The sequence below is a fragment of the Halomonas sp. CH40 genome (assembly GCA_041875495.1).
Classification (GTDB): domain Bacteria; phylum Pseudomonadota; class Gammaproteobacteria; order Pseudomonadales; family Halomonadaceae; genus Vreelandella.
The window spans coordinates 3168833-3225455 of sequence record CP112982.1; the positions used below are offsets into that span (position 1 = coordinate 3168833).

General features: G+C 56.7%; 53 protein-coding genes, 3 tRNA genes, 3 rRNA genes and 1 other RNA gene (2 of these 60 cut by a window edge). 23 read left to right on the forward strand and 37 right to left on the reverse strand.

The annotated features are described in order from the left end of the window. The 9 genes from OR573_14395 to OR573_14435 all read right to left on the reverse strand — a co-directional run. A protein-coding gene (locus OR573_14395) for an electron transfer flavoprotein-ubiquinone oxidoreductase (GenBank protein ID XGA81761.1) crosses the window boundary here: on the reverse strand, positions 1-1153 show its 5' portion. 488 nt of this gene lie to the left of the window's left edge; the window shows 1153 of its 1641 coding nt (coding positions 1-1153); the start codon lies at positions 1151-1153; its stop codon lies beyond the left edge, outside the window. Between the two features lie 203 nt (positions 1154-1356). Then, positions 1357-2532, reverse strand: coding sequence for a hypothetical protein (locus OR573_14400; GenBank protein XGA79662.1), 1176 nt, complete (start codon positions 2530-2532; stop codon positions 1357-1359). 247 nt (positions 2533-2779) lie between these two features. Continuing rightward, positions 2780-2855, reverse strand: a tRNA-Thr gene (locus OR573_14405). A gap of 59 nt (positions 2856-2914) precedes the next feature. Beyond that, positions 2915-2989 (reverse strand) — tRNA-Gln (locus OR573_14410). Between the two features lie 6 nt (positions 2990-2995). Next, positions 2996-3071: transfer RNA gene (locus OR573_14415), tRNA-Phe, on the reverse strand. 113 nt (positions 3072-3184) lie between these two features. Then, positions 3185-3460: an oxidative damage protection protein gene (locus tag OR573_14420; GenBank protein ID XGA79663.1), complete on the reverse strand. Its 276-nt coding sequence runs from the start codon at positions 3458-3460 to the stop codon at positions 3185-3187. Between the two features lie 47 nt (positions 3461-3507). Further along, positions 3508-4635, reverse strand: coding sequence for an A/G-specific adenine glycosylase (gene mutY / locus OR573_14425; GenBank protein XGA79664.1), 1128 nt, complete (start codon positions 4633-4635; stop codon positions 3508-3510). 32 nt (positions 4636-4667) lie between these two features. Next, a complete protein-coding gene (locus OR573_14430) occupies positions 4668-6995 on the reverse strand; it encodes an AsmA family protein (GenBank protein XGA79665.1) in 2328 nt (775 codons plus the stop codon). 93 nt (positions 6996-7088) lie between these two features. After that, positions 7089-7571 carry an acetyl-CoA sensor PanZ family protein gene (locus OR573_14435; GenBank protein XGA79666.1) on the reverse strand — a complete coding sequence of 161 codons (483 nt, stop codon included), beginning with the start codon at positions 7569-7571 and terminating at the stop codon, positions 7089-7091. 218 nt (positions 7572-7789) lie between these two features. Between OR573_14435 and hisB the strand changes: the two genes are divergently transcribed. Genes hisB through hisF form a run of 4 tightly spaced genes read left to right on the forward strand, consistent with a single transcriptional unit; the run spans position 7790 to position 10585 of the window. Beyond that, positions 7790-8383 (forward strand): imidazoleglycerol-phosphate dehydratase HisB, encoded by a 594-nt coding sequence (hisB, locus tag OR573_14440; GenBank protein ID XGA79667.1) that lies wholly within the window; start codon positions 7790-7792, stop codon positions 8381-8383. A gap of 10 nt (positions 8384-8393) precedes the next feature. Further along, positions 8394-9035 carry an imidazole glycerol phosphate synthase subunit HisH gene (gene hisH, locus OR573_14445; protein XGA79668.1) on the forward strand — a complete coding sequence of 214 codons (642 nt, stop codon included), beginning with the start codon at positions 8394-8396 and terminating at the stop codon, positions 9033-9035. 33 nt (positions 9036-9068) lie between these two features. Further along, positions 9069-9815, forward strand: a complete 747-nt coding sequence (gene hisA / locus OR573_14450; GenBank protein XGA79669.1) for a 1-(5-phosphoribosyl)-5-[(5-phosphoribosylamino)methylideneamino]imidazole-4-carboxamide isomerase — start codon at positions 9069-9071, stop codon at positions 9813-9815. Next, positions 9812-10585, forward strand: coding sequence for an imidazole glycerol phosphate synthase subunit HisF (hisF, locus tag OR573_14455; GenBank protein XGA79670.1), 774 nt, complete (start codon positions 9812-9814; stop codon positions 10583-10585). The genes hisA and hisF overlap by 4 nt, the downstream gene beginning before the upstream one ends. Positions 10586-10619: 34 nt before the next feature. Here the strand turns inward: hisF and OR573_14460 are convergent, their stop codons facing one another. After that, positions 10620-11213 carry a YjaG family protein gene (locus OR573_14460; protein XGA79671.1) on the reverse strand — a complete coding sequence of 198 codons (594 nt, stop codon included), beginning with the start codon at positions 11211-11213 and terminating at the stop codon, positions 10620-10622. 215 nt (positions 11214-11428) lie between these two features. On the opposite strand from OR573_14460, the gene OR573_14465 reads away from it, so the two are divergent. Further along, positions 11429-12118, forward strand: a complete 690-nt coding sequence (locus tag OR573_14465; GenBank protein ID XGA79672.1) for a type 1 glutamine amidotransferase — start codon at positions 11429-11431, stop codon at positions 12116-12118. Here OR573_14465 and mnmH read toward each other — a convergent pair. The 4 genes from mnmH to OR573_14485 all read right to left on the reverse strand — a co-directional run bounded on the left by mnmH (position 12107) and on the right by OR573_14485 (position 16343). Further along, positions 12107-13222, reverse strand: a complete 1116-nt coding sequence (gene mnmH, locus OR573_14470) for a tRNA 2-selenouridine(34) synthase MnmH (protein ID XGA81762.1) — start codon at positions 13220-13222, stop codon at positions 12107-12109. The genes OR573_14465 and mnmH overlap by 12 nt on opposite strands. Before the next feature lie 2 nt (positions 13223-13224). Continuing rightward, entirely contained in the window at positions 13225-14262 is a 1038-nt protein-coding gene (gene selD, locus OR573_14475) for a selenide, water dikinase SelD (protein XGA79673.1), read from the reverse strand. A gap of 75 nt (positions 14263-14337) precedes the next feature. Continuing rightward, a complete protein-coding gene (radA, locus tag OR573_14480) occupies positions 14338-15720 on the reverse strand; it encodes a DNA repair protein RadA (GenBank protein ID XGA79674.1) in 1383 nt (460 codons plus the stop codon). 176 nt (positions 15721-15896) lie between these two features. Beyond that, positions 15897-16343: a copper resistance protein NlpE N-terminal domain-containing protein gene (locus OR573_14485; GenBank protein ID XGA79675.1), complete on the reverse strand. Its 447-nt coding sequence runs from the start codon at positions 16341-16343 to the stop codon at positions 15897-15899. Positions 16344-16546: 203 nt separating this feature from the next. On the opposite strand from OR573_14485, the gene hisC reads away from it, so the two are divergent. Further along, a complete protein-coding gene (gene hisC / locus OR573_14490) occupies positions 16547-17608 on the forward strand; it encodes a histidinol-phosphate transaminase (protein ID XGA79676.1) in 1062 nt (353 codons plus the stop codon). A 13-nt stretch (positions 17609-17621) separates the two neighbouring features. Here hisC and OR573_14495 read toward each other — a convergent pair whose 3' ends face one another. Beyond that, positions 17622-18488, reverse strand: coding sequence for a LysR substrate-binding domain-containing protein (locus OR573_14495; GenBank protein XGA79677.1), 867 nt, complete (start codon positions 18486-18488; stop codon positions 17622-17624). A 121-nt stretch (positions 18489-18609) separates the two neighbouring features. Between OR573_14495 and OR573_14500 the strand changes: the two genes are divergently transcribed. Continuing rightward, a complete protein-coding gene (locus OR573_14500; GenBank protein ID XGA79678.1) occupies positions 18610-19482 on the forward strand; it encodes a DMT family transporter in 873 nt (290 codons plus the stop codon). Here the strand turns inward: OR573_14500 and OR573_14505 are convergent. From OR573_14505 to OR573_14515, 3 genes are all read right to left on the reverse strand, one after another. After that, positions 19479-22520, reverse strand: a complete 3042-nt coding sequence (locus OR573_14505; protein XGA79679.1) for an efflux RND transporter permease subunit — start codon at positions 22518-22520, stop codon at positions 19479-19481. The genes OR573_14500 and OR573_14505 overlap by 4 nt on opposite strands. Then, positions 22517-23575, reverse strand: coding sequence for an efflux RND transporter periplasmic adaptor subunit (locus tag OR573_14510; protein XGA79680.1), 1059 nt, complete (start codon positions 23573-23575; stop codon positions 22517-22519). The genes OR573_14505 and OR573_14510 overlap by 4 nt, the downstream gene beginning before the upstream one ends. A 99-nt stretch (positions 23576-23674) precedes the next feature. Beyond that, positions 23675-24595 carry a GNAT family N-acetyltransferase gene (locus tag OR573_14515; GenBank protein XGA79681.1) on the reverse strand — a complete coding sequence of 307 codons (921 nt, stop codon included), beginning with the start codon at positions 24593-24595 and terminating at the stop codon, positions 23675-23677. Positions 24596-24689: 94 nt separating this feature from the next. On the opposite strand from OR573_14515, the gene OR573_14520 reads away from it, so the two are divergent. After that, positions 24690-25670: a tetratricopeptide repeat protein gene (locus OR573_14520; GenBank protein XGA79682.1), complete on the forward strand. Its 981-nt coding sequence runs from the start codon at positions 24690-24692 to the stop codon at positions 25668-25670. A 22-nt stretch (positions 25671-25692) separates the two neighbouring features. Here OR573_14520 and OR573_14525 read toward each other — a convergent pair whose 3' ends face one another. Then, a complete protein-coding gene (locus OR573_14525) occupies positions 25693-27090 on the reverse strand; it encodes a PLP-dependent aminotransferase family protein (GenBank protein ID XGA79683.1) in 1398 nt (465 codons plus the stop codon). A gap of 95 nt (positions 27091-27185) precedes the next feature. On the opposite strand from OR573_14525, the gene OR573_14530 reads away from it, so the two are divergent. Continuing rightward, the gene (locus OR573_14530) at positions 27186-27791 is read left to right on the forward strand and encodes a LysE family translocator (GenBank protein ID XGA79684.1); all 606 of its coding nucleotides are present in this window, start codon (positions 27186-27188) and stop codon (positions 27789-27791) included. Between the two features lie 14 nt (positions 27792-27805). Here the strand turns inward: OR573_14530 and OR573_14535 are convergent, their stop codons facing one another. Continuing rightward, positions 27806-28969 (reverse strand): PatB family C-S lyase, encoded by a 1164-nt coding sequence (locus tag OR573_14535; protein ID XGA79685.1) that lies wholly within the window; start codon positions 28967-28969, stop codon positions 27806-27808. A 95-nt stretch (positions 28970-29064) separates the two neighbouring features. On the opposite strand from OR573_14535, the gene OR573_14540 reads away from it, so the two are divergent. After that, positions 29065-29544 (forward strand): hypothetical protein, encoded by a 480-nt coding sequence (locus tag OR573_14540; protein XGA79686.1) that lies wholly within the window; start codon positions 29065-29067, stop codon positions 29542-29544. A gap of 6 nt (positions 29545-29550) precedes the next feature. Here the strand turns inward: OR573_14540 and OR573_14545 are convergent, their stop codons facing one another. Continuing rightward, on the reverse strand, positions 29551-29898 hold the full coding sequence (locus OR573_14545) for a hypothetical protein (GenBank protein XGA79687.1): 348 nt from the start codon (positions 29896-29898) through the stop codon (positions 29551-29553). A gap of 40 nt (positions 29899-29938) precedes the next feature. Between OR573_14545 and OR573_14550 the strand changes: the two genes are divergently transcribed. The 5 genes from OR573_14550 (at position 29939) to OR573_14570 (ending at position 32688) form a co-directional block, all read left to right on the forward strand. After that, a complete protein-coding gene (locus OR573_14550; protein XGA79688.1) occupies positions 29939-30754 on the forward strand; it encodes a hypothetical protein in 816 nt (271 codons plus the stop codon). Positions 30755-30830: 76 nt separating this feature from the next. Further along, positions 30831-31232 (forward strand): thioesterase family protein, encoded by a 402-nt coding sequence (locus OR573_14555; protein ID XGA79689.1) that lies wholly within the window; start codon positions 30831-30833, stop codon positions 31230-31232. Positions 31233-31269: 37 nt separating this feature from the next. Continuing rightward, a complete protein-coding gene (locus tag OR573_14560) occupies positions 31270-31569 on the forward strand; it encodes a hypothetical protein (protein ID XGA79690.1) in 300 nt (99 codons plus the stop codon). A gap of 30 nt (positions 31570-31599) precedes the next feature. Beyond that, positions 31600-32121 carry a DUF501 domain-containing protein gene (locus OR573_14565; protein ID XGA79691.1) on the forward strand — a complete coding sequence of 174 codons (522 nt, stop codon included), beginning with the start codon at positions 31600-31602 and terminating at the stop codon, positions 32119-32121. A 24-nt stretch (positions 32122-32145) separates the two neighbouring features. Beyond that, positions 32146-32688, forward strand: a complete 543-nt coding sequence (locus OR573_14570) for a TIGR00730 family Rossman fold protein (GenBank protein XGA79692.1) — start codon at positions 32146-32148, stop codon at positions 32686-32688. Positions 32689-32717: 29 nt separating this feature from the next. Here OR573_14570 and OR573_14575 read toward each other — a convergent pair whose 3' ends face one another. Both OR573_14575 and OR573_14580 read right to left on the reverse strand, forming a co-directional pair. After that, entirely contained in the window at positions 32718-33230 is a 513-nt protein-coding gene (locus OR573_14575) for a hypothetical protein (protein ID XGA79693.1), read from the reverse strand. A 52-nt stretch (positions 33231-33282) separates the two neighbouring features. After that, positions 33283-33783: a sel1 repeat family protein gene (locus OR573_14580; protein ID XGA79694.1), complete on the reverse strand. Its 501-nt coding sequence runs from the start codon at positions 33781-33783 to the stop codon at positions 33283-33285. Between the two features lie 265 nt (positions 33784-34048). Between OR573_14580 and OR573_14585 the strand changes: the two genes are divergently transcribed. Continuing rightward, positions 34049-35080, forward strand: coding sequence for an NADP(H)-dependent aldo-keto reductase (locus OR573_14585; protein XGA79695.1), 1032 nt, complete (start codon positions 34049-34051; stop codon positions 35078-35080). A 198-nt stretch (positions 35081-35278) separates the two neighbouring features. Continuing rightward, on the forward strand, positions 35279-36064 hold the full coding sequence (gene yaaA / locus OR573_14590; protein ID XGA79696.1) for a peroxide stress protein YaaA: 786 nt from the start codon (positions 35279-35281) through the stop codon (positions 36062-36064). 26 nt (positions 36065-36090) lie between these two features. Here yaaA and OR573_14595 read toward each other — a convergent pair whose 3' ends face one another. The 6 genes from OR573_14595 to ilvC all read right to left on the reverse strand — a co-directional run bounded on the left by OR573_14595 (position 36091) and on the right by ilvC (position 44572). Further along, a complete protein-coding gene (locus OR573_14595) occupies positions 36091-36666 on the reverse strand; it encodes an isochorismatase family protein (GenBank protein ID XGA79697.1) in 576 nt (191 codons plus the stop codon). A gap of 350 nt (positions 36667-37016) precedes the next feature. Next, positions 37017-37132 (reverse strand): 5S ribosomal RNA (gene rrf, locus OR573_14600). 130 nt (positions 37133-37262) lie between these two features. Beyond that, positions 37263-40150: ribosomal RNA gene (locus OR573_14605) — 23S ribosomal RNA — on the reverse strand. Between the two features lie 336 nt (positions 40151-40486). Further along, positions 40487-42019 (reverse strand): 16S ribosomal RNA (locus OR573_14610). The 16S, 23S and 5S rRNA genes sit together here, the layout of an rRNA operon. 515 nt (positions 42020-42534) lie before the next feature. Continuing rightward, the gene (pssA, locus tag OR573_14615) at positions 42535-43389 is read right to left on the reverse strand and encodes a CDP-diacylglycerol--serine O-phosphatidyltransferase (protein XGA79698.1); all 855 of its coding nucleotides are present in this window, start codon (positions 43387-43389) and stop codon (positions 42535-42537) included. A 166-nt stretch (positions 43390-43555) separates the two neighbouring features. Continuing rightward, positions 43556-44572, reverse strand: coding sequence for a ketol-acid reductoisomerase (ilvC, locus tag OR573_14620; GenBank protein ID XGA79699.1), 1017 nt, complete (start codon positions 44570-44572; stop codon positions 43556-43558). A gap of 180 nt (positions 44573-44752) precedes the next feature. Between ilvC and ilvY the strand changes: the two genes are divergently transcribed. Beyond that, on the forward strand, positions 44753-45646 hold the full coding sequence (ilvY, locus tag OR573_14625) for an HTH-type transcriptional activator IlvY (GenBank protein XGA79700.1): 894 nt from the start codon (positions 44753-44755) through the stop codon (positions 45644-45646). A 71-nt stretch (positions 45647-45717) separates the two neighbouring features. On the opposite strand, the gene fur is transcribed toward ilvY, so the two are convergent. Next, a complete protein-coding gene (gene fur, locus OR573_14630) occupies positions 45718-46185 on the reverse strand; it encodes a ferric iron uptake transcriptional regulator (protein ID XGA79701.1) in 468 nt (155 codons plus the stop codon). A 72-nt stretch (positions 46186-46257) separates the two neighbouring features. Here fur and OR573_14635 point away from each other — a divergent pair, with 72 nt between their 5' ends. After that, a complete protein-coding gene (locus tag OR573_14635; protein XGA79702.1) occupies positions 46258-46680 on the forward strand; it encodes an outer membrane protein assembly factor BamE in 423 nt (140 codons plus the stop codon). Positions 46681-46721: 41 nt separating this feature from the next. On the opposite strand, the gene OR573_14640 is transcribed toward OR573_14635, so the two are convergent. Next, positions 46722-47039, reverse strand: a complete 318-nt coding sequence (locus tag OR573_14640; GenBank protein XGA79703.1) for an RnfH family protein — start codon at positions 47037-47039, stop codon at positions 46722-46724. Then, positions 47029-47463 carry a type II toxin-antitoxin system RatA family toxin gene (locus tag OR573_14645; protein XGA79704.1) on the reverse strand — a complete coding sequence of 145 codons (435 nt, stop codon included), beginning with the start codon at positions 47461-47463 and terminating at the stop codon, positions 47029-47031. Before OR573_14645 ends, OR573_14640 begins: the two co-directional genes overlap by 11 nt. Positions 47464-47584: 121 nt before the next feature. Between OR573_14645 and smpB the strand changes: the two genes are divergently transcribed. Next, positions 47585-48079 (forward strand): SsrA-binding protein SmpB, encoded by a 495-nt coding sequence (gene smpB, locus OR573_14650; protein ID XGA79705.1) that lies wholly within the window; start codon positions 47585-47587, stop codon positions 48077-48079. Between the two features lie 46 nt (positions 48080-48125). Further along, positions 48126-48505: a transfer-messenger RNA gene (ssrA, locus tag OR573_14655) on the forward strand. 331 nt (positions 48506-48836) lie between these two features. Here ssrA and pcaF read toward each other — a convergent pair. From pcaF to OR573_14670, 3 genes are read right to left on the reverse strand one after another with little or no spacing between them, the layout of a single operon-like run. Next, positions 48837-50039 carry a 3-oxoadipyl-CoA thiolase gene (pcaF, locus tag OR573_14660; GenBank protein ID XGA81763.1) on the reverse strand — a complete coding sequence of 401 codons (1203 nt, stop codon included), beginning with the start codon at positions 50037-50039 and terminating at the stop codon, positions 48837-48839. A gap of 9 nt (positions 50040-50048) precedes the next feature. Further along, the gene (locus OR573_14665; protein XGA79706.1) at positions 50049-50822 is read right to left on the reverse strand and encodes a CoA-transferase subunit beta; all 774 of its coding nucleotides are present in this window, start codon (positions 50820-50822) and stop codon (positions 50049-50051) included. Next, complete coding sequence (locus tag OR573_14670) at positions 50822-51655, reverse strand: CoA transferase subunit A (protein ID XGA79707.1); 834 nt, start codon at positions 51653-51655, stop codon at positions 50822-50824. The genes OR573_14665 and OR573_14670 overlap by 1 nt, the downstream gene beginning before the upstream one ends. Positions 51656-51932: 277 nt before the next feature. On the opposite strand from OR573_14670, the gene OR573_14675 reads away from it, so the two are divergent. Together OR573_14675 and OR573_14680 are read left to right on the forward strand one after the other, a co-directional pair. Further along, positions 51933-52727, forward strand: a complete 795-nt coding sequence (locus OR573_14675) for a helix-turn-helix domain-containing protein (GenBank protein XGA79708.1) — start codon at positions 51933-51935, stop codon at positions 52725-52727. A gap of 112 nt (positions 52728-52839) precedes the next feature. Further along, positions 52840-53715 (forward strand): pirin family protein, encoded by an 876-nt coding sequence (locus tag OR573_14680; GenBank protein XGA79709.1) that lies wholly within the window; start codon positions 52840-52842, stop codon positions 53713-53715. Positions 53716-53749: 34 nt separating this feature from the next. On the opposite strand, the gene OR573_14685 is transcribed toward OR573_14680, so the two are convergent. Next, positions 53750-55411, reverse strand: coding sequence for a diguanylate cyclase (locus OR573_14685; protein ID XGA79710.1), 1662 nt, complete (start codon positions 55409-55411; stop codon positions 53750-53752). 47 nt (positions 55412-55458) lie between these two features. After that, positions 55459-56623, reverse strand: partial view of an extracellular solute-binding protein gene (locus tag OR573_14690; GenBank protein XGA79711.1) — the 3' portion only. The gene runs 92 nt beyond the window's last position; the window shows 1165 of its 1257 coding nt (coding positions 93-1257); the start codon falls outside the window, past its right edge; it ends in the stop codon at positions 55459-55461.

The following is a 56623-nucleotide window of genomic DNA, read 5'->3' on the forward strand; positions in this document are numbered from 1 at the left end:
CGCTGGCCTTGAGTTCTTCATAAGCCCAGCTGGCTTCCCACTTCTCGGTGAAGGTGGTCAGGTCCTGGCCGCCTTCATCGCCCGCCTGAAGGGCTTCAAAGACGCTTTCCGCCGCCACCAGGCCGGATTTCATCGCCGTGTGCAGGCCCTTGATCTTGGCAAAGTTCAGGGTGCCCGCATCGCAGCCAATCAGCAGGCCACCTGCAAAGGTCATTTTCGGCAGGCAGTTCAGGCCACCCTTGGTCAGCGCCCGGGCGCCGTAGGCCACCCGTTTGCCGCCCTCAAGGTGCTGGCTGAGTACCGGGTGGTGCTTCATGCGCTGGAACTCGTCAAACGGCGAGAGCCAGGGGTTCTGGTAGGACAGGTCCATAATCAGCCCGACCACCACCTGCTGGTTTTCCGCGTGGTAGAGGAACCAGCCACCGTGGGTGTTTTTATCCAGCGGCCAGCCGGAGCCGTGTAGCACCAGACCCGGTTCGTGCTGCTCGGCGGGCACGTCCCACAGCTCTTTCAGGCCGATGCCGTAATGCTGGGGGTCGCGGTCGGCATCCAGGGAAAACTCGCTGATCAAGCGCTTGCCCAGATGTCCGCGGGCGCCTTCGGCAAACAGGGTATATTTGGCGCGCAGCTCCATGCCCGGCATATGGCCTTCCTTGGGCTGACCATCGGCGCCCACGCCCATATCGCCGATCAGGATACCGCGCACACTGCCATCTTCAATGATCACATCCTGGGCAGCGAAGCCGGGGAAGATTTCCACCCCCAGCTGCTCAGCCTGCTCGCCCAGCCAGCGGCACAAGTTACCGGCGCTGATCACGTAGCGGGCCATATCGCCCCCGGTGTTATGCATGCTCTTGGGCACCAGGGCGTTGGGGATCTGCTGGCTTTTCTCGGCATCCTTGAGCAGGTAGACCTCATCGCGGATAGCGGGGGTGGTCAAGGGCGCGCCGCGCTCTTCCCAGTCAGGGAACAGTTCAGCCAGGGCGCGCGGTTCGAACACCGCGCCGGAGAGAATGTGCGCGCCGACTTCGGAGCCTTTTTCGACCACGCAGACGGTCAGCTCCTGCTCGGCGGCATTGGCCTGCTGCATCAGGCGGCAGGCGGCGGAAAGCCCGGACGGCCCGGCGCCGACAATCACGACGTCAAACTCCATCACATCGCGTTCGATCTCATCACTCTCTACGGCATTGTTATCCACAGTGTTTCTCCTGCTCGTTGCTTGTTTGTTCTAGCCAATCGCTATAGCCACTAAAATATATAAATTATTTAAAAATGTCTACAATAATGCCCATGCAGGCTTGAAGGGTAGTGAATGGCCAAGGATCATCACGAACGGGGTCAAGGTAAAGCAAGCATTTAACAGCTTGTTGTCGGTGGCCAGGCTTGGGCGTTGACTCGGGCCTGATACCAGAGATTCATGCCTGCGTCTTCCACAGCGTACTCTCCTCGCGTGGATTTCCATATAAGAGAGGGTGTTCGCTTCCTCATGGATTCCAAAGCCGTCTGCACTTTCTGAGGAGTAATGTTCTCAATACCAGTCACTTCTCGATAAAAATGCAATGCTTCGCTGTCGTAAGGGCGAAAACGGCCGCCGTTTTCCAGTAAACGCCACAGGATGGCTTGATGAAGAGGTTGAAGCCCAAGATAGAGGCTTTCCATATCGGCACGATCGGTTTCCTGCTGCTCCTTAGCCGTCTCAAGCACTGCTTGTTCAAAGCGCCCTTCAATGTCAGCCATCGGACTTAAAGCAGTGCCTAAAGCAGACATGAAAAACTGAGGGCGATGCCCAAAAGCCACAAAAGCCTCTATTAATATACCTGTGTGCACAGGAGAAAGTTCGGGTAGCTGGTCTTCAATAATATCCACCAGGTGTTCAACAAAGTCCGCTCCCAGCAAGGGCATACTCCTGATTTGAGAACCATAGAACGGAGCCGAATGAGAATTCACCAAACGCAGAAGTTTATCCCGGTCAGAGCCGGACATTATTAACATGAGGCGAATATCATCGGGTGTATTGAGCTGATCCCTGGCGGATTTCAGTGCCACCATCAATGCTGACCCTGCATCACTCGTAAGGGCCTGCTGGGCTTCATCGATAATCAATGCGACAGGTTTTTCCGCAGCCTCACCAAGAAAACGCAAAGCATCAGGCAACGTCGCCAGAGCATGATCAGAGGCGTTGTTTTCCACATCGATGGCGAGCCAGCTGCCAAGAGCAAGAGAGGTGACGCCCATACGCGCTGCAAGCTGTTGTAACCGAGATTGGTAATGATGCATGGCATCAGTGACAGCCATGGCAATCAGGTCAGCGGGATCCCTGCGTTGATCTGCCCACAAATCCACATAGACGACCAATATATCCTGATCTTCCAGAGCGGGTTTTAGATCGCTTTTCAGAAAGGTGGTCTTCCCAGTACGCCTGGGTGCAGCCAGGAACATTCCATTATGTTCATCACCAAAGAGACTCTTACCACGTAAGGCACTGATCATCTCAAAGGCTAAGTCTCGGCGTGAGTAGTGACGTAAATGCATTTTATGGCCTTTATATGCTAAAAATCATAATTTATGCTTTCATAGAAAATAATCCATAAACACAACTGACACAATCTTTGCCTGCGTATATTGAACTCTTTGGCCTGTTATCGCTCAAGTGTGCAAAAGCATACTGTCAAATCCGCTCAGGACGCGTCTCTCTGACTTTATAGACACATACAAAAAAGCCGCCCCAGGGGACGGCTTTTTCAGAATCTGTGACGCTTTGATTTTTGCCAGTTTTAAATGGTGCCGACACCAGGAGTCGAACCCGGGACCTACTGATTACAAGTCAGTTGCTCTACCAACTGAGCTATGTCGGCTTATCAAGCGCTTTTTAAAATTACCGTGAGACTCACGATAATAGAAAACAGGTTAGCAATGGCTGGGGTACCAGGATTCGAACCTGGGAATGCCGCTACCAAAAAGCGGTGCCTTACCACTTGGCGATACCCCAGCAGTGTGGTGGCCAGAGACGGAATCGAACCGCCGACACGGGGATTTTCAATCCCCTGCTCTACCAACTGAGCTATCTGGCCGCTGCCAACGGTGCGTATTAAACTAAAACTTCCAGGTTTCGTCAACACCTTTGTGAAACTTTCTTTTCGCCCGCCAGATGTTTGTTGTCTTACAGAACTGGCTAGCCAAACCGCTATGCCTGGCTGGGCGGCACATACCCTTCGGCCTGGTCAGTTTTCTGGTTGTCGAAAAAGCGCTGCATCTGGGTCATCAGGTAAGCACGTGAATCCGGGTCGAGCATGTTGAGGTGTTTTTCATTGATCAGACGCGTCTGCAGGGCCTGCCATTCTTCCCAGGCTTTTTTGGATACCGTGGCCTGAATCTCCTGGCCCTGTTTACCCGGCAGAGGAGGAAACGGCAATGCCTCAAGCTCTTGCTGGTATTTGCGGCAGAAAACAGTGTTGCTCATAGTTACTCCTGAAGGTGTCTTTAAATGGCTTTTAGTGACTGGCCAGCCTACGCGTAGCCAGGCAGGTTCGCCAGTTGAAAGGGTTCTCTCTGCGCCTTCGTTTGCGCCAGCAGCTTTTTGACCGGCGCGGCCAGCCCCAGCGCCGGTGGGTCGGCAAGGTCATACCAGAGACCCTTTTCGCGCACACCGTTGAGCGTCTGGCACGCGACTGGCTGGGGGGTGATCTCCAGGCGGAAGTGGCTGAAGGTATGCACAAAAGCGGGCTGTGCCGCCTGCGGCCGGGCTTCCTTGACGTGGGTTGCCAGCCAGTCGTTCAGGGCGTCCTGGCTATCGAACTGAGGCAGGCTCCATAACCCACCCCATAAACCGCTGGGGGGCCGTTGCTCCAACCAGATGCGACCTTGGGCATCTTCCAGAATCAGCATCAGGGTTTGGCGAGTGGGCAGCGTTTTTTTGGGTTTGGATTGCGGGTAGCCTTGCACATTGCCTTCCGCCAACGCCAGGCAGACATCATTGAAGGGGCACTGCGAACAGGCGGGCTGGCTGCGCTTACACAGGGTCGCGCCAAAATCCATCATCGCCTGGGTGTAATCCGCCACACGCTCTTCCGGGGTGTAAACCTCGGCCAGTGCCCACAGCTTGCGTTCCACCGCAGGCTTTCCAGGCCAGCCACTTATGGCATGCAGCCGGGTCAGCGAGCGTTTGACATTGCCGTCAAGGATCACCGCCCGCTTGCCAGTGCTCTGGGCAATAATGGCCCCCGCGGTTGAACGGCCAATCCCCGGCAATGCCATAAGTGCCTCCAGGCTGTCCACCGGCAGTTGGGCATTATGGTCAGCCGCTACTTGCTGCGCCGCCTTGTGCAGGTTGCGCGCCCGGGCGTAATAGCCAAGCCCTGTCCATAAGTGCAGTACATCGTCCTGGGGGGCTTCTGCCAGCGACTGAAGGGTCGGGAAACGCGCCATAAAGCGTTCGAAGTAATCAATCACAGTGGCGACCTGAGTTTGCTGGAGCATGATCTCCGACACCCAGACCCGATACGCTGTGCGCGGCGACTGCCAGGGCAGGTCGTGGCGCCCAAACTGGTCAAACCACGTCAACAGTCGGCGCTGAAACTCGTCAGGCGCAAGCCTTGGCGTGGGTGTATCCGTCAACTTGGTCGCGCCCTGCGTCATTGATCATCTCCGTACCTGTCAGCCAGACGGGTTCATTCAAACAGTTTGCGTAAGCCATCACGCAGCTTCTGGGTCGTGCCTTCCCCCAGGTTTTCATCGAGCTGCTCAAGAGAGCCTTCCAGCTGCTGCTCTACTTCTTCACCTACCTGATTTTCCAGCTCATCGCGTAGCAAGTCCGTCAGATTCTGTTTGAAGGTCTCACGGTCAAAGCGGCACCATTCGCTGCGCTCATCGCTCACCTGGCCTTCACACATCACCGGTAATGCCAGGGATTCAAGACGAGGATTCACTTCACAGGCGGCATCGGCGGTATTCACCAGGCGCACGGTAGCACGGGTATCAAAACGCTGGGAACCCAGATCGAACTGCCCTTCACCACTTAGATCAATGCCCGGCAGGGTAACCAGCAGGTCATCGCTGGACACTACGCCATTGTTAATCACCAAACGGGCATCTGCCCGTTCAAAGCGTGAATCATCCGCCCAGTCGCGGCTGGTCTCCTCCCCCTCAAGAGCGGCCACCAGGGTGCAGATTTCACGTGATACATTGACATCCAGAATCGCGCCATTGGCCAGTGAAGTAGTCAGCTCGCCGTTCAGGTTGCGAACCAGTTCGCCGTAGGCATTGCCACGGCTAGTGAGGTTGCCATCCACTTCCAACTGGCCGCGCAAGGGTGCGCTTTCATTACCCAATGCTTCCAGCAGTGCCGCCACATCCACCTGTTCCACCTGCGGCGTCAATGACCAGCCCATATCAGACTCGCGGCTGTCCAGCTCACCGCTGGCACTCAGCTGCCCACTATAGAAGCCTGCCTCCAGGCCTTGAAGCTGGTGAAGGCCCTCTTCACCTACCAGGCGCATCTTCGGTTCTTCAAAGGTGAGGCCCATCCATTCAAAGCGGCCTAGCTGTAAGGCACCGTCGATATCCAGGGTACTGAGCCACGCCTGGGGCAGCAGTGCTGGCTCTTGTGCGTACGCCTGACGTAGCAGACCACCGCTTGCGGGCCGAGCAGCGACAGAGGCCGGTAGATAGCGGTCAAGGTCAAGCGTATCGCCCTGTAGATCAAACTCCAGCCGGGTACCGTCAAAGGCAGCGGAAAGCTCCCCGGTGAAGGTGGTGTCATCAACGACCAGCGACAGGCTGGTCAACGCCAGCTGCGACAGATCACCTTCCAGAGGACTGGTCAATGCGACGTCACGCAGCGCGCTTTCAAATTCGGTATCCATTTCAGTGCCGATGCGTTCAAGCCAGGCCCGCAGGTTGAAGGGCGAGGCCGTCACCTGACCTTGATATCGGGGGCTTTCCAGCAGTTGTTCAACATTGAGATGACCACGCATCCGCAGGCCATCCGGGCCGGTTAGCTCCCACTTCTTGAAAGTCGCCGTTTGCGCTTCCCAGTCACTGGTGAGGCCAAAGTTCAGTGCCATGGTAAGCCCAGCATCCCAATGTTCGGCATTGCGCAGCGTTGCTTCTAACACGCCTTGCTCAACAGCCAGACGTTTCTCTGCCAGCCAAGTTTCAATTAATGGCGCAGACAGGTTCAGCTGCTGGATTTCTCCTTCAGGCACGAAGCGGTTGCGGGTGGTGAGGTTGACGTTTTCCAGGCTGAATTGCTGCTCTGCCAATGCCAGCTTGATGCGCGTATCCAGGTTAACTTCACTTTGTGCATTGGGCGTACGCTCCAATGCCTCGGCATCCAGGCTGTCGTGACGGTCAACGGTAAACATGGCCTTCATGGGGAAAGATGACACCGGATTGACGTTACTGCCGGAGACGTTCAGTTTGTAAACATGCCAGGATTGGCCTGCCTGAGCATCGCGATAATGAATGTCACCTTCTTTGACTTCAACGCTGGCAATATTGAGCACCACGGCGAGATTACCGGCATCCGCATGCGGCCCGGCACTGGCCGGCGCCAGCACGGTTTCGGCTTTTCCACTGCCTTCGGATAGACGCTCAAGCAGGGAATTCCAGTTGCCTTCACCTTCTTCATCACGCTCAAGTTTCAGACGCAAGCCGTTGATGGTCAAACCATCCACAGCAATATCACCGCGCAGCAAGAGGCCAAACGCCACACTGACTTCGGCGCTGGAGACCGCTGCAAAAGGGTCGTTGTCTTCATCCTGCTCTGGCAGCCAGGCACGCGCTTTCTCGACCCGCATGCCAATGCGCGGATAGAAAGACCAGGTTAATGGCCCCTCCAGCGCCAGGTTCAGGCCGGTCTGTTCTTCCACCACGGCGGTAAGCCGCGGTTTGAAATCTTCCGGGTCTAGAAACGTAGTGACATAAACCACAGCGGCCACGGCCACCACGGCCAGAATCCCTACCGCAGCAAGTAAGATACGAAGTAGCTGTTTCATTACCCTGTTCCCTTCTGGGTTTGATCAAGAGCGATCGTTATCGCTCCAGTGCTAAAACTCATAGTGTTAAAAAACCAACCCAAGCCGTTGTGACTATTGACGGGATGATGCCAGGGAAAGCTCGACATAATCGATGCCAGCGGGCACTCCAGGCGCCTTGGCCGAGGCATCCACCTGCCGATAACCCAGCTTGGAAACCAGCATGCGGTCAGCCATCGGTAATGTGGTTGTTTCAATGCGTAAAATGCTATTCTGGCGCATTGACCACTCAGCCAATAGTGCCATCAGTCGTGAGCCGACCCCGCGCCGACGCGTTGTCTTGCGAACGCACAGATCCGAAAGCCACCAGGCACCGTCCGGCCCTTTTACCATGGCCACCGCTCCCAGCAGGCGGTCATTGAAGTGCGCGCAGCCAAAGCAGTGTTGCGCGTTCAGGTGTTGATCAATAAAGGATTCAACCGTTTCAGCAGGCATCCTTTCCTGCGGTGCGTCATGATAGATGCGCACCAAGTCCAATTGGGTCTGAGAATCGGCTTCCCATTTGGCTTGATCAACGATCTGTAGTGTCACCGGCATGCTGGAGTTCCTCTTGGCCTGGGCAATCTTGCTGCTTTTATTGTGGCAATCGTGAGTGCTGGTTATCACACGCATTGTAGCGGATGGGCAGGCCGATTCACTATAATAGCGGCTTTGCCTTTGGCTCTACCCGATTTATCCGCTGGTTGCCGCTTTATATCGAACGCTACAGGGAACGGCGGCTAGCACCCAACATGCGCCTCGGCGCAGGAGAAGTTATGTCAGCGCGTACTGCCACGGTCAGCCGTGACACCAAGGAAACCCAGATCAAGGTCACCATCAATCTGGATGGCGAAGGGCAACTGAACTGTGAAACCGGCATCCCGTTTCTAGACCATATGCTGGATCAGGTCGCCCGTCACGGTATGATCGACATGGAGATCAATGCCAAGGGCGACCTGCACATTGATGACCACCATACAATGGAAGATCTTGGCATTACCCTGGGCCAGGCCTTCCATGAGGCGATTGGCGACAAGCGTGGCATTTACCGTTACGGCCATGCCTATGTACCGCTGGATGAGGCCCTTTCACGGGTAGTGGTCGATTTCTCCGGCCGCCCTGGGCTTTATATGAATGCCGATTTCACCCGGGATACGATTGGCCGATTGGACACTCAGCTGTTCTCAGAGTTCTTCCAGGGGTTTGTCAATCACGCCCGCGTGACCCTGCACATCGATAATCTCAAAGGGTTTAACGCCCATCATCAGGCAGAAACCATTTTCAAGGCCTTTGGCCGCGCCCTGCGGATGGCCGTGTCCGAAGATCCGCGTATGGCGGGTCAGATGCCGTCCACCAAAGGGTGTTTATAAGGAGCGTTTTATGACAATTGCCGTCATCGATTACGGGATGGGCAACCTGCACTCCGTGGCCAAGGCGCTGGAGCACGTCACCCATGAAAACGTCGTGATCACCCGTGATCCCCGGCGCATTCTCGGCGCCACCCGCCTGGTACTGCCAGGGCAAGGCGCCATTCGTGATTGTGTGGGTGAGCTTGAACGCACCGAACTGCGCGGGCTGGTGGAAGATATCCTGACGCGCCAGGCCAAGCCGCTGCTGGGCATCTGCGTTGGCCAGCAGATGCTGCTGGAGCACAGCGAAGAGAATGGCGGCATTGGCTGCCTGGGCGTTTTCAAAGGCAACGTGCGCCGCTTTCCGGCCAATATGCGCGATGATCACGATCAGCGCCTGAAAGTGCCCCACATGGGCTGGAACCTGGTTGAGCAGCATCATGAACATCCACTGTGGGCGGGTATCGACAATCAGGAACACTTCTATTTCGTCCACAGCTTCTATGTAGACGCCAGCAACGACGCCGAAGTGTTTGGCACCACTCAATACGGCAAGGCGACGGCTCACGTGGCGATTGGCCGTGAATCGACCTTTGCGGTGCAGTTCCACCCGGAAAAAAGCTCCCGTGCAGGCCTGCGCCTGCTGGAAAATTTTGTTACCTGGACACCCTGAACGCCTCCTGACGGCGCTGACAAGGACACTATCATGTTAGTTATTCCCGCTATCGACCTGAAAGATGGCCAGTGTGTACGCCTCAAGCAAGGCCGCATGGACGACGCCACCTCCTACGGCGATGACCCGGTCGCCATGGCCGCCCGCTGGGTGAAAGCCGGCGCCCGTCGCCTGCACCTGGTCGACCTTAACGGTGCCTTTGAAGGCAAGCCGGTCAACGGTGAGGCAGTGACGGCCATCGCCCGCGCCTACCCGGACCTGCCTATTCAGATTGGCGGCGGCATCCGCAGTGCAGAGACCATCGAACACTACCTGGCCGCTGGAGTTTCCTACGTCATCATTGGCACCAAGGCCGTCAAGGAGCCCGATTTTGTGGGTGAGATGTGCCACGCCTTCCCCGGCCATGTGATTGTTGGCCTGGATGCCAAGGATGGCTATGTCGCCACTGACGGCTGGGCGGAAGTCTCCACCCTGAAGGCCACCGAGCTTGCCAAACGCTTTGCCAATGACGGCGTCTCATCAATTGTCTACACCGATATCGCCCGGGACGGCATGATGCAGGGGGTTAACGTCGAAGCCACCGCCGTCCTTGCCCGAGAGGGCGGCCTGCCGGTGATTGCCTCCGGCGGCGTTACCAACCTGGATGACATCAAGGCACTCTGCGAGGTGGCTGACAGCGGCATTCTGGGGGCCATTACCGGCCGCGCCATCTATGAAGGCAGACTGGACGTCAGCGAAGCCCAGCAATTGAGCGATCAGCTGACAGGAGGCCAGGCATGAGTCTTGCCAAGCGTATTATCCCCTGCCTGGACGTCGATGGCGGGCGCGTAGTCAAGGGCGTCAACTTTATTGGCATCCGCGATGCCGGTGACCCGGTAGAGATTGCCCAGCGCTACAACCAGCAGGGTGCCGATGAAATCACCTTTTTGGATATCACCGCCAGCCACGAGGACCGCGACACCACGGTCGAGATGGTCGAGCGTATTGCCGGCGAGGTGTTTATTCCGCTGACCGTTGGCGGCGGCATTCGTAGCTGCGACGATATTCGCACCATGCTCAATGCCGGAGCCGACAAGGTTTCCATCAACACCGCTGCCGTGACCAACCCGGAATTTGTGCGTGAAGCGGCGGAACGCTTTGGCAGCCAGTGCATCGTGGTCGCGATTGACGCCAAACAGGTCTCCAAGGAAGGCGAAACGCCGCGCTGGGAGATCTTCACCCATGGTGGACGCCGCCCTACCGGTCTGGATGCCGTCGAATGGGCCAAAAAGATGGTGGAATACGGCGCTGGCGAGCTGCTGCTGACCAGCATGGATCGCGATGGCACCAAGAGCGGCTTTGACCTGGGCGTGACCCATGCCATTGCCGAAGCGGTCAGCGTTCCGGTGATTGCCTCAGGCGGCGTAGGCAACCTGGATCATCTGGTCGATGGCGTTATCAAGGGCGGCGCGGATGCGGTACTGGCCGCCAGCATCTTCCACTTTGGCGAATACACCATTCCTGAAGCCAAGCGCTATATGGCAGAACGCGGCATTGAAATGCGTCTGTGAAGACAATGTTGTGTGAAGATTGAAGGTCGGGGCGTCACTCCTCCAGTGACAGCCCCAGATTACTGATACCTTCGTTGCGCCCAAGCTGGCGCAGAGCCTTCAGCGCCCCGGCATCCAGCGGCTGTGAGGCGGCTTCAAGCACTGCATCCTGGAAGTTGTTTTCATCTTCCGTCAGGGGATGGTCGCGGATCAACAGCGCCAGCTTCTGGGCGTCCTCCTCACCTTCGGTCAGCTCAATAAAGGCGCGCACGCCCGCCCGCGAGGTGCGGCTGACATCCAGCACGGCTTCCGGCGCTTCCCCCTGCAGGGTATCCAGAATCGAGGACACCGAGACAACCGTATCCAGCGCCCGGCGGGCACCAAAGCTTTCATCGCCTTCTGGCGGCTCACACTCAGCGAGTTTTTCCGCCTGACGGGCAAAGTCAATCGAGGCGCCGCGTACGCTCAATTGCTCCCAGACCAGGTTAAGCACCGTGCGCAAGGTGTGTAGATCGCCCTGCCCAGTGGTTTGCGTATACAGCGCATAGTTCGGCATCAGCCGTTCGCACAGTGCAGCCATAAAGGCCTGCTGTGCAAATAAGGGCAGCTGCTGGAGTTGCTGGTAAAAACCGGGGGATTTGGAAGCCATGAATCAATCCTGAGAAAACGAGCTTGAGGAAACGAACCTGATAAAAAGCGCCTGACTTTAACGTATCGGGTGCCCAAAAAGGCATTTATTCCAACAGGTTTTTTATGCGACGCTGCCACTATCCGGGTTGGTGACGCACCCGCGATGCGCTATTGTCTCACCCCTGCCGCACGACGGCAGCACCCTGTTACGTTTTGGCCGGCGAGGAGATTACCATGCATATTCATCTGCTACAGCACGGCCCGGCGCATTGCCCCGCACGAATTACCGACTGGTTGACCAGTATGGGGCACAGCTTTACGGTCTTTCATCTGTATGACGGAGAGCTGGCGCCCCGCCCAAGTGACTGCGATGCGCTGATCGTACTTGATGGGCCAGAAACTCTGCTTAACGAGCCCCCTGCCTGGTACAAGGCAGAAGACAAACTGATCCAGCGTCTGGTCGATAGCCAGAAGCCCCTGCTGGGCATTGGCCTTGGCGCCCATTATATAGCCCTTGTGCTAGGGGCTATCAGCGCGCCGGGCACCTACCCGGAAACCGGCTGGCATAAGATCACGCTGGCCGACGACAGCCCTTTTGACCTGCCCGAGCATTTTGATGCCTTTATGTGGCATCGCCAGGTGTTCAGCCTGCCGGATTATGCCCTGCCGCTGGGCGGAAGCCCGGCAGCACCACTGCAGGGCTTCGCCTGGGATGCTGGCCGAGTGGTGGGGCTGTTATGCCATCTGGAGGTCACTCAATCCAGCGCGGCCAGCCTGATGGGATACCCGCCAACGCCGCCGGGACGCAACGACTACATGCAGGACGACGAGGAGATTTTTGCCACGCCCAAGCGTTTCACCCATCTGGCGCCCTTGCTTGACCGGGTGCTGACCCAGTGGCTACGCAGCGCCTCACCGGCCTAGGGTCTGTTGCTCTGTCAGCCATTGCCGGGTAGCCGCCAGACAGCTTTCCCAATCACCTACATGGTATTCCAGGGCGCCAGCTTCCTGCTGGCGCTGTAGATGGTAGCGGTACAGGGGGTCATAGTATTCGGTCAACAGCGGCGCCAGCCAGGCTTCATGGGCCTGGCGGTCGCCCTGCTCGTGGGCGGCAAAGGCCAGTGCCTGCATGCGCTGCAAGCGCTTGAGGCGCGCGTCTCCCAGGCGTTTTTTCAGGCGCACCAGCGCATTACCCAGCTGCTGCTGCATGCGCTGCCAGCCCTCTTCTGCCCCCACAAGCTGGGTATAGGCCTGTTCCAGGTCAATAATGTAATCCTGAATCAACTGGGCAAGGCGCCAGTCCAGGGGCATTTCAACGCGAATGCGCGGCGCCTTTTCCATGGCCTGCCAGAAAGTCAGCGGCACGTTAACGCTGCCAATCTGGCGCGATTCATCTTCAATGACCAAAGGCCCTGGCAGGCCAAGCAGGCGCTTGGCCAGGGCATGTTCAAAATCTATCTGCGCGGGCGGTGGCTCAGGCGAGCGGCCAAAGGCAGAGCCCTTGTGACGGGCCATGGCTTCCAGATCCACGCTTTCTTCCAACTGGTTGATCAGCACGGTTTTGGCGCAGCCGGTTAACCCGCTGATGATCACCATGGGCTGCTGGGCAGCGCTCTCCACACGGGCGGTCAAGTGGTGGCGCAGCGCTTTCCAGCCACCGGCAACACGCGGGCGCAGCACCCCGGCCTCAGCCAGCCACTGCTGGGCAATCTGCGAACGTAGCCCACCGCGAAAGCAGTAGAGTACTGCCTCAGGATGCTGTTCCACGTAGCTGCGCCAGGCATCAACCCGCGCGGCCTTGACTGCCCCGCTGACCAGCGTTTCGCCCAGCGCAATTGCCGCCGCCTGGCCCTCTTCCTTATAGGCGATACCCACCTGATGGCGCTCGTCATCATTCATCAGGGGCAGATTGACCGCCCCGGGCAAGGCACCCTGGGCAAACTCCACCGGCGCGCGTACATCAATCAGCGGGCGCTCGTCACTGATCAGCGCGGTATCCGCCTCTAGCGTTGGCAAGATGGTCGGCAAGCTCACCCAATCACCTCGATTAACGCTGGCCCGTCCTGGGCAGACAGGCTACCGAACGCTTTTAACGCCAGGCCATGCTGGCGGCCGATACGCTCCACGTCATCCTGCCAGGCCGGGTCAACGGCCACCAGCAAGCCTCCCGAGGTCTGCGGGTCGCACAGCCACTGCCAGTGGGATTCATCCATGGCAGGCAAGGCATCGCCCAGCGCCTGACGATTGCGCAGGGTGCCACCGGGTATCGCCCCCTGACGGCGATAGCCTTCTGCTTCGCCAAGACGTGGCAGCTTGCGAAAATCAATCTTCGCCCTCACCTGACTGGCACCGCACAGCTCGGCCAAGTGGCCTGCCAGGCCAAAGCCGGTCACGTCGGTCATGGCATGTACACCGCTCACCTTGGCCAGATCAACGCCGATGCGGTTGGAAGCCAGCATGGTTTCCCGCGCCAGGCCCTCATGGCCCTGTTCCACCAGGCCGCGCTTCTCGGCAGTGGTCAGCATGCCGACACCAATCGGCTTGGTCAGGTAAAGGAGATCTCCCGGCTTGGCGCCGCTGTTGAGCTTGAGCTGATCCAGCGCCACCAGGCCATTGACTGCCAGGCCGAAAATAGGCTCTGGCGCATCAATCGAATGGCCACCCGCCAGGGCCACGCCCAGCTGGCGGCATACCGCCTGAGCGCCTGCCAGCACATCTCCGGCGACCTCCGCCGAGAGTTTATCCAGCGGCCAGCCGAGAATACCCAGCGCCATCACGGGCGTGCCGCCCATGGCAAACACATCGCTGATCGCATTGGTTGCCGCGATGCGGCCAAAATCAAAAGGGTCATCAACAATCGGCATGAAAAAATCAGTGGTGGCAATCATGCCGCGACCATCGCCCAGATCATAGACGGCGGCATCCTCACGCCCCTGATTACCCACAATCAGACGTTCACCGCCTGCAGGCGGCCCGGCCTTGGCGAGGATACTATCCAGCACATCAGGGGCGATCTTGCAGCCACAGCCAGCCCCGTGGCTGTATTGCGTCAAGCGAATGTTATGCATGGCGTTGCCTCCATTACCAAATATTTTATCAGTCTACCTCAGGCCCAATGCCTGATAACCTGTTGCACCCCAAGGTTACAGGGCTTCGAGCGCGTCGGAGAGCTTATCAACCGCAATCACCTCCATGCCTTGCGGTGCCTTTTTGGGCGCATTGGAGCGCGGCACTATCGCACGGGTAAAACCATGCTTGGCCGCTTCGCTGATCCGCTCCTGGCCGCTGGGCACCGGGCGTATTTCACCGGATAGCCCCACCTCACCAAACACCACCAACTCCTGGGGCAGGGCGCGGTTCTGCAGACTGGATACCACCGCCAGCAGCACGGCCAGATCCGCGCTGGTTTCCAATACCTTAACGCCGCCCACCACATTGAGAAACACATCCTGATCGCCGGTAAACAGCCCGCCGTGGCGGTTAAGCACCGCCAGCAGCATAGCCAGACGGTTAGGGTCCAACCCAACGGCCACCCGGCGCGGGTTGCCCAGCGCGGATTCATCCACCAATGCCTGCACTTCCACCAGAATCGGCCGGGTGCCTTCCCAAACCACCATCACCAGGCTGCCTGGCGCCTGCTCCTGCTGGCGGGAGAGGAAGATGGCACTGGGGTTTTTAACTTCCTTGAGGCCCTGCTCCAGCATGGCGAACACGCCCAGCTCGTTGACGGCTCCAAAGCGGTTCTTCTGCCCCCGCAGGGTGCGAAAACGCGAGTCGGCACCGCCTTCCAGCAAGAGGGAGGCGTCAATCATGTGCTCCAGCACCTTGGGCCCCGCCAGGCTGCCATCCTTGGTAACGTGCCCCACCAGCAGCAGCACCGTATTGCTGTGCTTGGCAAAACGCGTCAGCGCTGCCGCAGATTCACGCACCTGAGCCACGCCGCCCGGGGCCGAGCTGATATCTTCCAGATGCATGGTCTGGATGGAGTCAATGATCAGGATTTCGGGCATTTCCCGCTCGGCAACCGCCAGGATAGTTTCGATGCTGGTTTCGGCCAGCATCTTCAACCCCTGGGTGGGCAGCTGCAGCCGATGGGCGCGCATCGCCACCTGGGACAGCGACTCTTCCCCGGTGACATACAAGACCCGGCGCTGCTGGGCCAGCTTGCAGGCAGTCTGCAGCAGTAGGGTGGATTTACCCGCCCCCGGATGCCCGCCCAGCAGGACCGCTGACCCTGGCACCAGCCCGCCGCCCAGCACTCGGTCAAACTCGCTGAAGGTTGAGCTGAGGCGCGGCACTTCACTTAAATCAACGCTGCCAAGGTCGACAACATCCCTGGACAAGGCGCCGGCATAGCCGCCCCGCCCGGCACTGCTTGAAGAAGGGCTGGCAGCTCCTGGCCGGGCAGGCGCCAGGCGCACTTCGCTCAGGGTGTTCCACTCCTGGCAACTGCTGCACTGCCCCTGCCATTTACGATACTCAGCGCCACACTCGGTGCATACAAAGGCGCTTTTGGCTTTGGCCACTGGCTTGCTCCTGCAGTTTCACAACGTCGCTCAAAAACAGTCATAGCCCCCATGTAGCTAGAATGAGCGACTAGAATAAGTGACTAGAATGAGTGGCTAGAACACGTGAAAGGCGGCCGAAGCCGCCTTTTTTGTCACTATTGTGACTGCCTTACAACCACACGCTGACGGCCTGATTACTGACGTTGAAGACGCAGCAACTCGCTGTTTTCAAAACGGCGGCGCTCCGGGTCGATCAACTCAAGGGTCTGTGGGTCGATGCGCAGGAAGTAATAGGTCTGGCCTTCACCGTCTGGCGTCAGCTCATACACGGTAGCATCCGGGTTGGAAGGCGTGCCGGTCAGGGTTTCCCAGTTACCCGCATAGTTTTCAGCCGGTGGGTTCTGGGGATGGTTACGATAGGTGGCGTTAAGCGTGAAGGTGCGCTCTTCCGGTGCCTGCGACTCGTCTCCCATCAGCGTGACGTCAAGTGCAATACCATCGCAGTTGCGGCACGGCAAAGAGCCCTGGTAGTTGGCTTCTGTTGGCTCGTAGCCTCCAGTACCTTGATCTGTCGGCCCTGACGCACAGCCGGCAAGCAGGGCCAGCATGGCCGTACCGACAAATAGATGTTTAAGCGGCATGGTTCTCTCCTTGGTTTTCAATGCTTGTATCTGATCCACACGCTCTGGGCGAACGCAGTTGGATATCAAAAATCACTCAGCGCATATGACAGCATACCCGCTACAAGGTGCAACGCCCACCCCAAAAACATAACAATGCTTGCGCTTTAGAAGACGTCAAGCGACCATGAAGGTTACCGATTTAATGCCAGCAGGACACACTAATGAGCCAACTGTGGAGCCCCGCCGTTCAGTCGCTGACCCCTTATATACCCGGCGAGCAGCCGACTGAGCGGGTGATCAAGCTGAACACTAACGAAAACCCTTACCCCCCCGCGCCAGGCGTAGGCGAAACATTGCGGGAATTCGCCTCCGACCATCTGCGCCTTTACCCGGACCCGACCTCGCTGGCCCTGCGCAGCGAACTAGCCCGGTGCTATGGGGTTGAGCCCCAGCAGGTGTTTGTTGGCAACGGCTCCGATGAAGTGCTGGCGTTTGCTTTCCAGGCGTTTTTCTGCCACGGCGAACCGCTGGATGCGCCCTCAATCACTTATAGCTTTTACCCTGTATATGCCAAATTGTATGGCATTGAACTGCGTCAACACCCGCTTACCCCTGAATGGGAAGTGGATCTGGAGGCTCTGAGCCAGCCGCAGCCACGCAGCGGGGTGATTTTCGCCAACCCCAATGCCCCGACTGGCCACACCCACAGCCTGGATGCGCTGGAAAGCCTGCTTCAGAAAGTCACTGACCGGGTGGTGCTGGTTGACGAAGCCTATGTGGACTTTGGCACACAAAGCGCCGTCACCCTGGTTGAACGCTATCCTAACCTGCTGGTCACCAGTACCTTTTCCAAATCACGTAGCTTAGCTGGCCTGCGCCTGGGGTTTGCGATGGGCTCAGCGGAACTGATTGAAGGCCTGGAGCGCATCAAGGACTCTTTCAACTCCTACCCGGTCGATAGCCTGGCCAGCGCCGTGGGCATCGCCGCCCTGCAGGACAGCGACCACTTTGCCGCCTGCCGCGAGAAGGTCATCACCACCCGCGAGCGCACCCGCCATCAGCTGGAAACCCTGGGCTTCGAGGTGCTTCCCTCCCAGGCCAACTTCCTGCTGGCGCAACACCCGGATCACGACGGCGCCCAGCTGTTTGCTGGCCTGCGTGAACGCGGTATTCTGGTTCGCCATTTCAACAAGGCAGGGTTAAGCAACTTCCTGCGGATCACTATCGGCACTGATGACGAAATGGATTATCTGATTGAGGCGCTACAGACCCTAGTGCGTTAACGCCTGACGGTGCTCACGGCTCACCATCGGCCAGCTGTTCGTGAATCAGCTCGGCCAGGCGCCGCGCAGGCTCTGAGGGGCGGTGCGGCGCCCGGTGCAAGGCAAGTTCAATGGACGGCAGCGCCGGCAAGCCGCTGCTTTCATCCAGCGGCTTGAGCATCGGCGTCAGCATGCTACGCGTCACCACCACAATCGCCAAGCCCGCCATCACCACCGGCGCCAGCCCGGTCATCGATTGGCTGGTATAGGCCACTCGCCAACGTCGCCCAGCACTCTGCAATGACTGCTCGGCCACTTCCCGGAACACATCCGCCCCACGGGTGTAGAGCGCCAGCGGCAAAGGGTCACGCAACAAGGGTTGATAGCTCAGCCCGACCGCCCAAAGCAGGGGTTCACGGCGGATCACTTCCCCGCCCGGCGAATTGCGTTGCCGGGTGACCAGCGCCAGATCCAGATCGCCACTGCGCACCCGTTCAACAAGATCAGCGCTGACCCCACAGATCACCTCCAGCCCTACCCCCGGGTAAAGCTGGTGGAAGTAGGAAAACACCGACGGCAGCAGCGAAGCGTAGTCCTCAGGAATTCCCAGCTTGAGCTCGCCACTGACCTGATGTACCTGCATGTCCTGCCAGGCATCGTCGTTCAGCGCCAGCAGCCGCCGCGCATGGGTCAGCAGGCGCTCGCCATCGGCGGTAAAACGTACCTGGCGCCCTTCACGTTCGTGCAGACGCAATTCCATCTGCGCTTCCAGACGCTTCAATTGCATGCTGATCGTCGACTGGCTGAACGCCAAGCGCTTGGAGGCCGCCGTCACGCTGCCGGTGTCAGCAATCGCCACCAGGGTACGTAGCAGGGTGAGGTCAAAAGTGCGTGCGCGCATGGATCACATTTCTTGATGATTTATATCAATAATGATTGATTTTGTGATGGGTTGCTAGCGGGTATCTTGCATCAGCGGCCAACAGGGCCGCTTTCAAGATCTCTCAGGTAAGGAGCCTTTTATGCAACTGACGCGTACGTTCGGAGTATTTCCTGTCAGTATCCTGGCGGCAGTTGTCGCCATTGCACTCTGGGCCACGGCACCGCTGCTGGCCGAGCAGGCACGCAGCGCCTCCCCCTTAAGCCTGACCACATTGACCCTGCTGGCCGGAGCTCTGGCCACCCTGCCACTTGGCAAAAGCCACGGACAAAGAGTCAACAGCCTGGGGTGGCGGTTCAGCCTGTGGTTGGGCGTCCCCTTGCTGATTCTGGGCGCGGTAAGCAGCTACTTTATAGGTATGCGCCAGGCACCGGCCTCGGAAGCAGCGCTGATTACCTACACCTGGCCGGTGCTGTTTGTGCTGCTCAGCCAATGGACGCAGCTGGGCAGAATAAGACTACGCAGCCTGAGCGGCGCCATGATTGCTTTCGCGGGAGCCGCCCTGCTGATGCTTCCCGAACAGGGCGTGGCCTTTAATGACGCCTCGCTGAAAGGCTACGGCTTCGCCTTTCTGGCAGCGTGTTGCTGGGCGCTATACTCCTGGGTTGGGCAGGCGTCGCCCATCACACTAACCCCTTATCTGCCGCGCCTGCTGTTGATTGCCAGCCTGTTGAGTGCACTGGCAACCCTGGCGCTGGAGGGACGCCTGAGCGTACCCAGCGACAGCGCCCTGTGGGCCGGCATCGCACTGGGCCTGGGACCATTCGGCATTGCCATGGTCGCCTGGGACAAGGCTTTGCGCGGCGGCCCAAGTGCAACCATTGGCAGCCTGGCCTATGGGGTGCCGATTCTGGCAGCCGCCTTGCTGGTGGTCACCGGCGCCACCCCGCTGAACTGGCAGCTGCCATTGGCCGGGCTTCTGGTGCTCACCGGCTGCCTGCAGGCCAGCCGTTAACCGCGCTGCTCAATGCGATACCAGAGGGCGTACAGCGCTGGCACAAACAGCAGGGTGATCAGGGTACCCACCGCGACGCCACCAATCAGTACATAGGCCAGCGGCCCCCAGAAACTGTCCATGGTCAGCGGGATAAAGGCCAGAATGGCGGCCAGCGCCGTTAGCACCACAGGCCGGGCACGTTGGACACCGGCCTCTACCACTGCCTGACGCATCGGCATGCCTTCCTTGATGTTATCTGCCACCTGCTGGGTCAAGATCAGGGTGTTACGCATCAGGATGCCTGCCAGGCCAATCAGCCCCAGGGTGGCCACAAAGCCAAACGGCTGGTTGAACAGCAGCATGGCGGCAACCGCGCCAATCAGGCCCAGCGGCGCCGTCGCCACCACAATAAAGGTGCCCGCGAAAGAGCGCATCTGCAGCATGATGAATATCAGCATCAGCACCACCATCAAAGGTTGCAGCACCTGGATGGAGGCCTGAGCCTTGGCAGACTGCTCCACTGAGCCACCGGTATCAATGCGGTAGCCTGAAGGCAATTCATCGCGCAGCGAGGCCAGTTGCTCCCAGACCTGCTGGGTCACGTCATTGGGCTGAGCACCCTCGACATCGGCATTGATCGCCACAAACGGCTGACGGTTGTAGCGCTTGATCACCGGTTCTTCAAACGCCACCCGCAGTTCTCCCAGCTGCGTCAAGGGAACCCGCTGGCCACCATTGGTCAGCACCTCCAGGCTTTGCACATCATCAATATCCTGAGCAGCGCCGCGGCCAAGGGCGGGCACCAAGCGTATACCGTCGCGCAGCTGGGTGATCGTTACCCCATCCAGCTGGAACTGCAGCTGACGGGCCACATCGTCCGGGGTCAGGCCAATCAGCTGCAGCCGATTACGGTCGATATCCAGATGTAGGGTGGGCGCGCGCTCATCCCACTCAAGATGCGGATCACGAGTCGCCGGATGCGCCTTGATCACTTCACGCACCTGATGGCCAATGGCTCTAAGCTGATCCGGGTCATCGCCCAGCACCCGGAAGCTGACCGGCCAATCCACCGGCGGGCCGTACAGCAAGGCTTCCACCCGCACTCGCGCTTCAGGAAACTCGCCGTCTTCAATGCGTTCACGCAGCATGGCCATCAGCTCATCGCGGGATTCGACACCTTCCGCCACGGCAATCAGCTTGGCAAAGGCAGGGTTGGGCTGTTCCGGGTTAGCCGAGATAAAAAAGCGCGGCGCCCCGGCCCCTACATAGGCAGACAGTGATTTCACCCCTTCGGCATCCTTGATCAAGGCTTCCAGGCGCCGGGTCGTGGCATTGGTGGCTTCGATACTGCTGCCCTGGGGATGGTAAACGCTGACCAGCACTTCGGGGCGATCAGAACTGGGGAAGAACTGCTGCTCCACCGGGCCAGCCATACCGGCAATGGCCGCGACCAGCAGCGCCAGCGTCACCGCTACCACGCTCTTGCGAAAGCGCACACAGCCGCTGATAAAGGCACGCAGACGCTGGTAGCCCGCCGACTGATAGGCTTCATCCTCGCTGTGATGGGTTTTCTGCTCAGGCAGGATTTTCACCCCCAGATAGGGGGTAAACACCACCGCTACCAGCCAGGAAATCAGCAGCGCAATACCCAGCACCCAGAAAATGTTACCGGCATATTCGCCCACACCGGACTGGGCAAAGCCAATCGGCACAAAGCCAGCCACCGTGACCATGGTGCCGAACAGCATGGGCGCGGCGGTGACTTTCCAGGCATGAGAGGCGGCATCCAGACGTTCCCAGCCCTGCTCCATCTTGACGATCATCATTTCGATGGCAATGATGGCATCGTCCACCAGCAGGCCCAGGGCGATAATCAGCGCCCCCAGAGTAATACGGTCAAGGTTGATCCCCATGGCCTTCATGACCACAAAGGTCAGCGCCAGGGTGATCGGAATGGCAATGCCCACTACAATACCGGCACGCAGGCCTACCGCCAGCATGGTGACCAGCATCACCACAACAACAGCCACCAGGAACTTGACCTGAAAAAGGTTCACCGCCCCATCGATGGCGTCTGCCTGATTGGTCATCACCTGCAGCGACATTCCCAGTGGCAGACCTTGGCGTTCCTCCTGCCAGAAGTCGTTCAGACGCTCACCAAATGCCTGGCCGTTTTCACCCTCCTGCATCACCACACCCAGCAGTAAGGCATCTTCGCCAAAGGCGCGTACCAGATAGCTGGGCGGGTCTTCATAACCGCGCGATACCTCGGCAATATCCCCCAGGCGGATCAGCCGCTCGCCAATCCGGATAGGCACTTCCGTCAGCGCTTCAGGGCTTGCCATATCATGGTTAATGCGCACATAAAGGCGCGCACTCTGGGTATCCACCCGTCCAGCCGGTAGCAGAGTGTTCTGTGCTTCTATGGCAGCAAATACCTGCTGAGGTGAAATACCCAGGCTCTGCAAGGCGGCAAGGTCAAAATCGACATGCATGCGCTCTTCACGCTCGCCAAGTATCTGCGCCTTGTTGACGCCATCCAGACGCTGCAGGCGATCACGGATATCCTCGGCCTCGCGCACCATGTCGCGCATTGGCATTCCCGGCGCGGTCAGCGCCACCAGTGAGAAATAAACATCACCAAAATCCTCGTTGATCAAAGGCCCAACCACACCTTCAGGCAGCTGTGGCGCTTCATCCTGCATGCGCCGACGTACCTGATAAAAGCGTTCGGATACTTCCCTGCTGGGCGTGTAATCCTCAAACTCCACCTGCATATCCGCCCGCCCTGGGCGAATGGTGGTTTCAATCCGATACAGGTCTTCGACTTCCTGGATACGTTTTTCCAGCCGGTCGACCACGCTTTCCTGCAACTCCTCTGGCGTCGCCCCCGGCCAGGCGACCGACACCATCATGACGCGCACGGTAAAGTTCGGGTCTTCAGCACGCCCCATGGAGGCAAATGCGTAAAGTCCGGCCAGCAAGGCAATCATCAGGAAAAACAGCGTCACCGCCCGTTCACGCACCGCCAGCGCTGAGAGATTGGGGAAACTCACTCGGCCGCCTCCTGCGCCAGCGGGCGCACGTCCATTCCCGGCGTCAGCAGGTGGGTACCCAGCGCAATCACTTCCAGCCCTTCACGCAGCTGCTCACCTCGCACCCAGGCCCGGTCGCGCTGCATACGTTCAATCGAAATCGCCACAGGCTGCGCCTGGCCGTCGCTCACCTGCCATAGCTGGGGGCCATCACCACGTTCATCGATAGCCGCGACCGTCACTTGAAAAACGCCTTCCGGCAGGCTGTCCATGGGGAAACGGGTCTGTACGACTTCCCCCAGGGAATCACTGAACAGGGCTTCCTCCAGCTGATAGCGGGCTCGCCAGGTGCGGCTTGCCGGGTCCGCAGCGCCGGCGACTTCACGGCGTGACAGGCTGATCTGGCGGTCATCGAGCAACAGCGCCCCATTAGCAGGTGGGCGTACATGGGAGGGAAACGCCACTTCCACTTCACGTCGCCCCTCCTGGGCCAGGGTCGCAATTGCCTGACCGGTGGCCACTACTTGCCCAGGCTCACCGGCCACATCAATCAGGAGCCCGTCGGCCTCGGCCCGCAGGGTGGCGTAGTCCAGGGCGTTGCGGGATTGCTCCACACGCGCCTGGGCAGCATCGCGCCGCGTCAGCGCTTCACGGCTGGCCAGCTCCGCCCGCTCGAATGCCTGCTGGCTGAGGAAGTTACGCTCCAATAGCTGACGGTCCCGCGCCAGATCGGCCTGACTCACCGCCACCGAGGCTTCAGCCGCTGCCAGATCTGCCTGGGAGGCAGCCAGCGCCGCCTGCAAATCGCTGTCGTCCAGAGTGAACAGCACATCGCCCTGGCTAACGTTTTGGCCAGCATCCACATGCCGGGTGGCAATCTGGCCGCTGACCCGAAAAGCCTGGGGCGTTTCATAACGGGCGCGAACCACCCCCGTGAGCATCAGCATTGGCTGCTCGACAGGGGCAAGCTCGGCGGTCTTCACCCAGCGCGGTGATTCTTGCTGAACACTTTCGGTACTGGTCTCACCGCATCCTGCCAGCAGCAAGGCGAGCAACAGCGCAGTTAACTTGGGCATAACGGTTCCCTGATAAACGCGTAAAACAAAGGTGTCTATGGATATAATGAGACAGGATAAATTAAACGCTCGTTTATGCCTATCACAGGAGCCACATTGTTACCCTGTGCGAGGATAGGTCCAGGCATAGATTTCCTCGCTGTGGTAGCAGTGAAAACCGGCGTTCTCATACAAGCATCGGGCAGGGGTATTGGTGGCATCCACGGTGAGCGCCAGCCGCGTCGCGCCTATTTGCGCCGTATAATCAAACGCGGCCTGCAAGAGTTCACGCCCCAGCCCCTGCCCTCGCCTAGTCGGCACCAACCCCATCAACAGCACTTCCACCACGCCTTGCGCCTGACGGGGCACCATTAACAGAACGCCGATTGGTTGCGGGTCATGTGGCGATGAGTAGACCGCAAACCAGTGTCGATCCGCTTCTGGAGACTGGCGATGGAAACCCTGAAGCAGCTCCGCCGACCCCAACGCCTCGCAGACCAGCGGGCTATCCAGTGACTCTACCTGCACCTGTTCGATAAGCGACTGCGTCGCTGTTGGGGCGAGTTCGCCCCAGGGGCGCAAGGTGAGTTGCGATGCGCGCGCATCACGGCTGTTGAGTGATGCGCTCAGGTAGCGAAGAGGGGCCACCCGCTGCATGCCCGCAGCTAACAGAAGCGCCGTTTGTGCTGGCTTGTTCGGCATGACCACACAGTGGCAAAGGCGAATTTTATGCGTTTCCACCCATTCTCTTGCCGCCTGCAGAAGCGCCTGAGCCTCGGCGTCTTCTCCTTGAGGTCGCCACAGCTGGGCCATGTCACCTGGAAAAGGCTGCACCCATACCGCTTTTGTTGGATAGTTGGCCGCATAGTACAAAAGCCCGCTCCAATCCGGGGCAGGCGTTTGCGTAAAGGACTGAATGGCGGCTGCCAACGCTCGCTGGCCAGCGCTGTCCTGGGCTGCGGCCAACGACCATAACGCATCGCGACGCATTGCCTCGGGGCATTCCACCACCTGATCATGCACATCCTGACGATTATTCACGTAAGCTCCCGAGGTGATTTTTCACTTGGCGACTTGAATCCCGCCGCGCTTGCCTGCATATCATGCTTAAATTCTTTCTGCCTAGAGTGACACCATGTCAATTATTGATCCACGTACCGGCGAAGCCTTAACGGCCCCTATCAGCCCTGATACGGCCAACAACCCATCGCCCACAGCAGCGGCGGCAGACGCGCCCTCAGCCGCCACCTCAGGGCCAGCGCCCCGCCGTGAAGACGTCATCATTGATCTGGATGCCAGTAATATTCAGCAGGTGCTGGAAGCCTCCATGCAGGTGCCGATTCTGCTCGACAGCTGGTCGCCCGCGAGCGAACCCTGCAAAACCCTGATGCCAGTGCTTGAAAAACTGGCCGTCGAATACGCAGGTGCCTTCATTCTTGCCAAGCTTGATGCAGATGCCAACCCGGAGATTGCTGGCCAGCTGGGCGTACGTTCGGTGCCGGATGTCAAACTGGTCAGCCAGGGCGGCCTAGTCGACAGCTTCCAGGGGGCGTTACCGGAAAAAGACGTGCGCGAATGGCTGGGCCGTTATTTCCAGGCCCCTGAAGACGCACCGGCAAGCCCTGAAGAGCTGGCAGAAGAAGCCCTGAAAGCAGGTGATGCCGCCACCGCTCGCGAACATTATCAGACGTTGACCTCACAGTACCCCGAGCATTACGCCTACCAGGTGGGGCTGGCCAAGGCGCTGGTGGCAGAAGGCCGCGGCGATGACGCCCGCAGCGTGCTGGACAACCTGCCACCGGAAGAGCGCGATGCCGCCCCCGCTCGCGGTGTGCGCGCCAGCATTGAATTTGCCGAACAGGCGCTTTCCCATCAGGAAGTGGCGGCCCTGGGAGAACGTAACGACAGTGAAGCTCAATTCCAGCGCGCCTTACGCCAGGTAGCCGACGGCGACTACGAGCAGGGCCTGGAAGGCCTGCTGGCCCTGATGAAAAGCGACCGCAGCTACGGCGATGATGCCGCGCGCAAGACCCTGCTTCAGGTCTTCGACGCCCTGGGTGCCGAGCACCCGCTCACCGTAACCTACCGGCGCAAGCTGTTTGCCCTGCTCTACTGAGAGCGCTGCACTTATCAAGGTATTACAGGGTGGGGCTGGCAAGCGGCCCCGCCTGTAGGCATTCAAGCACTATCTGCAAGGCGCGGCCTAGGGTGTCCTGATCCTGAGCCGCTCCGAGACATAGACGAATCGCCTGCGGGGCTGGCGCACTGCCCACACAGAAAGGTTCGGCGCTGGTAACCAGCACCCCCCGCGCTTTCAACTGCTCACTGAAAGCCACCGCACGAAAGCCCTCTGGAAGAATTAACCATAAATTACTGCCGCCCTCTCTGGCTTGCAGGGTAAAGCCTGCCAACATTTCAGCCGCCATTATCTGGCGTGACTGCAGCTCTTGGCTTTGCCAATCCATCACTTCCCGCGCAGAGGCCATGTTCACCCAATGGCAGGCCACATCGACCAATAAGGGCGGCACCATCCAGCTCTGGGCACGCAGCGTCTGGGTTAGACGCTCCAACAAAACAGGCGGTGCTCGCAGCACGCCGATTCGCAAGCCGCCCGCCAACACTTTAGCTGTGCTAAACACAAACAGGGTACGCTCAGGAGCAAGGCAGTAAAGTGGCGCTAAACGCTGCTCAACGGGTAGATACTGAACGCCATCTTCCAACAGCCAGAAGTCATATTTCCGCGCAAGCGCCACAATGGCATCACGCCGCTCAGCGCTGAGCACTGCGCCGGTCGGGTTATTCTGCTCGGGAGTGAGGTACACCATCCTTGGCGGCTGACGTTCGCACTGAGCCCTGAGCGCCTCAGCGTTCATCCCCTGATCATCAAAAGGGATGCCAACCAGTTTGAGATGCGATTGCCGTGCAGCACTCATCAACCCTGGGTAGGTCAGTGTATCTGCAGCGACCAGCTCACCAGGGCGCAGCAAGGCTTGCAGACTCAGCTGTAAGCCATGCTGGCCGCCTTGGGTAATCAATAACTCATCAGCCTCAAGAGCAAACCCCAACGTTTCCAGCCATGCACTGAAAACCTGACGCTGCACAGCGCTCCCTTGCGCTGGCTGGTAGTTAACCCCTTTGCTCAGGGCTTCTGGAGACTGGCCAATACTTGCAAGCGCGGCAGCCAACCCCTGCTGGCGTAAAGGGTGCGGGGGCGGCAAGCTCAGGCTTAAATCAATGTGCTGTGTATCGCCGGATGTTTCCACATGGGGCATTTGAAATGCCGCCGCATCCTGGCACCCACTCACATAGGTACCGCTGCCCACTCTTGCCGTTACCCAGCCGTTTCGCTCAGCTTCCGCATATCCCCGCGTAACCGTGCCGATCGTCACGCCTAGCGCATCCGCCAGGCGCCGCTGCGGTGGCAATTTTTCTCCTGGCTGCAAGCTACCGGCATTGATCGCATCACCAATCGCTGCGGCAATGGCACGATAACGCGACCCAGTGTATGCATCTATTTCAGGCACCCAAATTGTCATGGTGACAATAAAACCTTTGACGTCAATTTAAAGCCTATCATGCTTTAAAAAGTTAGCAATTAAAGCCCTTAAACACAAAATTGTATGGATACAAAATGACCAGCCAGTGGGTAATTCTCGGCCCTGCCGCTCTTTATATGATGTCAATGACGCTGACACCTGGCCCCAACAATCTGATGCTGACCGCCTCAGGGGCTAACTTTGGTTTTCAGCGCACGCTGCCACACTTGCTGGGCATTGTGGGTGGCTGTTTTCTGCTGTTTGCCGGCATCGCCATGGGCTTGGGGGTATTGTTTGAACGCTATCCGAGCCTGCAACTGGCACTGCGTTGGATCGGCAGCGCCTATCTGCTTTATCTGGCCTGGAAGATTGCCACCGCACCGCCACCCGATCTGAATACTGACGTGACTCGCCGCCCGCTGACCTTCTGGCAGGCGGCCCTGTTTCAGTTTGCCAACCCCAAGGCGTGGGTGATGGGGCTGGCACTGATTGCAGGCTTTCTGCCGTCTGACGGTAACGCCTTGGCCAATGCCCTGTTGCTGGTGGGGTTTGCCGAACTGGTGGCGCTGCCCTGCTGCGCCTTGTGGGCGGCATTTGGCAGCTTTATCGGCCAGAAAATCCGTACAGAGCGCGCCTGGCGACGCTTTAATATCACCATGGGCGCGCTCACGGCTGCCTGTGTCTGGATGATTCTAAGCTGACACGCTTCCTTCATTCACCGTCTTAAGGCTTGATCCATCCGCTTGAGGGCCTCTTCAAGCTGGGCGGCAGTGGTGCCAAAGTTCAGCCGCACAAAGCCGGGCTGGCCAAAATCAGCGCCGTTGGACAGCGCGACTTTTGCCTGCGCCAACAGGGCTTGCTGAGGGTCATCTCCCAGGCCTGCATCGCGCATATCCAACCAGGCAAGGTAGGTGGACCGGGGAGGATTGAAATGGACGCCAGGCCAGTGAGCGACATAATCGCTGATCATCTGACGATGACCACGCAAGACATCAAGCAACGCCTGACGCCAGGGTTCCGCATCGCGATAAGCGGCTTCAGCAGCGGCCAGGCCCATCACGTTGCCATCTGGCAGCAGCCCCTTGGTTGCCTGGGCAAAACGCGCCCTCAGGTCAGGGTCAGGTATCACAGCACAGGCGGCGGTCAGCCCGGCCAGATTGAACGTCTTGGAAGGCGCCCACAGGGTGATAATGCGATCCGCAAGCGCGGGAAACGCCGCCGCCAGCGGTTGATGCCTGGCACCCTCGTCAAGCAGGAGGTCGCAGTGCAGCTCATCGGACACCACGTATAGATTGTGGCGCTCGACCAGCGCGGCCAATCTTGCCAGCTCTTCATGGCGCCAGATACGCCCTGTGGGATTATGCGGCTGGCACCACAGCAGCAGGCGCGTTTTGGGGGTAATCGCGGCTTCCAGCGCCTCCAGGTCGAGCCGCCACTCGCCACCTTCTTCGCTTGGCGGCGCCATGGCTGCCTGCTGTGTTACTCTGCCAGTGCGCTCGGCCACCGCCAGAAAAGGTGGGTAGATAGGTGTGATGGTCAACACGCCATCGCCGGGTTTGGTCAACGCCAGACTTGCCAGATGCAGGGCAGGCACCACCCCTGGAAGCCACTGTTGCCACTCCGGCTGTATCGGCCAGTCGTAGTGGGTAGCACTCCATTCACACAGCGTTTGCTTGAGGCTGTCCGGTACCTGCCCGTAACCGTAAACGCCATGCTCAACACGTCGTTTCAGCGCATCCATCACCGCAGGCGGCGCCGTAAAGTCCATGTCAGCGACCCATAACGGCAGTACATCTTCGCCATAGCGGTGCCATTTCTGGGAGCGCCATCCACCGGCTGGGTGGCGTCGTTCAAGGGGCGTGGCAAAATCGAACATCATCCGTTGTCCTTGTGGTTAACAGCATTTGTCGTTACAACGTATTAATTAAAAATCATTTCCATTACTTTTGACACTTTACAGGGTACTTCATCAGCATGATGCAAGATGACAATCAACCAAAGAACAGACCTTCCAGCGATGCCCCGCAGCGCGACTTTTACGCGCAGGTGCGGGCTGGCATTCCTGCCTTGTTGCGCCAATGGCTCGCTCTTGGCCAGGCGGACAATACTCGCTTGGCTTTGATACTCGCCGAAACAGCCCGAGTTGCCAAGGTGGGCGCGCCCGATGAAACACCTGATGGGGCTACATTAGAAGCCTGGTGCCAGGCCGCCAGCGGTGAAGATATTCCGCTCTGGGCTCCCCGTACGGCCGTGTTTCTGCTTAACCAGATGCCTGCTCGGCCACGGCCGCAAAGTGAGGCTGAGGCCTGCGCCTGGGCCTATTGCTGGTTGCGCAACCGCTCGTTCGATAGCGCACAGGAAGCTTTCCAGGCATTGCCTGAACACCTTCAGGAACCTTTACAACAAGCGCTTCAGGCTGCCTGGCAGGATCAGCAGGGGCTACGCCTGGTGTGACAACAGCTAACGCCTGCGCCGCTGTGCTTTGGGTTTGAAGCCGACCGGCTTACTGGCCAACCATGTGACAAAGGCGGCGATCGCCGCATCATTACCTAGTGCTGTAACGGTGTTAAGGCGTTCAGCCAGTTCGCGTTCACTGTAAAGCCGATGAATGTGCTTGTGGCAGGGACGGCACAGCCAGGCAATGGCGGTCAGCCGCTCCTCGCGTGAATAGCGCTTACGGTAGCGGGGCTTATTGTGCAGCGCCCTGGGTATCAGGTGATGCTTGGTCAAGGATTCCGCCCGCCCGCATAATTCACAGCATTCAGGCATGGGCGGCGGTGATAACGGGTGGGCAGTGGAGGTCGGCATGCCAGCTGTCCTCATGAGCATAAATCAACAAGGATAAAAGATGGCAGATGTTCCCCTGATCTGGCAACTGGGCAAGTTGCTGGCATCAATAGGTTTAGTACTTGGGTTAGGGTTGGTCGCCGTACGCGTTAGCCCGCGGGTTGCCGGTTTATTGGCTGGGTACCCGCTGGGTACGGCGCTGGCGCTGTTTTTCATCGGTCTGGAAATTTCTCCCGGCTTTGCGACACAAAGCGCCATTCATACCCTGGCAGGTTTTACTGCAACACTGGCGCTGGGAGGTGGTTACCTGGTGTGTGGTGGCCGTACGGACGGCATCAAAGGGGTGTTGATGGGCTCTCTGGGTGGCTTGAGCGCCTGGGTGGCCGTCGGCTGGTTGCTGTCGCATTTTGAGTTTACCCGCCTCACTGGAACCCTGGTCACCCTGGTGGCCATTGGCGTGTTTACCTGGCTCTACCGGCGGGTGCCGGAAACCCGGGTCAATGCCAGTGGCACGCTGTCGTGGTCGGCTCTGGGGTTACGGGCAGCCCTGGCCACGCTGATGATTTTTGTGATTACTGCCCTTGCCCACTGGGTGCCCGCTGCCTGGGCCGGCACCCTGGCGGCATTTCCTGTCACCATGCTGCCCTTCCTGGTCATTCTGCATGCCGGTTACGGTGCTGCCCCGGCGTCAACAGTGATCAAGCATTATCCAATGGGGTTGGGGGCGCTGCTCAGCTATACCCTGTGTGTGTCATTGACGTATGCCTCCTGGGGGCTGGCGGCAGGGACGCTGGCTGGCTTTATCGTCGCCACGCTATGGCTGGTCGGTTGGATGCGCTGCCAGCAATGGTGGGCCGCGCGACGCTCAACGACTTGACCAAGCGTTTGCTTGGGTGAATGATTAGCCAGGCGCTAAAGGCCTCTGCTATCTTTCATAATCATAAGGAAACACCATGTTTACACGCATCATTGAACCGGCATTTTACGATACCGATGCTCTCGGCCATATCAACAACACGCGTTTGCCTGCCTGGTTTGAACTGGCTCGCAACGACTTGTTCAAGCTATTCACGCCGGACCTGGACACGCACAAATGGCGTTTGATGATGGCGCGCATGGAAGTCGACTATCGCGCTGAGCTTTTTTACGGCCACGATATTGAAATTCGCACTTATTTGACCCGTTTAGGCAATAGCTCCTTTACGGTGACCCAGGAAGCGCGCCAACATGGAAAACTGGCCAACCTGGGCCACACAGTATTGTTACAATACGATCATCAGGCTAAAAAAGCCGTCCCGATCGAAGGCCAGCTTCGCCAGATTCTGGAATCTCATCTCCAGGATGCTCCGGAGTAGGTGCTTCCATCGTCGGGCGCCAACCGAGAGTAGCCCTATGGCAATCCGCTATAACCTGTGGATAGACCCCGACAACAAGGCGCAACACAGCGCCGTTGAAGCCGATCTTGAGCGCTATTTTGTTGAGCGCTTTGCCGATTATCCACATATCCGCTTGTCCGGCGCAGACCCTTACGATTACGATGCGCCGTTCAACCGCCTCTATGAGGCCCTGATTGCCCGCGGCGCCGAATATTGCGAGCGCACCTGGCGCTATGTCGCCACGCCAGAGCAGCTGAACCGATGCTTTTTCCGCGCTGTGGGCCAGTCAAACAAGTTTGTTCGAGACGACCCCTGACCGCACCTCCAGGAGCTTTACTGACACGCCATGATCATCCGCACCCATCATGCTCCCAGCCAGCATGAACTTGACATTATTGCCCGGCAGCTTGGGCGCGCGCCTCGCGGCATCGAGGCCGTGGCCGCCACTGACGGGGCAGGCACGCCCCTGGTTCTACGTATGGCACCGATTGTTGATGGTAAACCTTTCCCGACGCTTTACTGGCTCTGCTCGGAACGTCTGAAAGTGGCCATTTCCCATCTTGAAGCCGCCGGTATCATCAAGCAGCTTGAGCAGCAGCTTCAGGAGGATGCCGAGTTCCTGGCAGCCTATCATCAGAGCCACCGCGATTACGTCGCCGAGCGCTGGGAATACATGACCCCGGCTCAGAAAGCGGACGTTGATCAACGTGGTTACCAGACAGTGCTAACAGAGCGTGGTGTCGGCGGGATTACCAACTGGGATCAGGTACGTTGCCTGCACACCCAGTATGCGCATCACCTCGGCAGCCATAATGTCATCGGCCAATGGATGGATACTGTTCATCAGATTGATCGCTATGTTGAGTAAAGCCTCTCAAAAAAGGAAACCCCTATGTCACGCATCTGTGTTTATCTTGGCTCACGCGCAGGTACGCACCCCGACTACAAGGCAGCCGCGATCGAGCTAGGCCAACAACTGGCACAGCGTGGCCACACCCTGGTGTACGGTGGCGCCAGGATTGGCCTGATGGGCGAGCTTGCTAATGCCACGCTGGAAGCGGGTGGCCAGGCGGTAGGCGTGATGCCGGATCATCTGGTTGAACGCGAGCAGGCGCATTTCGGCCTGACTGAACTGATCCGCGTGAGTGATATGCATGAACGTAAAGCCACCATGGCGGCCCAAGCCGATGGGTTTATTGCCTTGCCTGGTGGTATCGGGACCTTTGAGGAACTGTTTGAGATCTGGACCTGGGGTTATCTGGGGCTGCATGACAAGCCGATCGGGCTGCTTAACATCAATGACTTCTATACGCCGCTACTGGGCTTTCTCGACAACACGGTCGAACAGGGTTTTCTCGCCACCGTGACCCGCGACATGCTGCTTGATGCCGAAACGCCTTCAGACTTGCTCGACGCCGTTGAAGCACAGTTTTGAATCGCATACAGGCGAACAGGCGAAGCTCGTTATGAAGCGCGGCCTTCAGTCAGGCGTCGGGTACGCTCAAAGGTCAACTGCAACAGCCGGGCATCATCCCCGGCCCGATGGCGCTGAATGCCTTGCTCGGCAATGATGGCTTCCTTGGTGTCATTCCATACCGCCAACTGTTCTTCACTCAGCAGTATGCGCAAGGCTTCCAACCTGAAGCCGGGAATAATCCCCGCATGATGAAACAATAGTGACAGCCAGGTATTGTCGTAGCCCCAGCTATCGCTATAGGCCTTGCCCAAGGTACGCAATTCGTCGTTGATCCATAACGCCACCTGGCGCACAGGATAACCCTCGCGCTGCAGTCGTTGGCGTGAAATACCGTGCAACAGTTCAGCTTTGGGGTCCCAATGAGTCCACTCATCCAGAGGCTGGATAAGAAACGCGCAGCAGCTTCCATCCGTGCGGGCAATGCCCACTTCGATAGGATAACTGCCGCGCCCGAATCCGGACGCTTCTATATCCAATAATGTCGGTAGCGTCTCGGACACAGATTTCCTCACCTACGCGTAAAACCGTTACATAAAAGCCGCTTGGCTATTTTCAGGAAGCCAGTTCTGACGGACGATGGTTGACGAGCCGATCAGCCATTGCCTGCCAGGAGGCAGCCAGCGCGTGATCAACAGCCAGGCCAAGTTGACCCTGCTTGTAAGCACGCGCCAGACGCTCTGCTGCCAGGTAGTGGCCCGCTTCAGCCGCTCGGGCATACCAGGTCACGGCGTATTCATCACGTCGTGGATACTGCGCGCAACCGTTCTCATAAATCTGCGCTACCTGATATTGGGCTTTGAGATCCCCCGCATGCGCCGCCTCGACAATATAGCGTGCGCCACGCGCCTTATCCTGTGGCGACAAGCTACGGTGAAATAGCATATGGCCGTAGACTGACAGCGCATCCGGGTGCCCGGCTTCGGCACAGCGCTTCAATAAACGCAGTGTCAAACGCTGGGTGCGCGGTGAATGTGGCAGTAACCAGCGAGAATGAAACAGCCGGTCAGCAACCTGATATTCAAGCCGTGTGAACAAAGATGATGCCTGTGGCATGGCAGACCACCTTGCCTGTTGGGTTTACTTAAGTAAGGATGCCAATCAATCGAACAGCGAGCAACCTGACGAGATAAAAACCGGCCTGTACCGGTAAGGGCTGGCAAGCATACGCCTGCCAGCGCAAGGACTCAACCCCAGTATTTGCCGCCTTGTCGGCGCCTCGTTACCATGCGGAGGGACGCATCACTCAGCATGGCAGAATAAACAGACTATTACGCCTTATGGCGTGAATGAATTCATCTTTCATCGCAAGGAGAATCGCATGCAGACACGCCCTCTTGGCAGAACGGGAATGGACGTCAGCCGCTTGTGCCTGGGTACCATGACCTATGGTGAACAGAACACAGAAGCGCAGGCACATGAACAGCTTGACCGTGCTGTCGCCTTTGGCATCAACTTTATTGATACTGCCGAGATGTACCCGGTTCCTCCCAAGGCCGACACCCAGGGTCTGACAGAGCGCTACATAGGCAGCTGGCTCAAGCAGCGCGGCGCTCGTGATGATGTGATTATCGCCAGCAAGGTGACTGGGCCTGGGCTTGGCCACATTCGTGGTGGCCCGCGGCTGACGCGTGAGCACATTCACCAGGCCATAGATGACAACCTGGCACGCCTGAACACGGACTATATTGACCTCTACCAGCTCCATTGGCCCGAACGTAAAACCAATTTTTTCGGCAAGCTGGGCTACACACACCAGGAAGATGACAACGCCACACCGCTGGAAGAAACCCTGAGCGCGTTGAAAGAACTGGTGGAGGCGGGAAAAATTCGCGCGGTCGGTTTATCCAACGACACTCCCTGGGGAGTGATGAAGTGCCTTGAGCTGGCTGATCGTCTCGACTTACCCAGGGTCGCCTCAGTGCAAAACCCTTACAACCTGCTCAACCGCACATTTGAGGTCGGACTGGCCGAGATTGCCCACCGCGAGGATGTTGGCCTGTTGGCCTATTCACCGCTGGGTTTTGGCGTGCTTTCTGGTAAATACCTGAATAATAATCGCCCTCCAGAAGCCCGTCTGACGCTGTTTGAGCGCTTCAGCCGCTACACCTCATCTGAAGCCGAATCAGCCACTCAGGCCTATGTCAGCCTTGCTCACAAGCATGGGCTGGACCCGGCACAGATGGCACTGGCCTTCGTCAATACACGCAGTTTTCTGACCAGCAATATTATTGGCGCTACCACCATGGAGCAGCTTGAAAGCAACCTGGCCAGTGAAAGCCTGAAACTTGATGATGAAGTACTCGATGCGATTGACGCTATTCACCATCAGATGCCTAACCCTTGCCCTTAAGCTGACGCAAAGACTGCCTATGGAATGCTTCAGCTTCAAGCGCGTCTTCTTCAGCAACTGCGTCAAACTGGCTATTAGCCCGATAGCCCTGCCGCCTGGCAGGGCTTGATATAATGCCATATACGGTTTGGCCCTGTGGTTTGCCAGGCTGCCAGACCCTCAAATTCACCACAGGAAAACCAGACACAGGAAGACGTCATGCTCAGCGTAATTTCACCTGCCAAAACTCTCGACTTTGAAACACCGGCCACGACAGATCAGGTGACTCAGCCCGACTTTCTTGACCATAGCCAGACGTTGATCGATATCCTGCGCGACTATTCCCCCCAACAGCTCAGCGATCTAATGGGGATCAGCGATAAACTGGCAGGGCTTAATGCTGCCCGCTTCGCGCAGTGGGAGCCGCCTTTCAGCCTGGATAACGCCAAACCAGCGGCACAGGCTTTCCAGGGTGATGTCTACACTGGCCTTGAGGCAGATACCTTTGACAAAGAAGACAATCAGTTCGCTCAGCAACACCTGCGAATTCTTTCTGGGCTCTACGGGTTATTGCGCCCCCTGGATCTGATCCAGCCCTACCGCCTGGAAATGGGCACCAAGCTGGCCAATCCCAGCGGTAAGGATCTTTACGCCTACTGGAAACCAACCCTGACCCAGGCTGTCAATCAGGCCATTGCTGACAGCGGTTCCAAGGTGCTGGTTAATCTGGCATCCAATGAATACTTCAAGGCAGTCGATACAAAGTCACTGGATGCACAAGTCATCACACCGGTTTTCAAAGACGAGAAGAACGGCCAGTTCAAGATCATCAGCTTTTATGCCAAAAAGGCGCGCGGCTTGATGAGTGCCTGGATCATCCGTGAACGGCTGAATACGCCCGAGGCGCTTAAGGGGTTTGATGTAGACGGCTACCGCTTTGACCCTGCTTCATCACAAGGCGACACCCTTGTTTTCATCCGCAGGGAAGCAGATCGTCCTAATTGATTGATTACTTTCGACTTGCGATCTTCTTAATTGAAATGAACCGGGCGCGCTGAGCGTGGTTTCAGAAACTGCTGGTGCGCCTGTTTGAACTCAGGCGTATCACAGCGGTACAGCCACTCATAAGCCACCATATCCGCCGTTACTGCCTGCGCACCGTTTGCACAGGCCCGCTTGCGGGCCAGTTCAGCCTCGGTGCAGCGCCGGCTGGCCGTTGCTTCTGTCAGCCAGAGCACTTCATAACCGGCCTCCAGTAACCCCAGCCCTGTCTGCATGACGCAGATATGTGCTTCAGTGCCGCAAAGCACAATTTGTGTTTTACCTGAGGCAGCCAAGGCGTCCCGGAATTTACCCTCTTCCATGACACTGAAATGGACTTTTTGCCAGAGTTGGTAATCATCAAGACGCTCGAGCAGGGAGGCTGCGCTGCCGCCCAGCTTTTGTGGATTCTGCTCGGTTAACCAGACGGGAACACCCAGGAGGTTAGCCAGGCCTCCAAGCCAACTGGCTTCCTCAATGGCCTGAAAGCCGCCCTCAATGACAGGCAAAAGCCCAGCCTGGAAGTCGACCATAAGCAGCAGGCTTTTTTCTCGTTGTATGCGCATGCATTCACCTTATGAGATAACGTTAAATGGCTTACCCAGCATAAGCGCAGCCAGATGATTACTCCACCCCAAAGGTGCATGCATTCTCATTTGAGGGCAAACGCTTTGTGAATCGTGAATCGTGAATCGTGAATCGTGAATCGTGAATCGTGAATCGTGAATCGTGAATCGTGAATCGTGAATCGTGAATCGTGAATCGTGAATCGTGAATCGTGAATCGTGAATCGTGAATCGTGAATCGTGAATCGTGAACAGAAAAGCAAAGCCCTCTGCCGGAGGGCAAGGTTTTTTTAACACACGCACAGCAAAACGCCCCGTACACGGTGTGCATGGGACGTTTCTATATAGGTGCCTGACGATGACCTACTCTCGCATGGGGAGACCCCACACTACCATCGGCGCTAAGCGGTTTCACTGCTGAGTTCGGCAAGGGATCAGGTGGTTCCCACTCGCTATGGTCGTCAGGCGTAACAGGTGATATAGCAAGCTGATTCAACGGCGTTCAATGGCCGCTGCGTAATGTCGGTGATCGTCTCTGCGTATCCGGTGCGCTTTCGCGCGTCGTTATCACTAGCTTCAGACCCCTTGGGTGTTATAGGGTCAAGCCTCACGGGCCATTAGTACACGTTAGCTCAACGCCTTGCAGCGCTTCCACACCGTGCCTATCAACCAGCTGGTCTCGCTGGGCCCTTCAGGAGGCTCTAGGCCTCAGGGATGTCTCATCTTGAAGGGGGCTTCCCGCTTAGATGCTTTCAGCGGTTATCCCGTCCGCACTTAGCTACCCGGCAATGCCACTGGCGTGACAACCGGAACACCAGAGGTGCGTCCACTCCGGTCCTCTCGTACTAGGAGCAGCCCTTCTCAAACATCCTACGCCCACGGCAGATAGGGACCGAACTGTCTCACGACGTTCTAAACCCAGCTCGCGTACCACTTTAAATGGCGAACAGCCATACCCTTGGGACCGACTTCAGCCCCAGGATGTGATGAGCCGACATCGAGGTGCCAAACACCGCCGTCGATGTGAACTCTTGGGCGGTATCAGCCTGTTATCCCCGGAGTACCTTTTATCCGTTGAGCGATGGCCCTTCCATACAGAACCACCGGATCACTAGAACCTGCTTTCGCACCTGCTCGACGTGTCTGTCTCGCAGTCAAGCACCCTTATGCTCTTGCACTCATTGCACGATGTCCGACCGTGCTGAGGGTACCTTCGTGCTCCTCCGTTACGCTTTGGGAGGAGACCGCCCCAGTCAAACTACCCACCACACACTGTCCTCGATCCGGATAACGGACCTGAGTGAGAACGCCAATGATGCCAGGCTGGTATTTCAAGGGTGGCTCCGCTCGAACTGGCGTCCGAGGTTCAAAGCCTCCCAGCTATCCTACACAGGCAACATCAGCGTCCAGTGTGAAGCTATAGTAAAGGTTCACGGGGTCTTTCCGTCTAGCCGCGGGTACACCGCATCTTCACGGCGATTTCAATTTCACTGAGTCTCGGGTGGAGACAGCGTGGCCATCATTACGCCATTCGTGCAGGTCGGAACTTACCCGACAAGGAATTTCGCTACCTTAGGACCGTTATAGTTACGGCCGCCGTTTACCGGGGCTTCGATCAAGAGCTTCTCCGAGGATAACACCATCACTTAACCTTCCGGCACCGGGCAGGCGTCACACCCTATACGTCGTCTTGCGACTTGGCAGAGTGCTGTGTTTTTACTAAACAGTTGCAGCCACCTGGTATCTTCGACCGGTTCGGGCTTGGAGAGCAAGTCTCGTCACCCTACGCCGGCGTGCCTTCTCCCGAAGTTACGGCACCATTTTGCCTAGTTCCTTCACCCGAGTTCTCTCAAGCGCCTTGGGATTCTCACCCTGACCACCTGTGTCGGTTTGGGGTACGGTCGCACATGATCTGAAGCTTAGAGGCTTTTCCTGGAAGCGTGGCATCAGTGACTTCCTGACCGTGGTCAGTTCGTTTCGCATCTCGGCTTTAAGCGCCCGGATTTACCTGAGCACTCGGCCTACTTGCTTTCACCAGGACAACCAACGCCTGGCTCACCTAGCCTTCTCCGTCCCCCCATCGCAATCATGTCCGGTACGGGAATATTGACCCGTTTCCCATCGACTACGCCTTTCGGCCTCGCCTTAGGGGCCGACTCACTCTGCTCCGATTAGCGTCGAACAGAAACCCTTGGTCTTCCGGCGAGGGCGTTTTTCACGCCCTTTATCGTTACTCATGTCAGCATTCGCACTCGTGATACCTCCAGCGAACTTCTCAATTCCCCTTCATTGGCTTACACGACGCTCCTCTACCGCTCATCCAGAGGATGAACCCGTAGCTTCGGTACCTGATTTAGCCCCGTTACATCTTCCGCGCAGGCCGACTCGACTAGTGAGCTATTACGCTTTCTTTAAAGGATGGCTGCTTCTAAGCCAACCTCCTAGCTGTCTGAGCCTTCCCACATCGTTTCCCACTTAATCAGGATTTCGGGACCTTAGCTGACGGTCTGGGTTGTTTCCCTTTTCACAACGGACGTTAGCACCCGCTGTGTGTCTCCCACGCGTCACTCACCGGTATTCGGAGTTTGCCTCGGGTTGGTAAGTCGGGATGACCCCCTAGCCGAAACAGTGCTCTACCCCCGGTGGTGCTACATGAGGCGCTACCTAAATAGCTTTCGAGGAGAACCAGCTATCTCCGAGCTTGATTAGCCTTTCACTCCGATCCACAAGTCATCCAAATCTTTTTCAACAGATCCTGGTTCGGGCCTCCAATTGATGTTACTCAATCTTCACCCTGCTCATGGATAGATCGCTCGGTTTCGGGTCTATATCCTGCGACTGCATCGCCCAGTTAAGACTCGCTTTCGCTACGGCTCCCCTAATCGGTTAACCTCGCCACAGAATATAAGTCGCTGACCCATTATACAAAAGGTACGCCGTCACGGAACAAGTCCGCTCCGACTGCTTGTACGCACACGGTTTCAGGGTCTATTTCACTCCCCTCTCCGGGGTTCTTTTCGCCTTTCCCTCACGGTACTGGTTCACTATCGGTCAGCCAGGAGTATTTAGCCTTGGAGGATGGTCCCCCCGTCTTCAGTCAAGGTTTCTCGTGCCCCGACCTACTCGATTTCACATGATCAGATTTTCGACTACGGGGCTATCACCCACTATGGCCGCGCTTCCCAGCGCATTCGCCTAATCAGTCACATGCTTAAGGGCTGGTCCCCGTTCGCTCGCCGCTACTAGGGGAATCTCGGTTGATTTCTTTTCCTCAGGGTACTTAGATGTTTCAGTTCCCCTGGTTCGCCTCTTACGCCTATGTATTCAGCGTAAGATACTCATCTTGTGATGAGTGGGTTTCCCCATTCAGAAATGCCCGGGTCACAGGTTGTTTGCCACCTCGCCGAGCCTTATCGCAGGCTTCCACGTCTTTCATCGCCTCTGGCTGCCTAGGCATCCACCGTGTGCGCTTCATTGCTTGACCCTATAACCCGAAGGAGTCTGGTCGCGCAATGATAACGATTGCCGGATACGCTTGAGACGTATCACACAACAATTTACTACGTACACCTTTTTTCAGGCAGGGTCTCACCACGTAAAACGTGATGAATCACTGACCTTTCAAAAGGTTTATCAGCTTGATATATCTTGTTAAAGAGCGACTGCTATGCGCAGTGATAAAAGAACCGATAAGGAAGACGTTTTCTTCCAAGCGCATCTGTTGCCAGAGGCGTGTGTTCGTTTATCACTGCGCAATGTCAGCGTTTATCTGATCAGGTAATTCATTGTGAGCGCTTACCGCGAGGGATGATGCATCGTTTAAGGAGGTGATCCAGCCGCAGGTTCCCCTACGGCTACCTTGTTACGACTTCACCCCAGTCATGAACCACACCGTGGTGATCGCCCTCTTGCGTTAGGCTAACCACTTCTGGTGCAGTCCACTCCCATGGTGTGACGGGCGGTGTGTACAAGGCCCGGGAACGTATTCACCGTGACATTCTGATTCACGATTACTAGCGATTCCGACTTCACGGAGTCGAGTTGCAGACTCCGATCCGGACTGAGACCGGCTTTAAGGGATTCGCTGACTCTCGCGAGTTCGCCGCCCTTTGTACCGGCCATTGTAGCACGTGTGTAGCCCTACTCGTAAGGGCCATGATGACTTGACGTCGTCCCCACCTTCCTCCGGTTTGTCACCGGCAGTCTCCTTAGAGTTCCCACCATTACGTGCTGGCAAATAAGGACAAGGGTTGCGCTCGTTACGGGACTTAACCCAACATTTCACAACACGAGCTGACGACAGCCATGCAGCACCTGTCTCTGCGTTCCCGAAGGCACCCAGTGATCTCTCACCAGTTCGCAGGATGTCAAGAGTAGGTAAGGTTCTTCGCGTTGCATCGAATTAAACCACATGCTCCACCGCTTGTGCGGGCCCCCGTCAATTCATTTGAGTTTTAACCTTGCGGCCGTACTCCCCAGGCGGTCGACTTATCGCGTTAACTTCGCCACAAAGTGCGCTAGGCACCCAACGGCTGGTCGACATCGTTTACGGCGTGGACTACCAGGGTATCTAATCCTGTTTGCTACCCACGCTTTCGCACCTCAGTGTCAGTGTCAGTCCAGAAGGCCGCCTTCGCCACTGGTATTCCTCCCGATCTCTACGCATTTCACCGCTACACCGGGAATTCTACCTTCCTCTCCTGCACTCTAGCCTGACAGTTCCGGATGCCGTTCCCAGGTTGAGCCCGGGGCTTTCACAACCGGCTTATCAAGCCACCTACGCGCGCTTTACGCCCAGTAATTCCGATTAACGCTTGCACCCTCCGTATTACCGCGGCTGCTGGCACGGAGTTAGCCGGTGCTTCTTCTGCGAGTGATGTCTTTCCTGGCGGGTATTAACCGCCAGGCGTTCTTCCTCGCTGAAAGTGCTTTACAACCCGAGGGCCTTCTTCACACACGCGGCATGGCTGGATCAGGCTTGCGCCCATTGTCCAATATTCCCCACTGCTGCCTCCCGTAGGAGTTCGGGCCGTGTCTCAGTCCCGATGTGGCTGATCATCCTCTCAGACCAGCTACGGATCGTCGCCTTGGTGAGCCATTACCTCACCAACCAGCTAATCCGGCATAGGCTCATCCGATAGCGGGAGCCGAAGCCCCCTTTCTCCCGTAGGACGTATGCGGTATTAGCCTGGGTTTCCCCAGGTTATCCCCCACTATCGGGTAAATTCCTATGCATTACTCACCCGTCCGCCGCTCGTCAGCGGGTAGCAAGCTACCCCTGTTACCGCTCGACTTGCATGTGTTAGGCCTGCCGCCAGCGTTCAATCTGAGCCATGATCAAACTCTTCAGTTTAAAATCATTGTGATGCTTACTCGTCACCCGAAGGTAACAAAAGCGCATCAAACTTGGCTCAAGGTTCAAACGAATTCATTCAACTATTGTTTAAAAACTTACGTTTATAAACTGTCGTTCTCATGACCGCTTGCCTTGATAGTTGGTGATTTATCACCCTCATCGGCAAGCGCCCACATGAATTACCTGATCAAATTTTTAAAGAGCTGTTCGCGAGACGGTTATTAACCCTTGTCATTCGGTGACCTGAATGACTTGCCTCAGCGAGGAAGGCATATTCTACGCATTCCTGTGTGCTTGTCAACTGCTGATTTCGATACCGTATTTCGATCGATTTCAGCGAGGAAATTAGGCGCGGCAACTTCTCGTCGACGTTTTCTCTAACCCTCTGACAAACCGAAGGTTTTCACCTTCAATCACCGCTAGTAACGCTGTGCGTCCCCGGCAGCGGATGCGTACTCTACGGATTTACCGGCGGGGATGCAAGGGCTATTTGAACAATAGTGCAAAAAACATCAGCTGTCAGGTGACATCTTGCGCATAACCGCCAGCACAGGGCCAGAACCAACGTAAGCACCGAACAACAGTAGCAGCATGACAGACGGCTCAACCGAGATCATCACAAAACCTAGCACTACTGCCAACAACACCACAAAAGGCACCGGCTTTTTAAAATCCAGGTCCTTGAAGCTGTAGTAGCGAATATTACTCACCATCAGCACGCCAGCCGCAGCGACCACAAACAGCATCAGCAGCTTAAAGCCCAGCGCATCTGCATCAAAACTATGGAAGGTCCACACGCTGGCGGCCACTAAAGCAGCTGCCGAGGGGCTTGGCAGGCCAATAAACCACTTCTTGTCAACACTACCGATCTGGACATTAAAGCGCGCCAGACGGAGAGCGGCACACGCCACGTAAAGAAACGCCACGACCCAGCCTGTCTTGCCAATATCCTGAAGAATCCAGGTAAACGCTACCAAAGCTGGCGCCACCCCAAACGACAGCATATCGGAAAGACTATCGTATTCAGCCCCGAAAGCGCTTTGCGTGTTGGTCATACGTGCAACACGCCCATCCAGCCCATCAAGCACCATCGCAATGAAGATGGCGACTGCCGCAGAGGTAAAGTCTCCATTGATGCCCGCAATAACCGCGAAGAAACCCGAAAATAGCGCCGAGGTAGTAAACAGGTTAGGCAGTAAATAGATACCTTTACGACGAACTTTCTTGCCATCCTGCTCAGATTCTTCAATGACCTCCGTTTCCCGCAGAAACGTTGCGGCAATATCCTCATTCCTTGTGCGCTCTCCTTGCGCCTCACCAGTAGACGCTGCCTTTGTATCAGCTTGATCACGAGCATCCTGAGTCATATAAAACATCCATCTGAAGAAACACTAATAGTATAAGTGTCATTCTACACGGTGAGCGTCACCTAACCAGATAATTACAGCGCAGACCTACAAATGAATCGGGGTGCGACAAAGCGCACCCCGAGATTCAAGCTTATCCACCATCAGTGGTGTTATTGAGCTAAGACTAGTTTTTGGACTTATCGACCAGCTGATTAGCAGCAATCCACGGCATCATGCCGCGCAGCTTGGCACCGACCTGCTCAATGTCATGCTCTGCATTCAAGCGACGACGCGCCGTCATGGAAGGATAGTTGCTGTTACCTTCATTGATGAACATTTTCGCATATTCGCCCGTCTGAATACGCTTCAGTGCATTGCGCATGGCGGCACGAGACTCATCATTAATAATCTCAGGCCCCGTCACATATTCGCCATATTCCGCATTGTTGGAGATGGAGTAGTTCATGTTGGCGATGCCGCCTTCATACATCAGGTCAACAATCAGCTTAAGCTCGTGCAGGCACTCGAAGTAAGCCATTTCTGGTGCATAGCCAGCTTCTGTCAGTGTCTCAAAGCCTGCTTTCACCAGCTCAACGGCGCCACCACACAGGACCGCCTGCTCACCGAACAGGTCTGTTTCGGTTTCGTCCTTGAAAGTGGTTTCAATGATACCGCTGCGGCCACCGCCAACGCCTGCCGCGTAAGAAAGAGCAAGCTCTTTGGCATTACCAGAGGCATCCTGATGAATGGCGATCAGATCAGGAATACCACCGCCCTTAACGAACTCTGAACGCACGGTATGACCCGGCGCTTTCGGCGCAATCATGATGACATCCAGGTCTTTACGTGGCTCAATCTGGTTGTAATGAATATTGAAACCATGGGCGAAAGCCAGCGTTGCACCTTCTTTCAGGTTAGGCTCAACTTCCTGCTCATAAATGGCTTTCTGGTTTTCATCTGGCGCCAGGATCATCACTACGTCAGCGGTTTTGCACGCTTCCGGCACGCTTGCCACTTTCAGGCCAGCGGCTTCTGCTTTGGATGCAGAGGAAGAACCTGCACGCAGAGCTACTGTGACATCAACACCTGATTCTTTCAGGTTGTTAGCGTGGGCGTGACCTTGTGAACCATAACCGACAATGGTGACTTTCTTAGCCTGGATAAGGGACAGATCACAATCTTTATCGTAATAAACGTGCATGAGGAGCTCCAGATGTTGGGTTAATCAAGAAATTGCTTTCCAGCGTTGATGACTACCTGCGCCGTCTTACGCGGCACTAGGTATTGCGATGTATTCACTTTACGCCAGCCCACCTGTTGCGTAAAACGCTATATTTGCAACACACTATTTCTAAAAATGAAATACACCATCAGGTGCCCAATGGATTTTCGCTTGTTAAAACATATGGTGACTTTGGCGGAGACGCTTCACTTTGGCCGCGCCAGTGAGTTGTGTCACGTTAGCCCATCAACATTGAGCCGTTCCATTCAACAAATAGAAGCAGAACTGGGAACCACCCTGTTTGAACGAGACAACCGCCACGTCACACTGACTCCTCAAGGCCTGGCCTTTCAGTACTACGCCAAGGAAACGCTGGAACAGTGGGAAACCCAGAAACGCACTTTGGCCGCCACGATGGAGCAACTCAGCGGCGACATCAGCATTTACTGCTCCGTGACGGCCAGCTATAGCTTTTTATACGAATTATTGAGCGATGTGCGCACCCGCCACCCCGGCATTGAACTAAAACTGCATACCGGCGACCCTGCCGAGGCAATGTCACGGGTATTGGAAGGGATTGATGACATGGCCATTACACCACGCCCGAGAATTCCGCCGGGCGCGCTGGCGTTTAAATCGCTCACCCGCTCACCGCTGCTATTCATTGCCCCTACGCAGACACATGAATGGCTACCACTCCGGCCAGAAAGCTCAACGGCAGCTCAATGGGAACAGGTTCCCATGATTCTTTCAGAATCAGGACTTTCCCGGGAATATGCCAACACCTGGTTCAAGGCCATCGGTGTTGCGCCACGCATCTATGCACAGGTCTCTGGCCATGAAGCCATTGTCAGCATGGTCGGCCTGGGGTTTGGTATCGGGGTAGTACCCAAAATAGTATTGGATAACAGCCCACTGGCAGATAGGGTGCGTATTTTGAACGTCAAACCCGAACTCCCACACTATGATGTGGGGCTGTGTGTGCTGAACCGGCGCCTGAACAACCCCATCGTCGATGCTTTATGGGCCACCGTTGCAGAATACCGTCCATAACAACAGAAATGCCGATTTGCAAAAAGGCAAAATCGGCATTTGGAGGGCGTTCAAAAAGAAAATAGTCGCTGTTAACGTTTGTTCATTCCATGCTTGGGGAGAACACTGTTATCTGGGCGAACTGCCTTCGAGCCTTTGGGCCGGACATACAAAACCAATGCATGATCCACCAGTTCGTAGCCATGCTCTTCAGCGATTTCCTGCTGCCGACGCTCTATGATTTCATCAACAAATTCAATGATTTCACCACTATCAAGGCACACCATATGATCATGATGGTCTTCCTGGGTGAGTTCAAAAACAGCGTGCCCACCATCAAAGTTATGGCGGATGACAAGCCCTGCTGACTCAAACTGCGTGAGCACTCGGTAAACAGTTGCCAGCCCAACATCTTCGCCCGCATCAATAAGTGTCTTGTACACTTCTTCAGCGCTCAAATGATGCTGACCCGTAGCATTTTCAAGGATTTGCAGAATCTTTACGCGTGGCAAGGTCACTTTCAACCCTGCTTTACGCAGTTCATGGTTTTGATCGGCCATGGTTGCTCTTCGCAGTTACAGGTTAGGTCGGTTATCATCGACCAAAACCACGATAGTGAAGAACAGGATCAAATGCAAAAATTAACTCGAATTATCGCACTCTCCGCCGCTGTTGCCCTGATGGGTGGCTGTGTTTATAAACGCGACATCCCACAGGGCAATCTGGTCAACCAGACGATGGTCAGCCAGTTACAGACAGGTATGTCACAACAGCAGGTTGTCTCGATAATGGGGCGCCCATTACTCGAAGCTCCCTTCGATGCCCGCGAATGGGACTATGTTTTCCAACTGGATAAGGCTTATGGTGATATCGAAACGCGCCGTGCCACCCTGACATTTGACCGTCAGGGGCGCCTTGCCGACATCCAAACGGAAGGCGAATTAGACAGCGCGCTTCCTCTGGAAGGTGATACAGAGCTTGGCCCAGCCAGTGAAGGCTCAGACGACTTTCAGGCACAACCGCTGAACCTTGGCGTGGATACGCCGGAGCAATAACAGTGCTGTGAAGGCAACACTAAACACAGCAACAACAGCATTTACTGCTGTTGTTGCTTTTGCGCCCGGGCAAGGCGCGCTGCCTTTGGGTCAATTTCCAGCGGACGATACACTTCCACTCGCTCACCGTCAGATAGGTGATGCCGTGCGGGTGATTTCAAGGCTTTTCCAAAGATACCAAGCGGTGCCTGCTCGAAAACCTCCCTCTCCACTTCAGGGAAAAGCGATGACAGATCCGCCAGCTGCACGGCATCAACGGCAGTTGTCCCTAGAGGAACCTCAAGCGCCACAATGCGCTGTTTGGATGGCAAAGCAAATGCCACTTCAACATGTATCAGGCTGGGCGTTTCATCGGCCATACAGTTGATCTGCCCGTTTGGTGAATGAATCTACCAGTTGCCCGGCAATTTGCTGAAATAGCTTCCCGAATGCCATACCCAACAGACGACTGGAAAACTCAAACTCCATTTCCAGGCTGACCTTGCAGGCATCTGCTCCCATCGGAGTGAACGACCAGCGCCCCCTGAGATGCTTGAAAGGTCCTTTGACAAGTGACATTTCAATCCGCTCAGGCGTAAAAAGGTCATTTCGCGTTGTTATGGTTTGCTCGATACCAGCACGACCCAACGTCATTTCACCAATCAGGTGCTTATCATCACTCTCCACCAAGCGAGCGTGACGACATCCGGGCAAAAACTCCGGATAACGTTCAAAATCGTTGACCAGATCAAACATTTTCTGAGGTGTGTGCCGCACTAAAGCGGAACGATTCACGGTTGGCATTGACCTCTCCGCTGACTTCACAGTGCCCAAGGCGTATCATAGGCAATAATCGTAGTACATAAATGGTATCACGCCTCTCTGCCAAGCGAAGAGGCAACTAACAGATCAATGACGAGGTTTCATGGCCACAAAGAAAGGGAAAACGCAAAAAGGCCCCGGTAGCAGCGTCATCGCCCAGAACAAGAAGGCACGTTTTGAATATCATATCGACGAAACCTTCGAGGCGGGACTGGCACTGGCTGGATGGGAAGTCAAAAGCATGCGCGCTGGCAAGGCACAGCTAACCGACACCTATATTCTTGTGCGCAACGGAGAGGCGTGGCTGCTAGGCAGCCATATCACGCCTCTCAATACCGCCAGCACGCACGAATTGGCCGACCCGACGCGAACACGTAAATTGCTGCTGCACCGCAAGGAAATTGCCAGGATTTTTTCAAAAACCCAGGATAAAGGCCACACCTGCGTACCTTTGAAGCTGTACTGGAAACGCAACCTGGTAAAATGCGAACTGGCTCTGGTGACCGGCAAAAAACTGCATGACAAACGCGCTACCGAGAAAGATCGCGACTGGAATCGCCAGAAAGGACGTATCATGCGTGAACACAACAAAGCATGACTGGTCAAAAAGCGTTAATCGCGTTATGATAATTGGCTGAAGTTAAGGGGGCGACATGGTCTCGACGCTGATGACAAACCCTGCGGTGCATGCCGAGAGCGTGATGTATCTCGTAAATCCAACATCACGAATAATAGTCGCAAACGACGAAAACTACGCTCAGGGCGCGCTGGCAGCTTAAACACTGCTAGCTTCTTGTCCGGCTCCAAGGTGATGTGCCTATTCATCACTGAGGAGATACGAGCTAAAAATGATAGGACCGCGGTTGGTGGTGTCTTCTCGCCAATCGTTAAACTTCAGAAGACTCGCGTCGCTGGATCCTGATCGTCGGAGCCAGTCGCGTTAAAGCAAAAGACGAAATCTAAGCATGTAGAGCCAATGGGCGAGTGTCGGCGGACGCGGGTTCAATTCCCGCCGCCTCCACCACCTTATCAAGCAAATCAAGCACCTACGGGTGCTTTTTTTGTGTGTTAACTAATCTATTAGCCTTACTCAAAATATTCTTTGCCTGTCAGCAAACTTGTCGATAAAGCCATCGCGGCCCAGCATTCATGCAGCTGTTCCAAATGCAATAATCTGCCGTGCGCCGGTTTCTTTAAAACACCTCTAAAACCCGCGCAGACAGTTTTTAACCCTGGCGATAATGCCTGCATCGCGAACCTAATCAGCGAATACTCTATGAATCCACATTGCTGATCGGATCGCCGCCTGGGTGTTAGTGAAAAACAATTGCAACTGCCATGGCTGGTTTATCCTCTTATACACGTTCGATAAGCGTGGCAATACCCTGACCCACGCCCACACACATGGTGCAGAGCGCGTAGCGCTTGCCGCTGTTCTGTAGCTCATGAGCAGCGGTCAACAGCAGGCGCGCACCGGACATTCCCAACGGATGGCCCAATGCAATGGCGCCGCCGTTGGGGTTGACACGGGGGTCGTCATCGCTGAGGCCGAGATCACGCATACACGCCAGCGCCTGAGCAGCAAAGGCTTCATTGAACTCGAACACATCAATATCTTGCATACGGATACCCGTACGCTTGAGTAGCTTCTGCACCGCTGGCACCGGCCCATAGCCCATGATGCGCGGTTCAACGCCCGCCGAGGCCATGCCAATGATCCTCGCCATGGGCTTCAAGCCGTGGGCCTCAACGGCAGCCTGGCTGGCCACTAACATCGCCGCTGCCCCGTCGTTGACGCCGGACGCATTGCCCGCCGTCACGCTACCGCCTTCACGGAAAGGGGTAGGTAGCCCAGCCAGTTTTTCCAGAGTGGTTTCGCGCAGGTGCTCGTCCTGCTCAAATACCAGCGCTGCCTGTTTGCGGCGTGGAATCTCGATGGCGGTGATTTCCTGGGCAAAGCGACCGGCTTTCTGGGCGGCAGCGGCTTTTTGCTGGGAGCGCAGCGCAAAGGCATCCTGGTCTTCCCGGGAAATAGAAAACTGCTCGGCGACGTTTTCAGCGGTCTCCGGCATGGAATCCACCCCGAACGCCTTCTTCATCAGCGGGTTGATAAAGCGCCAGCCGATGGTGGTATCTTCGATTTTCTGGCCGCGTGAGTAGGCGCTATCTGCCTTGCCCATGACGTAGGGCGCCCGCGACATGGATTCCACCCCGCCTGCCAGGGCCAGTTCCATTTCTCCGGCCTTGATGGCGCGAAAGGCGGTACCCACGGCATCCATTCCCGAGCCGCACAGGCGGTTCATGGTGGTGCCAGGCACCGAGGCGGGAAGCCCGGCCAGCAGGGATGACATGCGCGCCACGTTACGGTTGTCTTCACCGGCCTGGTTGGCGCAACCCATAAAGACTTCTTCAATCGCTGCCGGATTCAGATCCGGCGCTTCTGCCAGCACGGCCTTGAAAATCGTCGCGGCAAAATCATCGGGGCGCAGACTGGCCAGGGTGCCGCCAAAGCGGCCTACCGCCGTACGGCGCGGGTGACAGAGAAATACATCTGACATCATGGTCTCCTATTGGCCAGCGTGGGCACGTTCGGTGCGGGCTTTCAGCTCACGTAGTACGTCAAGCTCCTGCTGGCTGGGTTCGGGCGTGATCTCCAGCTGCTCGGCAAAGCGGATGTCCCAGCCGGTGGCATTGGTCACGTTCTCCCGGCTCACGCCTGAGTGCAGCGAAACCACCACCAGCTCTTTGGTCTCGGGGTCTGGTTTCATCACGCACAGATCGCTGATCACCCGGGTGGGGCCTTTGCCGATATTGGGAACGCCATCACGGCCTTTACCGTCGCGGCCAAAGCCCAGGGTGGTCACGAAATCAACCTGATCCACAAAGGCGCGCTTGGAGTGCTTGAGGGTGATAAAGACTTCGCCTGCGTTAGTGGCAATTTCAGGCGCCCCGCCGCCGCCCGGCAGGCGCACTTTCGGCTCACGGTAGTCGCCGATCAGAGTAGTATTAAGGTTGCAGTAACGATCAATCTGGGCCGTTCCCAGGAAACCGACGTTGATCTTGCCGCCCTGCAGCCAGTAGCGAAACATTTCCGGCACCGCCACCGTGGTCAGGGCAGTTTCGGCCAGCTCACCATCACCAATGGACAGCGGCAGCACATCTGGCTTTGTCTGCAGGGTGCCGGATTCATAGATCAGCACCACATCCGGGGCGTGGGTCAGGCGTGCCAGGTTAGCCGCCTCACTGGGCAGGCCAATGCCGACAAAACAGGTCGAGCCGTTTTCCAGCGCCCGGGCAGCAGTCACGGTCATCATTTCCGAGGCGGTATATTCAAGGCGCATCAGGCGTGCCCTCCTGCAGTGTCATTGGCGGCGCTGAAGACATTGTCGTCCAGCCAGCGAGTAAAGGTGTCGCGGTCGCGGGCAATGGCATCCCACTCTTTATAGAAGCGGTTATTGCGCCCGTAGTAGCCGTGGGTATAGGACGGCAGCGCGCCCTTCTCGGCCACCGCCACGGCACTGATCGCCCAGCCCGGAATCACGCAGGCATTAGGGTGGGCGTTGAGGTCATCGACGATCTCCTCAACGGTCACAATGCTGTGCTTTGCCGCCAGCACCGCCTCTTTCTGCACCCCGACGATCCCTTCCACCAGCACATTGCCCTGACGATCGGCGCGCTGGGCATGCACGATGGAGATATCCGGGCGCACCGAGGGCACGGCGGCCAGGCGCTCACCGGTGAAGGGGCATTCGATAAACCTGATCTGATCGTTGACGCTGGGTAACTCGCTGCCTACGTAGCCACGCAGCACCGCCAGCGGAAGACCCGCTGCCCCCGCCTCAAAAGCGCAGGCCATGGCGGCATGGCTGTGCTCCAGAATCTCGATCTTGCGCGGCCAACCTTTTTCAACCGCATCACGCAGGCGATGCAGAGAGCCAACCCCCGGATTACCGCCCCAGGAAAAGATCACCTTGCTGGCACTGCCAGCGCCAATCAGTTGATCGTAGATAATATCTGGGGTCATGCGAATCAGGGTGAGATCGCGCTTTTTCTGGCGGATCACTTCATGGCCCGCCGCAAACGGAATCAGGTGGGTGAAGCCTTCCATGGCCACGGTAGCGCCGTCGTGGACGAAACGCGCCACTGCGTCATGCAAGCTTAAAAATTCAGCCATACCGGGTGCCTCTGTCGATGAACACTTTTGTAGGATAAGAAATACCAGCCACTTTGTTCGTTTTACGAACATATATTCTTAATACGAACAAAATAGCGGGCAATCCTGTGTAAGTCAACAGACACAGCAACGTGGCCGTTAGCGTGAGCACTGACGACATCGAACAATCAACTGGATACGCTAGAGCAAGGGCGCCCTGTTGTTCGCTATTCGAACAAGGTGTTATTCTCTGCGCCCCAGCCAATTCAATGACTAACGTAGAGAAAGGTTAAGAACCATGGACGATGCCCCATCGGATAACGCGCTGACACCAACGGATCGTGACTTTGTCTCCGCCCTTGCCAGCGGGCTTGATGTCATCATGGCATTCGATGAAGCCCACCCGCGCATGACCCTCAGCGAAGTAGCCACCCGTACTGATATGAACCGTGCCAAGGCGCGCCGGTTTCTATTGACCCTGCATGCCCTTGGCTATGTACGTAAGCACCAACGCTATTTTGAGCTGACACCCAAGGTGCTGCAGTTGGGGTATTCCTACTTGTCGAGCCATAATCACCGCAGCGTGATCCAGCATTATCTGGAAGATATCACCCGCGACATCGGCGAATCCTCGTCGCTGGGCGTACTGGACGGCGACGAGGTAATTTATATTGCCCGCTCTTCAGCTCCCCACCGGCTGATGGCCATTACCTTATCAACAGGGACTCGGCTGCCGGCGGCCTATACTTCCATGGGGCGCATACTGCTAGCCCAGTTATCTGATAGTGAACTCGATGATTATCTGGAAGATGTGAAACTGACGCCGTATACCGACAAGACCCTTACCCGCCGTGGCGACCTGAAAGCGGCCATTTTAACCGCACGGCAGCAGGGCTATGCCGTTGTCGATCAGGAACTCGATTCCGGGCTGCGCTCAATCGCCATTCCCGCCTTCGATACTGAAGGCAAATTGCTGGGTGCTCTGAACATCAGCACCAATGCTGCCCGGGTCGATATGGATACCCTGCTGGACAGCTATTTACCGCTTCTTAAAGAAAAAGCCCGGCAGATACAGTTATCTGTCAGTTCCTGATGTGGCTTCGTACATACAATTTCCTTCACGACGTCACCGTAAATTATTCGCTCTTTATCCGAGGTTAGAGGCTTTAGGATGCTGTAGAACATTAATTAATAAGGAAGATGTTATGCCAACAACCCGCGTTCAATCCGCGCGCAGCGTGGTTGCTCAGCATCCTGCCAAACGGGATGATATCGAAGACTTGGTCACTCGGCGGCCGCTACCAGGGCCACAGCTTGAACAGCTCGATCCGTTTCTTTTCCTGAATCATCACGGTCCGCAGGTTTACCCCGCCAACAACCGTGGGTTGCCATTTGGCCCGCACCCACACCGGGGGTTTGAAACCGTGACGTTTATTCTTGATGGCTCACTGGCTCATGCCGATAGCGCCAGCCATCAAAGCGTCATTCATGCTGGTGGTGTGCAGTGGATGACAGCAGGCAGCGGTATTATTCATGCGGAAATATCGCCACCCGAGTTTCGGCGTGATGGCGGCTCTCTGGAAATCCTGCAGCTGTGGGTCAACCTACCCTCACGGCTGAAGATGAGCGAACCCCGCTATGTGGGGCTGCAGCAGGAAGAAATCCCGGCCATCACCCTACCCGGCGGCGGCGAGCTTCGTCTGATTGCAGGGCAGTGGCAGGAACAGACAGCCCCGATTACCTCGCTAACTGGCGTGTTCATGTCGACGCTGAGGCTGCCTTCAGGGGTGAGCGAACAGCTACCTGTGGCTGCCGGGCGGCAAGTATTTCTCTACCTGGTGAGTGGCGAGGTAAGCATAGGCGGTGACCCCGTTAAACCACACCATCTCATTGAGGTCGACCGCGAAGGCGATAGAATCGATATTGAGGCCAGCAGCAACGCTCGCCTGCTGTTTGGCCACGGCGATGTGATTGACGAAGCTGTCTACTCCCACGGCCCCTTCGTGATGACGACCCGCGCAGAGATTGTTCAGGCGGTAGAGGACTACCAGGCAGGCCGTTTTGGCGGGCTAAGTCTGTAATGCTGCGCCGGTTGCCCAAAGGCACCCGGCGCCGCTAGACAGAGACCACCACGCGGTTTCTTCCCGTCTGTTTCGCTCGGTAAAGGGCATCATCTGCTTGTTTGATCAGCTCAAAGGTACTGCCCACGTCTTCGCCTGGCTTACCCGCCGCCACGCCCAGGCTGGCGGTGACCCTTTTGAGTGGGGAATCCACATGGGCAATATCAAGCGCTTCCAGGCTATAACGGAGACGTTCGGCAATCACTGCACCCGCTTGCTGGTCGCTATCCTGAAGGATGATAATGAACTCTTCTCCGCCGTAGCGCGCAGCCATATCATTGCCCCGCCGAGCATGTTGTTTTAACACTAGCGCCACTTCTCGCAGGCATTGATCACCGACCGGGTGCCCGTAGCGATCATTGAACGCCTTGAAGTAATCAATATCCAGCATAATAACGGTCAGGCTGAGGTCATTGCGCTGTGCGGTTAACCATTCTCGCGCCAGAATTTCCTCAAAGTAACGCCGATTGGCCAGGCTTGTGAGGCCATCAGTGCGGGAGAGTTCCTGCAGCTGCTGGTTGACTTCTTCAAGTGCCTGGGTGCGTTCTTTAACCTTCTCTTCCAGCACCTCACTGACTTCCCGGTACCTCGCCAGCAGCTGCTGGGTTTCTGCATTCTTTTCGCGAAACACCTCGGAGGCTCTGGACAATTCCTGAAGCTCGTAGCCTGCTTCATGGCCAGGCTTGATGGGCGCCGTTTCTCCCCGAGCAAGACGCCGGAAAACGCCAGCCAGGTTTTCAATCGGCGTGGCAATACTGCGACCTAACGCATAAGAGAGCCCCACGATGAGTAGCAGCATTGTAACGCTGCCGATGAGCGCCAGCACAAACACCTGCTGCCTTTTATGGTCGACGCTTTGCTCAATCGCGAGCATTTCCTGGCGCAGCTCTTCGGCCAGCCGCTCCGATTGATAGAGAATTTCATAGGTTTCTGCCGCCATGACCACATTGACCAGGAAAAGATAACCCCGCGCGCGCTGAACCGCTTCAAGAATCACTTCCTGGTAAGCAAGTATCGATGCATCCATTCTGGGCAAAAGCCCTACAAAAGCATCCTCCTGATGCACCGCCTGAAGCTGGTGAATCAAGGCACGGGACTGGCGCACATTGCCTCTGATCTGGCGAATAAGACGATTGTCGAGCGAGTCAAAGTAGTCGCGGGTAAAACCTTCTATCTGCAATAAAGAGGTGCGTAGCCGCTCAACCAGGGCAGCGGACTCCGCCCCCAGCGCCCTGTCAGCAAAGTTATTGATCAGATTGCCATGCAAATCAGCCTGGGCTTGAATCGCCTCATTGGTCAGCTGGTTCTGGCGCTCGTGCTGCCGCTTGACCTCGGCGAAGGCCTGTTGAAAGTTATTCAGATGAACGGCCATGATGCTGGCACGCTGGCTGATCGGCGCGCTGGCATCGTCTTCCAGCATAGCAAGCACGGTTTTAGCCTGCTCCAGGGCCAGATCGGTCTGATCGGCGGAAAAACGATCACCTTCCTGTATAAACTTCTCGGACAAGCGTTGCAGAACCACCATTCTGGTAGACAGTTCATACCCCAGTTCAACCCGTTCGCTCACCAGATTAAAGCGGCGAAAGTCTGCATAGATATTGCTGATGGCCAGCCCCATGAAAAGCGCCAAGCCTCCACCCACCAGCCCTATCACCATAAAGCCAGCAAAAAGCCTGTTTTTCAGACGCCAATGGGAAAACCGCCTTATGCCAGCAATAGATCTCTCCATTTGGTTAAGGAGTATTCATAGGTATCCATGACCGTGTTCCAGACCGATACCCTTTCGAACCGGGTCTGATAACTTCCTCCCCGGCGCACTTCGCCGGGCACTGCGACTTCTAGCCCATCGGTTCCCGGTATCGAGTTTTCAGCAGGTTTGCCTTCATACCAGAAGTTCCACTCATCCGCATTGAGGTACTGCCTGGCCTGCTGAGGATTAGCAATATAGTAGCCCTGCCGGGCAATGAAGGCACCGGGCCACCCGGAAAGCCACCAGTTCATAAAGGCGTAAGCAAGTTCCTTGCGCTCTGAATTGACAGCAGATGACAGGCACATGACGCCATACCAGGCACGGTAGCCTTCCTTGGGGGCGGCATAGGCACAAGGAATCCCCATGCCGCGCAGGCGAAAGGCCGCTGGAGAAAACATGCTGGCGATATCCACTTCGTTTCTTGCCATAAGATCAACAGAGTGGGGCACCGATGACCAGAAACCGCGAAACTGACCTTGGCGCTTGTAATCAACCAGAATCTCAAACAGCTGATCGACTTCCTGCCGGCTCATGTTGCCAATATCACCAAACTGCATCAGGCCTTTGCTCTGGGCGGCCAGCGCCAGGTCAAACAGGCCGATGCTCGGCTCGTTGATAATTGCCACCCGGCCACGCTGTTGCTTGTCCAGTAACCACCCCCAGCTTTCGGTTTCATAGGGAATGCCTTCTTCAATAACATCAGTGCGGTAACCGAAGGCATCTACATTATGGGCATAGGGCAGAAAGCTGATGGTGTCAGTGGGGGTATGCCCCAGGGTGCCATCCGGCTGGGCATACAGCAGCCGATGAGGTGCATCGCCCTGGCCCACCCGCGCCGCCGGTGAGATCTTGCCGGTTTTGGGCAGGTTATTGATGTCTTTCCAGTAGGTCAGGCGCCGAGTGTCAATCGGTTGGATGGTATTGGCCTGCCAAAGTACGCGAATACTGTTCGTCCATTGCTCATAGAGATCAAAGGCACCTGGGTCTGTCGCTGCCTTCAGCAGCACTTCAGCACTGCCACCAGGATAAAACTCGATATTGATACCAAGGTCCTGCTCCGCCCGGCGCCTTATAGGCTCCTGAAGCGTGACATGGGTTCCTACAACGCGCAGGGTCGGC

What these genes read in the sequence shown, in the direction of transcription:
- OR573_14645 (XGA79704.1), bottom strand. Translation starts at nt 47,463, where the DNA reads ATGCCAACCGTGAATCGTTCCGCTTTAGTGCGGCACACACCTCAGAAA.
- OR573_14670 (XGA79707.1), bottom strand. Translation starts at nt 51,655, where the DNA reads ATGGCTGAATTTTTAAGCTTGCATGACGCAGTGGCGCGTTTCGTCCAC.
- OR573_14550 (XGA79688.1), top strand. Translation starts at nt 29,939, where the DNA reads ATGGCAGATGTTCCCCTGATCTGGCAACTGGGCAAGTTGCTGGCATCA.
- OR573_14595 (XGA79697.1), bottom strand. Translation starts at nt 36,666, where the DNA reads ATGCGCATACAACGAGAAAAAAGCCTGCTGCTTATGGTCGACTTCCAG.
- OR573_14465 (XGA79672.1), top strand. Translation starts at nt 11,429, where the DNA reads ATGCATATTCATCTGCTACAGCACGGCCCGGCGCATTGCCCCGCACGA.
- hisC (XGA79676.1), top strand. Translation starts at nt 16,547, where the DNA reads ATGAGCCAACTGTGGAGCCCCGCCGTTCAGTCGCTGACCCCTTATATA.
- OR573_14565 (XGA79691.1), top strand. Translation starts at nt 31,600, where the DNA reads ATGATCATCCGCACCCATCATGCTCCCAGCCAGCATGAACTTGACATT.
- OR573_14485 (XGA79675.1), bottom strand. Translation starts at nt 16,343, where the DNA reads ATGCCGCTTAAACATCTATTTGTCGGTACGGCCATGCTGGCCCTGCTT.
- hisB (XGA79667.1), top strand. Translation starts at nt 7,790, where the DNA reads ATGTCAGCGCGTACTGCCACGGTCAGCCGTGACACCAAGGAAACCCAG.
- ilvC (XGA79699.1), bottom strand. Translation starts at nt 44,572, where the DNA reads ATGCACGTTTATTACGATAAAGATTGTGATCTGTCCCTTATCCAGGCT.
- OR573_14430 (XGA79665.1), bottom strand. Translation starts at nt 6,995, where the DNA reads ATGAAACAGCTACTTCGTATCTTACTTGCTGCGGTAGGGATTCTGGCC.
- hisA (XGA79669.1), top strand. Translation starts at nt 9,069, where the DNA reads ATGTTAGTTATTCCCGCTATCGACCTGAAAGATGGCCAGTGTGTACGC.
- OR573_14635 (XGA79702.1), top strand. Translation starts at nt 46,258, where the DNA reads ATGCAAAAATTAACTCGAATTATCGCACTCTCCGCCGCTGTTGCCCTG.
- OR573_14640 (XGA79703.1), bottom strand. Translation starts at nt 47,039, where the DNA reads ATGGCCGATGAAACGCCCAGCCTGATACATGTTGAAGTGGCATTTGCT.
- OR573_14685 (XGA79710.1), bottom strand. Translation starts at nt 55,411, where the DNA reads ATGGTGATAGGGCTGGTGGGTGGAGGCTTGGCGCTTTTCATGGGGCTG.
- OR573_14520 (XGA79682.1), top strand. Translation starts at nt 24,690, where the DNA reads ATGTCAATTATTGATCCACGTACCGGCGAAGCCTTAACGGCCCCTATC.
- fur (XGA79701.1), bottom strand. Translation starts at nt 46,185, where the DNA reads ATGGCCGATCAAAACCATGAACTGCGTAAAGCAGGGTTGAAAGTGACC.
- hisF (XGA79670.1), top strand. Translation starts at nt 9,812, where the DNA reads ATGAGTCTTGCCAAGCGTATTATCCCCTGCCTGGACGTCGATGGCGGG.
- smpB (XGA79705.1), top strand. Translation starts at nt 47,585, where the DNA reads ATGGCCACAAAGAAAGGGAAAACGCAAAAAGGCCCCGGTAGCAGCGTC.
- OR573_14530 (XGA79684.1), top strand. Translation starts at nt 27,186, where the DNA reads ATGACCAGCCAGTGGGTAATTCTCGGCCCTGCCGCTCTTTATATGATG.
- OR573_14560 (XGA79690.1), top strand. Translation starts at nt 31,270, where the DNA reads ATGGCAATCCGCTATAACCTGTGGATAGACCCCGACAACAAGGCGCAA.
- OR573_14400 (XGA79662.1), bottom strand. Translation starts at nt 2,532, where the DNA reads ATGCATTTACGTCACTACTCACGCCGAGACTTAGCCTTTGAGATGATC.
- pcaF (XGA81763.1), bottom strand. Translation starts at nt 50,039, where the DNA reads ATGTCAGATGTATTTCTCTGTCACCCGCGCCGTACGGCGGTAGGCCGC.
- OR573_14665 (XGA79706.1), bottom strand. Translation starts at nt 50,822, where the DNA reads ATGCGCCTTGAATATACCGCCTCGGAAATGATGACCGTGACTGCTGCC.
- ilvY (XGA79700.1), top strand. Translation starts at nt 44,753, where the DNA reads ATGGATTTTCGCTTGTTAAAACATATGGTGACTTTGGCGGAGACGCTT.
- mutY (XGA79664.1), bottom strand. Translation starts at nt 4,635, where the DNA reads ATGACGCAGGGCGCGACCAAGTTGACGGATACACCCACGCCAAGGCTT.
- pssA (XGA79698.1), bottom strand. Translation starts at nt 43,389, where the DNA reads ATGACTCAGGATGCTCGTGATCAAGCTGATACAAAGGCAGCGTCTACT.
- OR573_14525 (XGA79683.1), bottom strand. Translation starts at nt 27,090, where the DNA reads ATGACAATTTGGGTGCCTGAAATAGATGCATACACTGGGTCGCGTTAT.
- OR573_14675 (XGA79708.1), top strand. Translation starts at nt 51,933, where the DNA reads ATGGACGATGCCCCATCGGATAACGCGCTGACACCAACGGATCGTGAC.
- OR573_14555 (XGA79689.1), top strand. Translation starts at nt 30,831, where the DNA reads ATGTTTACACGCATCATTGAACCGGCATTTTACGATACCGATGCTCTC.
- OR573_14535 (XGA79685.1), bottom strand. Translation starts at nt 28,969, where the DNA reads ATGATGTTCGATTTTGCCACGCCCCTTGAACGACGCCACCCAGCCGGT.
- hisH (XGA79668.1), top strand. Translation starts at nt 8,394, where the DNA reads ATGACAATTGCCGTCATCGATTACGGGATGGGCAACCTGCACTCCGTG.
- OR573_14545 (XGA79687.1), bottom strand. Translation starts at nt 29,898, where the DNA reads ATGCCGACCTCCACTGCCCACCCGTTATCACCGCCGCCCATGCCTGAA.
- OR573_14680 (XGA79709.1), top strand. Translation starts at nt 52,840, where the DNA reads ATGCCAACAACCCGCGTTCAATCCGCGCGCAGCGTGGTTGCTCAGCAT.
- OR573_14495 (XGA79677.1), bottom strand. Translation starts at nt 18,488, where the DNA reads ATGCGCGCACGCACTTTTGACCTCACCCTGCTACGTACCCTGGTGGCG.
- OR573_14585 (XGA79695.1), top strand. Translation starts at nt 34,049, where the DNA reads ATGCAGACACGCCCTCTTGGCAGAACGGGAATGGACGTCAGCCGCTTG.
- OR573_14510 (XGA79680.1), bottom strand. Translation starts at nt 23,575, where the DNA reads ATGCCCAAGTTAACTGCGCTGTTGCTCGCCTTGCTGCTGGCAGGATGC.
- OR573_14460 (XGA79671.1), bottom strand. Translation starts at nt 11,213, where the DNA reads ATGGCTTCCAAATCCCCCGGTTTTTACCAGCAACTCCAGCAGCTGCCC.
- OR573_14435 (XGA79666.1), bottom strand. Translation starts at nt 7,571, where the DNA reads ATGCCGGTGACACTACAGATCGTTGATCAAGCCAAATGGGAAGCCGAT.
- OR573_14420 (XGA79663.1), bottom strand. Translation starts at nt 3,460, where the DNA reads ATGAGCAACACTGTTTTCTGCCGCAAATACCAGCAAGAGCTTGAGGCA.
- OR573_14500 (XGA79678.1), top strand. Translation starts at nt 18,610, where the DNA reads ATGCAACTGACGCGTACGTTCGGAGTATTTCCTGTCAGTATCCTGGCG.
- yaaA (XGA79696.1), top strand. Translation starts at nt 35,279, where the DNA reads ATGCTCAGCGTAATTTCACCTGCCAAAACTCTCGACTTTGAAACACCG.
- OR573_14580 (XGA79694.1), bottom strand. Translation starts at nt 33,783, where the DNA reads ATGCCACAGGCATCATCTTTGTTCACACGGCTTGAATATCAGGTTGCT.
- OR573_14540 (XGA79686.1), top strand. Translation starts at nt 29,065, where the DNA reads ATGATGCAAGATGACAATCAACCAAAGAACAGACCTTCCAGCGATGCC.
- OR573_14570 (XGA79692.1), top strand. Translation starts at nt 32,146, where the DNA reads ATGTCACGCATCTGTGTTTATCTTGGCTCACGCGCAGGTACGCACCCC.
- selD (XGA79673.1), bottom strand. Translation starts at nt 14,262, where the DNA reads ATGCATAACATTCGCTTGACGCAATACAGCCACGGGGCTGGCTGTGGC.